This window comes from Luteibacter yeojuensis (assembly GCF_000964085.1).
In the GTDB taxonomy this organism is placed as follows: Bacteria; Pseudomonadota; Gammaproteobacteria; order Xanthomonadales; family Rhodanobacteraceae; genus Luteibacter; species Luteibacter yeojuensis_A.
Genome location: NZ_JZRB01000018.1, coordinates 57,300 through 112,940 on the forward strand (window position 1 = coordinate 57,300; position 55,641 = coordinate 112,940).

58 protein-coding genes and 1 pseudogene (1 of these 59 cut by a window edge) are annotated in these 55,641 nt (G+C 62.4%); 26 read left to right on the plus strand and 33 right to left on the minus strand.

All coding sequences use genetic code 11. The features are described 5' to 3' along the window. Positions 1–39: 39 nt before the first annotated feature. From VI08_RS09255 to VI08_RS09270, 3 genes are all read left to right on the plus strand, one after another. Positions 40–411, plus strand: coding sequence for a hypothetical protein (locus tag VI08_RS09255; RefSeq protein ID WP_045829290.1), 372 nt, complete (start codon positions 40–42; stop codon positions 409–411). Between the two features lie 84 nt (positions 412–495). Beyond that, on the plus strand, positions 496–2,178 hold the full coding sequence (locus tag VI08_RS09260) for a methyl-accepting chemotaxis protein (RefSeq protein WP_084621397.1): 1,683 nt from the start codon (positions 496–498) through the stop codon (positions 2,176–2,178). Positions 2,179–2,640: 462 nt separating this feature from the next. Then, entirely contained in the window at positions 2,641–2,970 is a 330-nt protein-coding gene (locus VI08_RS09270) for a hypothetical protein (RefSeq protein WP_045829292.1), read from the plus strand. Here VI08_RS09270 and VI08_RS09275 read toward each other — a convergent pair. Together VI08_RS09275 and VI08_RS09280 are read right to left on the minus strand one after the other, a co-directional pair. Beyond that, entirely contained in the window at positions 2,951–3,220 is a 270-nt protein-coding gene (locus VI08_RS09275; RefSeq protein WP_045829293.1) for a hypothetical protein, read from the minus strand. The two genes, VI08_RS09270 and VI08_RS09275, sit on opposite strands and share 20 nt — an antisense overlap. Before the next feature lie 218 nt (positions 3,221–3,438). After that, the gene (locus VI08_RS09280; RefSeq protein WP_157006532.1) at positions 3,439–3,768 is read right to left on the minus strand and encodes a hypothetical protein; all 330 of its coding nucleotides are present in this window, start codon (positions 3,766–3,768) and stop codon (positions 3,439–3,441) included. Positions 3,769–4,316: 548 nt separating this feature from the next. Here VI08_RS09280 and VI08_RS22535 point away from each other — a divergent pair. Together VI08_RS22535 and VI08_RS22365 are read left to right on the plus strand one after the other, a co-directional pair. Continuing rightward, positions 4,317–4,655, plus strand: a complete 339-nt coding sequence (locus VI08_RS22535; RefSeq protein ID WP_428992143.1) for a helix-turn-helix domain-containing protein — start codon at positions 4,317–4,319, stop codon at positions 4,653–4,655. A gap of 842 nt (positions 4,656–5,497) precedes the next feature. Then, positions 5,498–5,629 carry a hypothetical protein gene (locus VI08_RS22365; RefSeq protein ID WP_269745834.1) on the plus strand — a complete coding sequence of 44 codons (132 nt, stop codon included), beginning with the start codon at positions 5,498–5,500 and terminating at the stop codon, positions 5,627–5,629. Positions 5,630–6,070: 441 nt separating this feature from the next. On the opposite strand, the gene otsA is transcribed toward VI08_RS22365, so the two are convergent. The 3 genes from otsA to VI08_RS09300 all read right to left on the minus strand — a co-directional run bounded on the left by otsA (position 6,071) and on the right by VI08_RS09300 (position 10,383). Then, on the minus strand, positions 6,071–7,462 hold the full coding sequence (gene otsA, locus VI08_RS09285) for an alpha,alpha-trehalose-phosphate synthase (UDP-forming) (protein WP_045829295.1): 1,392 nt from the start codon (positions 7,460–7,462) through the stop codon (positions 6,071–6,073). 2,046 nt (positions 7,463–9,508) lie between these two features. Next, a complete protein-coding gene (locus tag VI08_RS09295; RefSeq protein ID WP_045829297.1) occupies positions 9,509–9,826 on the minus strand; it encodes a hypothetical protein in 318 nt (105 codons plus the stop codon). Positions 9,827–9,921: 95 nt separating this feature from the next. Next, positions 9,922–10,383 (minus strand): PA2169 family four-helix-bundle protein, encoded by a 462-nt coding sequence (locus VI08_RS09300; protein ID WP_045829298.1) that lies wholly within the window; start codon positions 10,381–10,383, stop codon positions 9,922–9,924. 206 nt (positions 10,384–10,589) lie between these two features. Here VI08_RS09300 and VI08_RS09305 point away from each other — a divergent pair, with 206 nt between their 5' ends. Continuing rightward, complete coding sequence (locus VI08_RS09305; protein WP_045829299.1) at positions 10,590–10,778, plus strand: DUF3606 domain-containing protein; 189 nt, start codon at positions 10,590–10,592, stop codon at positions 10,776–10,778. 124 nt (positions 10,779–10,902) lie between these two features. On the opposite strand, the gene VI08_RS09310 is transcribed toward VI08_RS09305, so the two are convergent. Then, on the minus strand, positions 10,903–11,262 hold the full coding sequence (locus VI08_RS09310) for a hypothetical protein (RefSeq protein WP_045829300.1): 360 nt from the start codon (positions 11,260–11,262) through the stop codon (positions 10,903–10,905). Between the two features lie 533 nt (positions 11,263–11,795). Here VI08_RS09310 and VI08_RS09320 point away from each other — a divergent pair. Continuing rightward, positions 11,796–12,029 carry a hypothetical protein gene (locus VI08_RS09320; protein ID WP_157006535.1) on the plus strand — a complete coding sequence of 78 codons (234 nt, stop codon included), beginning with the start codon at positions 11,796–11,798 and terminating at the stop codon, positions 12,027–12,029. A gap of 76 nt (positions 12,030–12,105) precedes the next feature. On the opposite strand, the gene VI08_RS20815 is transcribed toward VI08_RS09320, so the two are convergent. Beyond that, the gene (locus tag VI08_RS20815) at positions 12,106–13,197 is read right to left on the minus strand and encodes a DUF6624 domain-containing protein (protein ID WP_052697796.1); all 1,092 of its coding nucleotides are present in this window, start codon (positions 13,195–13,197) and stop codon (positions 12,106–12,108) included. Positions 13,198–13,451: 254 nt separating this feature from the next. Next, positions 13,452–13,664 (minus strand): hypothetical protein, encoded by a 213-nt coding sequence (locus tag VI08_RS09330; protein ID WP_157006538.1) that lies wholly within the window; start codon positions 13,662–13,664, stop codon positions 13,452–13,454. A 362-nt stretch (positions 13,665–14,026) separates the two neighbouring features. Between VI08_RS09330 and VI08_RS22540 the strand changes: the two genes are divergently transcribed. Then, positions 14,027–14,350, plus strand: coding sequence for an alpha/beta fold hydrolase (locus tag VI08_RS22540; RefSeq protein WP_084621399.1), 324 nt, complete (start codon positions 14,027–14,029; stop codon positions 14,348–14,350). Between the two features lie 313 nt (positions 14,351–14,663). Here VI08_RS22540 and VI08_RS09340 read toward each other — a convergent pair whose 3' ends face one another. From VI08_RS09340 to VI08_RS09360, 5 genes are all read right to left on the minus strand, one after another. Continuing rightward, a complete protein-coding gene (locus tag VI08_RS09340) occupies positions 14,664–14,918 on the minus strand; it encodes a hypothetical protein (RefSeq protein WP_045829305.1) in 255 nt (84 codons plus the stop codon). A gap of 44 nt (positions 14,919–14,962) precedes the next feature. Then, positions 14,963–15,622 carry a ChrR family anti-sigma-E factor gene (locus tag VI08_RS09345; RefSeq protein WP_045829306.1) on the minus strand — a complete coding sequence of 220 codons (660 nt, stop codon included), beginning with the start codon at positions 15,620–15,622 and terminating at the stop codon, positions 14,963–14,965. Then, positions 15,619–16,170 carry a sigma-70 family RNA polymerase sigma factor gene (locus VI08_RS09350; protein ID WP_084621400.1) on the minus strand — a complete coding sequence of 184 codons (552 nt, stop codon included), beginning with the start codon at positions 16,168–16,170 and terminating at the stop codon, positions 15,619–15,621. Before VI08_RS09350 ends, VI08_RS09345 begins: the two co-directional genes overlap by 4 nt. A 145-nt stretch (positions 16,171–16,315) precedes the next feature. Continuing rightward, positions 16,316–16,867, minus strand: a complete 552-nt coding sequence (locus tag VI08_RS09355; RefSeq protein ID WP_084621423.1) for a lipocalin family protein — start codon at positions 16,865–16,867, stop codon at positions 16,316–16,318. 229 nt (positions 16,868–17,096) lie between these two features. After that, positions 17,097–17,447 (minus strand): hypothetical protein, encoded by a 351-nt coding sequence (locus tag VI08_RS09360; protein ID WP_045829308.1) that lies wholly within the window; start codon positions 17,445–17,447, stop codon positions 17,097–17,099. A 113-nt stretch (positions 17,448–17,560) separates the two neighbouring features. On the opposite strand from VI08_RS09360, the gene VI08_RS09365 reads away from it, so the two are divergent. Both VI08_RS09365 and VI08_RS21270 read left to right on the plus strand, forming a co-directional pair. After that, positions 17,561–17,875, plus strand: coding sequence for a helix-turn-helix domain-containing protein (locus VI08_RS09365; RefSeq protein WP_045829309.1), 315 nt, complete (start codon positions 17,561–17,563; stop codon positions 17,873–17,875). A 19-nt stretch (positions 17,876–17,894) separates the two neighbouring features. After that, a complete protein-coding gene (locus VI08_RS21270) occupies positions 17,895–18,617 on the plus strand; it encodes an SseB family protein (RefSeq protein WP_232309514.1) in 723 nt (240 codons plus the stop codon). 706 nt (positions 18,618–19,323) lie between these two features. Here VI08_RS21270 and VI08_RS09380 read toward each other — a convergent pair. The 4 genes from VI08_RS09380 to VI08_RS22545 all read right to left on the minus strand — a co-directional run bounded on the left by VI08_RS09380 (position 19,324) and on the right by VI08_RS22545 (position 24,051). Then, the gene (locus VI08_RS09380; protein ID WP_045829312.1) at positions 19,324–19,557 is read right to left on the minus strand and encodes a DUF2188 domain-containing protein; all 234 of its coding nucleotides are present in this window, start codon (positions 19,555–19,557) and stop codon (positions 19,324–19,326) included. A gap of 655 nt (positions 19,558–20,212) precedes the next feature. Next, positions 20,213–21,424 (minus strand): PepSY-associated TM helix domain-containing protein, encoded by a 1,212-nt coding sequence (locus VI08_RS09385; protein ID WP_045829313.1) that lies wholly within the window; start codon positions 21,422–21,424, stop codon positions 20,213–20,215. Positions 21,425–21,438: 14 nt separating this feature from the next. Beyond that, on the minus strand, positions 21,439–23,562 hold the full coding sequence (locus VI08_RS09390) for a TonB-dependent receptor (RefSeq protein WP_045829314.1): 2,124 nt from the start codon (positions 23,560–23,562) through the stop codon (positions 21,439–21,441). A 186-nt stretch (positions 23,563–23,748) separates the two neighbouring features. After that, positions 23,749–24,051, minus strand: coding sequence for a DUF3606 domain-containing protein (locus VI08_RS22545; RefSeq protein WP_084621402.1), 303 nt, complete (start codon positions 24,049–24,051; stop codon positions 23,749–23,751). Between the two features lie 1,720 nt (positions 24,052–25,771). Between VI08_RS22545 and VI08_RS09405 the strand changes: the two genes are divergently transcribed. Together VI08_RS09405 and VI08_RS09410 are read left to right on the plus strand one after the other, a co-directional pair. Continuing rightward, positions 25,772–27,856 (plus strand): catalase, encoded by a 2,085-nt coding sequence (locus VI08_RS09405; protein ID WP_045829317.1) that lies wholly within the window; start codon positions 25,772–25,774, stop codon positions 27,854–27,856. A gap of 237 nt (positions 27,857–28,093) precedes the next feature. After that, positions 28,094–28,459 carry a response regulator gene (locus VI08_RS09410; protein ID WP_045829318.1) on the plus strand — a complete coding sequence of 122 codons (366 nt, stop codon included), beginning with the start codon at positions 28,094–28,096 and terminating at the stop codon, positions 28,457–28,459. Between the two features lie 39 nt (positions 28,460–28,498). Here VI08_RS09410 and VI08_RS09415 read toward each other — a convergent pair whose 3' ends face one another. Next, positions 28,499–28,879 (minus strand): hypothetical protein, encoded by a 381-nt coding sequence (locus tag VI08_RS09415; RefSeq protein ID WP_045829319.1) that lies wholly within the window; start codon positions 28,877–28,879, stop codon positions 28,499–28,501. A 182-nt stretch (positions 28,880–29,061) separates the two neighbouring features. On the opposite strand from VI08_RS09415, the gene VI08_RS09420 reads away from it, so the two are divergent. From VI08_RS09420 to VI08_RS09430, 3 genes are all read left to right on the plus strand, one after another. Then, complete coding sequence (locus tag VI08_RS09420; RefSeq protein ID WP_084621403.1) at positions 29,062–30,075, plus strand: YihY/virulence factor BrkB family protein; 1,014 nt, start codon at positions 29,062–29,064, stop codon at positions 30,073–30,075. Between the two features lie 433 nt (positions 30,076–30,508). After that, the gene (locus tag VI08_RS09425; RefSeq protein WP_045829320.1) at positions 30,509–30,901 is read left to right on the plus strand and encodes a low affinity iron permease family protein; all 393 of its coding nucleotides are present in this window, start codon (positions 30,509–30,511) and stop codon (positions 30,899–30,901) included. 247 nt (positions 30,902–31,148) lie between these two features. Next, positions 31,149–32,498 (plus strand): cation:proton antiporter, encoded by a 1,350-nt coding sequence (locus VI08_RS09430; RefSeq protein WP_045829321.1) that lies wholly within the window; start codon positions 31,149–31,151, stop codon positions 32,496–32,498. A gap of 140 nt (positions 32,499–32,638) precedes the next feature. Here the strand turns inward: VI08_RS09430 and VI08_RS09435 are convergent, their stop codons facing one another. The 11 genes from VI08_RS09435 to VI08_RS09480 all read right to left on the minus strand — a co-directional run bounded on the left by VI08_RS09435 (position 32,639) and on the right by VI08_RS09480 (position 42,583). After that, positions 32,639–33,382, minus strand: coding sequence for a ZIP family metal transporter (locus tag VI08_RS09435; protein WP_157006541.1), 744 nt, complete (start codon positions 33,380–33,382; stop codon positions 32,639–32,641). Between the two features lie 108 nt (positions 33,383–33,490). Further along, on the minus strand, positions 33,491–33,778 hold the full coding sequence (locus VI08_RS21715; RefSeq protein WP_157006543.1) for a hypothetical protein: 288 nt from the start codon (positions 33,776–33,778) through the stop codon (positions 33,491–33,493). Between the two features lie 47 nt (positions 33,779–33,825). Then, positions 33,826–34,854 carry a CobW family GTP-binding protein gene (locus tag VI08_RS09445; protein WP_045829324.1) on the minus strand — a complete coding sequence of 343 codons (1,029 nt, stop codon included), beginning with the start codon at positions 34,852–34,854 and terminating at the stop codon, positions 33,826–33,828. A 34-nt stretch (positions 34,855–34,888) separates the two neighbouring features. After that, the gene (locus tag VI08_RS09450) at positions 34,889–36,817 is read right to left on the minus strand and encodes a CocE/NonD family hydrolase (protein WP_084621404.1); all 1,929 of its coding nucleotides are present in this window, start codon (positions 36,815–36,817) and stop codon (positions 34,889–34,891) included. A 15-nt stretch (positions 36,818–36,832) separates the two neighbouring features. After that, complete coding sequence (locus VI08_RS21720; RefSeq protein WP_198148901.1) at positions 36,833–37,633, minus strand: hypothetical protein; 801 nt, start codon at positions 37,631–37,633, stop codon at positions 36,833–36,835. Then, positions 37,612–38,892: a GTP-binding protein gene (locus VI08_RS09455; protein WP_045829325.1), complete on the minus strand. Its 1,281-nt coding sequence runs from the start codon at positions 38,890–38,892 to the stop codon at positions 37,612–37,614. The genes VI08_RS21720 and VI08_RS09455 overlap by 22 nt, the downstream gene beginning before the upstream one ends. Continuing rightward, positions 38,879–39,358, minus strand: coding sequence for a DUF6176 family protein (locus VI08_RS09460; protein ID WP_045829326.1), 480 nt, complete (start codon positions 39,356–39,358; stop codon positions 38,879–38,881). The genes VI08_RS09455 and VI08_RS09460 overlap by 14 nt, the downstream gene beginning before the upstream one ends. Further along, positions 39,355–40,089, minus strand: a complete 735-nt coding sequence (locus VI08_RS09465; protein ID WP_052697797.1) for a DUF3299 domain-containing protein — start codon at positions 40,087–40,089, stop codon at positions 39,355–39,357. Before VI08_RS09465 ends, VI08_RS09460 begins: the two co-directional genes overlap by 4 nt. Continuing rightward, on the minus strand, positions 40,089–41,345 hold the full coding sequence (locus tag VI08_RS09470) for an ABC transporter permease (RefSeq protein WP_045829327.1): 1,257 nt from the start codon (positions 41,343–41,345) through the stop codon (positions 40,089–40,091). The genes VI08_RS09465 and VI08_RS09470 overlap by 1 nt, the downstream gene beginning before the upstream one ends. A 3-nt stretch (positions 41,346–41,348) precedes the next feature. After that, positions 41,349–41,984, minus strand: coding sequence for an ATP-binding cassette domain-containing protein (locus tag VI08_RS09475; protein ID WP_198148903.1), 636 nt, complete (start codon positions 41,982–41,984; stop codon positions 41,349–41,351). Positions 41,985–42,061: 77 nt separating this feature from the next. Then, complete coding sequence (locus tag VI08_RS09480; protein ID WP_084621406.1) at positions 42,062–42,583, minus strand: ZrgA family zinc uptake protein; 522 nt, start codon at positions 42,581–42,583, stop codon at positions 42,062–42,064. Positions 42,584–42,681: 98 nt separating this feature from the next. Here VI08_RS09480 and VI08_RS09485 point away from each other — a divergent pair, with 98 nt between their 5' ends. Further along, positions 42,682–43,086, plus strand: coding sequence for a Fur family transcriptional regulator (locus VI08_RS09485; protein WP_052697798.1), 405 nt, complete (start codon positions 42,682–42,684; stop codon positions 43,084–43,086). Positions 43,087–43,093: 7 nt separating this feature from the next. Here VI08_RS09485 and VI08_RS09490 read toward each other — a convergent pair whose 3' ends face one another. Then, complete coding sequence (locus VI08_RS09490; RefSeq protein WP_332308629.1) at positions 43,094–45,043, minus strand: heavy metal translocating P-type ATPase; 1,950 nt, start codon at positions 45,041–45,043, stop codon at positions 43,094–43,096. On the opposite strand from VI08_RS09490, the gene VI08_RS22040 reads away from it, so the two are divergent. The 6 genes and pseudogenes from VI08_RS22040 (at position 44,924) to comJ (ending at position 48,895) form a co-directional block, all read left to right on the plus strand. Further along, a complete protein-coding gene (locus tag VI08_RS22040; RefSeq protein ID WP_198148905.1) occupies positions 44,924–45,280 on the plus strand; it encodes a hypothetical protein in 357 nt (118 codons plus the stop codon). The two genes, VI08_RS09490 and VI08_RS22040, sit on opposite strands and share 120 nt — an antisense overlap. 372 nt (positions 45,281–45,652) lie before the next feature. Then, positions 45,653–45,907, plus strand: a complete 255-nt coding sequence (locus tag VI08_RS21280; RefSeq protein ID WP_084621409.1) for a hypothetical protein — start codon at positions 45,653–45,655, stop codon at positions 45,905–45,907. A 75-nt stretch (positions 45,908–45,982) separates the two neighbouring features. Beyond that, positions 45,983–46,318: a Stf0 family sulfotransferase gene (locus VI08_RS09500; protein WP_084621410.1), complete on the plus strand. Its 336-nt coding sequence runs from the start codon at positions 45,983–45,985 to the stop codon at positions 46,316–46,318. 453 nt (positions 46,319–46,771) lie between these two features. Beyond that, positions 46,772–47,134: pseudogene (locus VI08_RS09505) on the plus strand (Fic family protein); the annotation flags it as partial. A gap of 724 nt (positions 47,135–47,858) precedes the next feature. Next, a complete protein-coding gene (locus VI08_RS09510) occupies positions 47,859–48,272 on the plus strand; it encodes an Imm1 family immunity protein (protein ID WP_052697800.1) in 414 nt (137 codons plus the stop codon). Positions 48,273–48,490: 218 nt separating this feature from the next. Beyond that, positions 48,491–48,895, plus strand: a complete 405-nt coding sequence (gene comJ, locus VI08_RS09515) for a competence protein ComJ (protein WP_045829333.1) — start codon at positions 48,491–48,493, stop codon at positions 48,893–48,895. 605 nt (positions 48,896–49,500) lie between these two features. On the opposite strand, the gene VI08_RS09520 is transcribed toward comJ, so the two are convergent. Continuing rightward, complete coding sequence (locus tag VI08_RS09520) at positions 49,501–49,728, minus strand: DUF2188 domain-containing protein (RefSeq protein ID WP_045829334.1); 228 nt, start codon at positions 49,726–49,728, stop codon at positions 49,501–49,503. A gap of 223 nt (positions 49,729–49,951) precedes the next feature. Here VI08_RS09520 and VI08_RS22045 point away from each other — a divergent pair, with 223 nt between their 5' ends. The 3 genes from VI08_RS22045 (at position 49,952) to VI08_RS20820 (ending at position 52,244) form a co-directional block, all read left to right on the plus strand. Continuing rightward, a complete protein-coding gene (locus VI08_RS22045) occupies positions 49,952–50,137 on the plus strand; it encodes a hypothetical protein (protein WP_045829335.1) in 186 nt (61 codons plus the stop codon). Between the two features lie 173 nt (positions 50,138–50,310). Next, positions 50,311–51,159, plus strand: a complete 849-nt coding sequence (locus VI08_RS09530; protein WP_045829336.1) for an alpha/beta fold hydrolase — start codon at positions 50,311–50,313, stop codon at positions 51,157–51,159. Between the two features lie 416 nt (positions 51,160–51,575). Next, positions 51,576–52,244 (plus strand): hypothetical protein, encoded by a 669-nt coding sequence (locus VI08_RS20820; protein ID WP_052697801.1) that lies wholly within the window; start codon positions 51,576–51,578, stop codon positions 52,242–52,244. A 900-nt stretch (positions 52,245–53,144) separates the two neighbouring features. Here VI08_RS20820 and VI08_RS09540 read toward each other — a convergent pair. Together VI08_RS09540 and VI08_RS09545 are read right to left on the minus strand one after the other, a co-directional pair. Continuing rightward, entirely contained in the window at positions 53,145–53,768 is a 624-nt protein-coding gene (locus tag VI08_RS09540) for a hypothetical protein (protein ID WP_157006555.1), read from the minus strand. Positions 53,769–53,954: 186 nt separating this feature from the next. Further along, complete coding sequence (locus tag VI08_RS09545) at positions 53,955–54,434, minus strand: hypothetical protein (protein ID WP_198148906.1); 480 nt, start codon at positions 54,432–54,434, stop codon at positions 53,955–53,957. 67 nt (positions 54,435–54,501) lie between these two features. On the opposite strand from VI08_RS09545, the gene VI08_RS09550 reads away from it, so the two are divergent. Further along, on the plus strand, positions 54,502–55,641 hold the 5' portion of the coding sequence (locus VI08_RS09550; protein ID WP_045829339.1) for an HlyD family secretion protein. It continues 132 nt past the right edge of the window; only the first 1,140 of its 1,272 coding nucleotides appear in the window; the start codon lies at positions 54,502–54,504; its stop codon lies beyond the right edge, outside the window.

Below are 55,641 nucleotides of genomic sequence, written 5' to 3' on the forward strand. Positions count from 1 at the left end.
GCACGCGCCGTGCTTGTCTTCCTTCATGGAGGCTAAGCCATGACCAAGCAGCAAAGAGATTCGCAGTCCGACCGCTGGACTTGTCCGGACAGGCTGACGGTGCAGCCAAGTGGCCCAGTCGATTGCGCGGGCGCGCTGCCCCCAAACGACTCGACACTGTGGGGCGAATTGTCCGCCCTCGTCAGCGCTCTCCGTAAAGACGACTTCTCAGAAGCAAGCTTTCGCGCGTTCCGCATGCACCGCCTGGCGCGGCGCGTAGGCTGCTCGCGCACAGCCGATGCAGGGGAGGAGCTGGAGATAGCGCTGATGTGCTGTGAGGCATGTCACGCGATGCCCGTGCAGCGCGCCTTGCTCGGCCTGATTTCGGCCACCGCGCTGGAGGGCGCGTTGGCTCGGCAAGGGTCGATATAAGTGCCTCACCCTTCACATCCCGAAAGGCCGGCGGAAGCCGGTCCATCCACCGTCGCCTCCACTTTCATCCGCTCGGGGTCTTCCATGCGTTTCCCGGTTCGCCTAAAAATTTTTGCAGCCATGGGCGTAGCGCTTGCGCTGCTTATCGGTTTGGGTGCTGACGGTCTCGTGGGGGTGAACGCGACCTATCGTTTGGTTCAGGATATTTATCAGTCCAACGTCCAGGCCATGGTGTCCGTAGCCAATACCGAGCGGGGTGTGGTGGATATGCGCCTTGCGCTCAACCGTGCCCTCATCGATCCGTCGATTCGCAATACCGATGCGCGAGTACGTGCAGACCTTGCCAAGGAGGCGGCTGCATGGAAGACGTACTACCCGGTCCAGGTTACGTCCGACGACGAGCGCACCACCGCAAACCGCTACATGCAGCTTCGGGCGACCGCGCTGCCCTTGGTCATGCAGGAGGTGGCGTTGCTCGATGCCGGAAAAACCGAGCAGGCAAAGCAGCTGCATCTGACCCAGGTGAGTGGTGCTCTGGGCGACATGGCCAAGGAAATCGACGTCTTAGTGGACGTTAATGCCCGGCAAGCCTCGGAAGCGGCGAATGCCGCAGCGGTGAGCCATGCGCACACCCGCAACGTCGCGATCGCTGTGATGATCGCGTCCATCATCGTGCTGCTCGTCATCGCCGCACTCATTGTACGAGCGGTGGTGCGCCCGCTCGCACAAGCTCGCGCCTTGGCTCAAGCGATCCAAGCGGGAAGGCTGAACAACGAGACGAAAATCACCGGTAACGACGAATTCACCGACACGCTCACGGCGCTCGGCGACATGGATAGACGATTGGCGGAGATTGTCCTGGATGTGCGAGAGATTTCAGAACAAGTTTCGTCTTCAGCGGCCGACATCGCGCAAGGCAACGACGATTTGTCGCAGCGAACGCAAGAGCAGGCCAGTTCTTTGGAAGAAACGGCAGCGTCGATGGAGCAGCTGGCGGCGACCGTCACGCAGAATGCAGAAGGTGCCGGTCAGGCAAAAGCCATGAGTGAGAAACTTAGGAATGACGCGGACGCGGGAAGCAAGGTGTCCAACCAAGCCAGCGAGGCCATGGCTGCGATCACACAGTCCAGCCAAGAAATCGGGGAGATTGTGAGCTTAATCGACGGCATCGCGTTTCAGACCAACCTGCTTGCGCTCAATGCAGCCGTGGAGGCGGCGCGCGCGGGCGAGCAGGGGCGCGGTTTTGCGGTCGTGGCAACCGAGGTCCGCACGCTCGCGCAGCGCAGCGCTGCGGCAGCCAAAGAGATCAAGCAACTGGTGTCATCGACGGTTGAGCGCGTCGAACTTGGCGAGCGCCTCGTGACGCAAACCGGTGCTGCGCTCGATGCCATCGGGCAAGGATCTAGGTCTGTCCACGCGATCGTGGCCGAGATCGCGGCCGCGTCCCAGGAACAGTCGGCGGGCATCCACCAAGTGAACCAAGCGGTGCTGACGCTCGATGATGTCACCCAGCAGAACGCGGCGCTGGTGGAAGAGGCAAGCGCCGCGAGTAAAAACACCGCTGATCTCTCAGAAGAGTTGCGGCGGCGGATGGCGTTTTTCTGCATTCCGGAAAGTCCGGGCACGGGAACGGCGCCGCCGACATCGTCAGCATCCGAGCCTTCGCCTGTCGTGCGTCGCGAAGTAACCGCGCCGCTCCCTCTGATGCGCTCGTCGGTGAAACTGGCGGCCGAGGCAGATTCTGAGGGCATGTGGCGTGAGTTTTGAGCTGGCGACCGTTGCGTCCGGGGGAGCTCAGCTGCGGGTCGAGGTCGCTCACGACGCTCTGGCGCTGCTGGACGCCGAGCGCAGCAAGGACGCGGACGAATGCGCGTTTCGCTGCACACTGATCGCATCACACGCGGAACAACTAGGGGACCAAGCCTTGGCCGCAGCTGCACACGCCTTCGCTGGGATTCTAGTGTCGCCATCGCAAAGGCCGGGGGAGTTGGCACGCGCGTTGGAACGCGTCGTTGCCGCCGCGGCGATTACCTCGCTCGGGACAGCTTAGCCGGGTGACATTGGTGCACCAGCGTCAGGATGTGACACAGCGGGTCTTGCCGGAGCGCATGCGTGCACGACAAAACAACGGCTTGCGTCTGGCACGAGTCTTGCGACACAAAGCGGTGAGAGACTCCCCTCCAAGCGTTATCGGCGATTTGACGGTGGCGCCCTTTATGCGATGCAACGATGACTCAGCTGCCACCCGTGGTCTGGGGCGAGACGCCAGACACTCACCTATCCAGCGAGGTGCGCGCCTTGCTCCGTGCAGTGATAGCGCACGACCTCGCCTTAAGCACAGATTACGCGGGCCGCATCACGCAGGTTGCCTTGAACCGCGGCTGGTCCGACCTCGCCGTGGCGGCGGAGCAATTCGTGCAAGAAATCAGTCGCGGGACCCCGTCGATGCCATCCATTATGGCGCATCTTGAACGGCTGATGGCGGCCGCCGCAGCGCCGCAAGTTGACACGGCACAGGCCAGTCGCCTGAGCGGCGTCGTCAGCTCGACAGGAGGCTGACTAGGTCGAGCATTTCCACCTCGGACAAGTCCCGCGCTTCCACATCAAGCCACACCCGATGGCCACGTAGGGCGTGGGAAAGCTGGCACGCACCGCTGTTCGGCAACTCGCCGACAAGGGAGTCGCCCATGGTCAACGGCCCGTCCAGCGTGCCAGCAACGCAATAGCGTCCGCTAGGCTGGCGGAGAACGGCACAGCGCAGGTCGTGCTGGTGCCACGTCACCATATAGACGGGAAGATAAGCGATCATGAACGGTTCGATTGGCGGCGTGCGGGGCCACGACGACGCCCCTGTTTCTCCTGCCGGGAGTCCGGGTCCTGTGGATCTGGGCTCGGCGTTGATGTGGAGGGCATGAGCGAGGGCGGTGTGTCCATGCCACATTATCGACCGTTGACGAAAAGCTTGAGTGGACGCAGCGGCGAACGATTAACCGGTCCGTCTGTGGCCTGGCGATCGGCCATCGTCTGTCAAACTCCCCGGACGGGCAACGCCGCCAGATCGACAAAGGCGGCGTCGGCTTCGACCACTGATCGTAAGGGCACCATCCGGGCGACGCCGGCGATAGCGGCCTCTATGTCTTGCAGTAGCTCATCTTCCCAGATTGCCTCCAAGGATTCGACCGCATCAATCCCGACGACGAAAACAACTTCGCCGTTGACCCCTTCGCCGAGCCACGGCCGTTCGGTGCCCAGGCGCCCTTGCGCTCGCGCGGTGCGGTGGTGATTAGCCAACAAGTCTAGAAGCGCTTGGCGCTTCCCTGGAAACGGCTTATACGACACGATAAGCATGCGCTTCAAGCGAGTTCTCCCGAGGTACCTACGCTCAACAGACGAAGCCAGACCCCTGCTTCGCTCGCATGGTACCGGACGGGGCATTGATATGCCGCTGCGACCCAGCGCGTTGGCCCCTTAACTCGGAAATCGAGAGATTCCTTGACCTCGAGTGGTGGCGCTTTTGCGCGGACAGGGGATGCGCCCTCATGCGCCCATCCCAAAAAATTGCATTTGCTCAGGAAATAGACTCCTCTAGACCCCGCTAATCGTAACGATCAGCCGATTCTCTCCCGGTTCACTCATCACGGTCGACGAAGGCACCTTCCAGTCAATGACTGACCCCGATAGCGAGAAGCATGGGGTGCGCATTGCGATGAAGGGTATACGCGCTGACCGGCTGTGCACGGCTTCCGTCGTACCGTCCGAGGTTGATCAACCGAGTCCTTGTCATGACGTCTCTCCCCACACGTCGGCGCCTCTCGCCCGACCAGCAAGCCACCGTCCTTCGCGTGCTCTGCAGCGACCTCGCCAAACCCGCCGCCGCCGGCGATCTTTGGTCCCATACAGGACTGATGCCCCCCGAATTTTATCTCGCCTTCAAAGGCACCTTCGGCGCCGATCCCACCCAAGTGCTCCGAGCGCTACGGATGTCGGAGGCCTGTGCGCGCCTGCGAGCCGGCGAGGCGATTGTTGATCTGGCAGGAGCGCTGGGTTATCGCAGTGTCAAATCGTTCGGTAAAGCATTCCGAGTAGTGATGGGTCAGCCGCCGGCTCGGTGGCGACGGGCCCTTAGCCAGTGTGGGCCAGCATCTGCTCGACAGCCGTTGTCGCGCACTGCAAAGTGTGGCCCATGTCAAGCGTCAAAAAACGAACCTCTGCGGTCCCAAGACTGCTGCCCGAGTCCGCTCTAAAGTAAATTTCGCGTTCAGCGAAAAGGCGTGGTTAGCCGCTCTTGCCCTGCCGAGCACGATGGCTTCTCATGCCCGTTGCGCTGACGTAGCGTCGAATGATCCGGGCCGGCACGATGGGCTGGCGCTCAAGGGATGCTGAGGCGCGCGTAGGAAGTCGCTTTATCGGGTAGGCGATCGTCTGAGTGGGCGATGCGGAGACGGGCAGACTTAGTGGCGAGCTTGCGTAAGAGGGCTAGGCCGGCGAGGATGATGATCACGCGGCGAAGTGGGATACGCAGGACGGTGTGCATCTATGGCGCGGAGACGCTTAAAGCCACGGGGCCGCAGTGCGTCGAGGAGTATCGGTCAGCAGAATATGCATGCAGAATTCCTCGAACGGGCCTCACGACACTTTTGAGTATCGCGCCACTGGGCAACGCGGTACGGGCGGCTGGGTGCTGGTGCTCCGGGACGGAAGGGTGTATCGCGCTGGTCCGGAAGTTGCCCAGCCTAGCGGCAGCCTCTTACCTCGCTTCGACAGCGAGGATGAAATCACGTCCGCTGTGCGGCTCGGCGTGGAAATTGCCCTTGACACAGACAAGTGGCAATGGCGATGAGCTGTCAGCGTATCTATCGGCTACCTGCTGCTGGGTCGTTGCGCAAATACCGGCCGCACTGATTGCCGAAAGCGTTCGAGGTGGACCCAAAGGCAGCGTTGTGGACACCAGCGCATGCGTCGCTGCCGCTTATGCGTGATGCTATGCGCGGTCTCAACGGGACCGTGGATTCCCCATGACGATCCAGCCCTTAGAATGAGTCTTAGGTCTGGGCACGACCCGGTGAACCTAGCTGGGGAGTTTCTGATGCGCAGCCGTTGGACGCTTCGTGACCTGGCGGACGTGTTCGCGGCAGTCCTTATCACCACCTATGGGTTGCTCGAAATCGATGTGTTCGTAGCGCCAGATCAAAAGCCGATGCGGCCGCCGTATCAGTAAGACGAGGCACTCCAAGGGTTCGCACACCGTTCACTGGCGCTGTGAAGCTCGTTATACAACGCATCTAATCCATCGCGCATAGCCTCCTGCGCCCAGTCTCCTTCCTGCAACCACGCTAAGAAAGCACCGGCCGTCGCCCCCAATGCCAACAGATTCGAGGCCCAGGCGCTGTCCCTTATGTCGCTGACGATATCCATAGCGCGGACCCGGTCATGACGCCTGACCGCCTGTCCCAATGCAATGGTCTGCTCGGTCAGTCTCTGCCGGTGGACCGATAACGCGAGTGATTTCGACGGCACGATCAGCGCTCCGTGGTACGGTCTTCGACCAGGGGTCGTGTCAATCGCCTATCAGCTAGGACGCGCGCAGATTGCACCCAGCCTCGTGAAGGCACTGGCATGGATGCGGTGGTGCTGGCCGCCGTTGTCGCCGAACCCACGGCTAGGCGACGACGGGGCGCATGGCCTCCTTATGACGAAGCGCATCCAGAAAGGCCGTGCGCCAAGTCGTGATCGTGTTCGCCTCAAGGGCATGCATCATCGCGCGATGCCGCCGCTGCCGTTCCTTAAGTGGCATCGCCAATGCCTGGGCCAAGGCCCCAGAGACTTCATCGATGTCGGCAGGATTAACGAACAGGGCGGCGTCGAGCTCCTGCGCGGCGCCGGCGAAGCGGGACAGGACCAATACGCCCGGATCATCCCTATCCTGGCAGGCGACATACTCTTTCGCCACCAGATTCATGCCGTCACGCAAGGGGGTAACCAGCCCGACTTTGGCAGTACGGTAGTATCCGGCGAGCACGGTGTGGGCGAAGGACTTATTGACATAGCGGATGGGAACCCAGTCGGGCTCAGCATACTGCCCATTGATGTGGCCAGCGCTGCGTTCGAGCGTTCGCCGCAGCAGGCGGTATTCGGGCACGTCCGACCGCGAGGGCGGGGCGATCTGAAGAAGCGAGACATGGCCGCGCAACGTCTTGTGGTCGCGCAGCAGGCGCGCGAAGCCATCGAAACGCTCGGGCAACCCTTTGGAGTAATCCAACCGATCCACGCCAATGATCAGCTGGCGATCATCCAGAGAGGCTTTGAGTCTACCGACCGCACCACTATCCTGCGCTTTCTCGGCCAGAGCAATCACGTCGTCGGTGTCGATACTGATGGGGAAGACGCCTGCGCGAAAAACGCGCCCGCTGGCGGCTCGGATACGTCCGCCGGTTTGCATGGCCGCGCCCAATTCGTGCAGGAAATAGTCCTCCAGCGCTCGCAGGTCCCGGTGGGTGTGCACGCCGACCAGGTCGTACGCCGAAAGGGGTTCGAAGAGTTCCCGGTGGCGCGGTAGAGTGATCAGCAGTCCCGCGGCTGGCAACGGTGTATGCAGGAAAAAACCGATTCGATTAGTGACGCCAAGCTCGCGTAGCATCCCAGCAAGGGGGATCAGGTGGTAATCGTGGACCCAGACGATGTCATCTTTTTGAATGAGCTTGGCCACCTGTTCGGCGAAGAGGCGATTGACGCGCAAGTAGCCTTCCAGGTGATCCCGCTGATAATCCACCAGGTCACCGCGGTAGTGAAAGAGGGGCCACAGGGCGCGATTGGCGAAGCCGCTGTAGTACGCCTCGTAGTCCGACTTGGACATATCGATCGTTGCGTAAGCGATGCGCCCCTTTGTCACTTCGTGAACTTCCGCGCCGGTCTCGCTGGCGAGATTGCCGCTCCAACCAAACCACAGGCCTCCAAGCTCCTTAAGCGCAGCATCCATGGCGGAGGCAAGTCCCCCGGTCTGTGTCTGATTGGGCAGGGCAACCCGATTGGATATGACGACGAGTCGGCTCATAGGGTGGGCGGTCCTTCGTAGGTGGGCCGGGCCTCGGCGTGGCGGGAGTGTGAGAGGGGTGCTGGTTACCGGATGTGAAGCCGGTCACGACTTACGGATCTGCGCCCATCGATCCATTGGCTGCACTGAGGCCGAGACCAATCCGGCTAACCCTTGCATCGTGATAGGGCGGTCCAGGTGATGACTTTCGAGGCCTGAGGGTGCGCCTAATAGACGGCAGTCGCCGATGGTGAAAACGCGGCAACCGGGCTGCATGGCCTGAAGGCGATTGGCGGCAGCCGAGGGGACCATCCCACAGGCCGCGTCCACGACCGCCGAGCGAATTTGGCTGTATGCAACGCATGCCCGGACGGCGTCAGCCCACGTCGACACGTCCAGCACAAGGGCATCCGCGGGCAGCGCTTGCTCCAGCGCGGAACGCCACGGGGAAGCCAGGGCCACGGTGAGCACCGCAACAACAGACTGGTTTCTCACGAATTCGCTCACAAGCTACCTTTCCCTTTCAACGGCGTGCCCTTGGTTCGGCTGCGCTTGTTGCGTGCCGGCGCACGGTCTACCCTCTACGCACCAGAACGCCCACCGGATGCACATCGCAAAGCTCGCCATGCGATGGGCAAAACTGGTCTTCGGCTAAACGTCACGACCGGGCTGCTTGACCTCCTGGCGTCAGGCAGTCGCAAGGCTGCGCCCCCCCGAAGCGGGGGCGTACCGCTGCAAGCCCTCGGATGCGGCGGGTGCCGTTGTCGATGCGATCGGCCGAGATGTTGTCGGGGGCGCCGAGAACCTCTGAACGATTCTCAGCAGGGCTTCTAGGAACGTGCCGAGCCGGGGCCCGCGTTGCTTGCCGGGATAGCCACGGTGATCGGAGCGCCACCGGGCGTTCCGTGTGTCGCCGGTCCGCAGACGGTGCCTGGCATCGCCTCCTAAGACCGAGATCCGTGGACCCGGGAGAGTGATCTTTCCCCTACGCGTGATCGCCGTCAGGTATGGCACAACATTCCCCAAGTCGTGTGGTCGCCTGTGCCCGCGAACGTGGCAGATCACGCATCGGTCGTCATCGCGGCGAATCTCCGGGCGCGTTACGTTTTTCACCGGATCGATGATGACCCGTCAGGCTGGGATAATCACGTACGTGAAGACTGTCGACCCAGCTTCTTTCCGTCTCGTCACAACCAGAGGCAGAACGTGGCCATTCACCACAGGACAAACCTAAGAACCCCCATCCGAATGGTCCGACATCGACTGGCGACCCGACTTCGCCAGAGAAGCAGCCGCCGCCGGGCGGCCCCCAGTCGGCGCAGGAAGACACCCAGAAGGGTGATCGACCCATTGGCGACGCGCAGCCGCCTAATTCCGACCCGGGTGACAATGATCCGGACATTCAGGGCTGACCCGGAGCGATGCATGGCGAATGAGAAAAATGCGTCCGAAAAGCGCCCCGGCAAAGCCGACTCTCCGGAAAAGCCCCGCGATCCGACACGACGCAGGGAGACCGACTCCTCCGGTGACCCGGTTGACGGATCCGGCGAAGACAAACCATACGCAGAGGGGTACGTAATTCAGTCTCGGCCGTTCCAGGCCATCCGGCGGGTGCCCCACGGTCCCCGCTGGAATTTTCTAACTGCCTCGTGGGGATCGGCCCAGTGCCGCGGCTTCGTACACCGCCGCGTCGTAGCACGGGCATGCCACGTCGATCCAGTCACCGCCCTAGGCGAGAGCAGCGCAGTTGTAAGCACCCTGGCCCGGGCTGGGGCATTCCCGGTAGGTGCTTCGCGCGGACGGTCTGCGGCTCGATCAGACTTTCGCTTGGGGCACCTGTATCGATCCCTCAGCGCGCGCCCATGCCAGGAAGCGTTTAGGGTAGGCCGCGGCGGCCTACTGACGGTTCGCGATGCGGTTCCACGCTTGCCGCTGCGGCCGAGGCCGCTTAGGGTAAGCCCGGCGCCGAATAACCCGCAGGTAGACGCCGGGCGCGGGGCGAGCCCGCAAATGGAATAACCTGTACATCTGGTCATTCTCTAACTTCGTCCTTCACTGTTCTCGACGTTATGTTGCCGCCGAAAAGGTTGCGGATCCGGCGAGAGCTGAAGGGGCGCGGGCGAGCAGTCGTAGCGATTTCGCGAGGCCGAGAATAGCGGCACCGTATCCGGGCAAGGGATCACCAGATTCGCCTAGGGTAGCCTCGACAACTTTGGCCGCGTGCAAGAGGGCCATCATCCCTAGCGATTCCGCTCCCACGATGACCAAGTGCGTGCGGAAGCGCGCCTCGTCGAAGTCTTCGGCGAGCGCAGCGTCGCCGATAGCTACCGCGTTCGCGTATATGGCCTCGAACCACTTGACTAGGTGGGGGTCAACAGTATGCATGCGCGGAGCATACGCCCTTTTCACGTCTGAACGATGTTCTTACCCCAGGCAACTGGAGGCCGTCGAGCGTTTCAAGGCGCGACGGCCTCGCGGGCTTACTTCGAGTTGTGAAGCGCGTGCTTGAGGTCACGCATCTGGTCGTGCCCGCTCTTTACCGACACGAAAGCCTCGTTGACGACAGCGCGGGTCGCAGCGCTGAGATCGCCGTCCTTGAGGGCGTCCTCGTACTTGGCCTTAATGTGGTCCTCGCCGCGCTCGACCTCGTCGACGATGGCGGTGTCATCCTTGGAGCTCATCTTGGCGCGCAGGTCGACAAACATCCGGTGGGCCTTTGCCAGCACGGTGCCGTCGTCCTCCGGCTCGCCGCCCAAGAGCCGAACCTGCTGCTGCAGGTTGCCAGCGACGAAGCGGCGCTCAGAGGCGCGTTGCGCAAATACTGCGGCGTAGCGGGTGTTGTCCGCATCCTTTGCTGCCTCGGCGTAACCGTCGGCGCTGTCGATGGTGGTCTCGATCAGGCCATTCAGGCACTTGATGTCGTGGTCGTTAGACGATGCCATTGCGCTCTCCCGCGTGTTGAAAGGAGGCCCATATTGATGTTTGTGAATACGAAGAACTCGTGAAGCCTCAACCCCATCGCACAGCCAAGGCCGTCGGGCAAAGGGGGTCTCGCCTTCACAGATGTCACCATCGGGGTAGAGCCAGGGCACACTTTTCTTCTACGGCCGAACAATTTAGATGGCCAAAAGATCACGTTTGCACTTCGATGGCCGAAAAGAAACTCCCCGATGCTGACTCTTGGCTCGACAGGAAAACCCGTATCGATCCGAGCGACCCTGCCGATGTAGCGCTCTGGGGCCTTGTATTGGGGGTTTCCGCCGACGTGGTGCTTGAGGCGACACAGGCCGTGGGCACCGATCCCGAAGCGGTGCGGAAACACCTCTTGCGGCGCTAGTTAGCCTCGCGATCCGCAGGCGACGCATTGGAGCACTCGCGGGCGGAGCAGGTTTTAAGCACAGCTTGGCCACTCCCAGGGCACGCCGGCGACCACACACACAAGCTTTGTCGCCGGCTCTTTTTTACTCGTACGCGGCCGACACCCATGTGATGGGCATGTGCTTCTTCTCACACCCCGCCTGGCATATGAAGAAGCTGCGTTGCTGTGCAAGGCGGAGGACCGTTCCGTCTTCGAGCGTAAGTCGGATGTCCCCGTCAGCGGGATGGCCGCCGCGCTTTGAGCGAGAGTCGGCAACGGCGATGATCTTTTCCTTCAGGTCGCCATGACCCCAGGTCCAGGTCGCCGACCCGCTGTCGCCTTCAACGCGGATGTCCGCAGCCGCAGCCGGCGGCTGGCTGGTTATATGTATCTCAGGGCCTCGCGAACAGGCCGATGCCAGCCATACGAACGCGCCGGCGCCCAGTACAACCCACACTTTCATCGATCACCCTCCGGACATCTCACCCGGCTATCGGCCAGCCGGGGCCGGACTTGAGCCGGGTCGCTGGAGGCGTGCTGGAAGGGCACGCTGAGGCGCCCGTTTCGATCAGGGCCACCCCTTAGCATGTAAAGTATCCGCGTACGGAATGGAGCAGGGATTAGTTATGCATGGTGAGCGCTCGAGAGTGGCCGCGCGGCCCGACCTGAGCTTTGCGTTCTACGTCGCGCGCGAGCGGACCATGCCCACGGTCTACGACTCATTACTGGAATACCTGCGGCGCGACCCGAGCCCCCCGAACGTCGAAACCTGGGCACAGTTCGAGAGATATCTAAAGTCCAAGGGTAGGGAGGACCTCGAGGTGGGGCTGCGGCTATGGCGCTGCTATCAGCAGTGGTTCCGCGACCGGAGCATGGGCTGCGTGCGTCGGTGACGCGAATCACGGACAACGGCCGAGGTCTCTGCCGAAAATGTGTGCTGCCGCTTCCTCAGGCTAGGCCATGTCTCCGTCAGCCCCGTTTCACCCGGATAGCGCCTTGCTCTCCCGCCGTCGAGCGCGGCTGCGCTACCTGGTGCTGCAGTGCCAGCGGGACGGCATCGAGTCGTGGGAGACGCTGGGCGCGATCCTGGCCGGGATCTCCGGGACACAGCTGAAGGCGTTTCTTCGAGGCGCCCCCATTGACGATGGCGTTGCGCGAGAAATCGAGTGGACGACTAACCGGCCATCGGGCTGGTTGGACGCGCCGACTGACGATGTCCTCGATGACTAGCGCGAGCTCGAAGCCTTCGCGGCCTTGACTTGCATTTGACAAACTTACGTCGCGCCTTGTTACGGACCAATGGCGATCAGTTGCTCGGTTTGCCGGCCGTGCCGAAGATCGCCTCGTCTCCCATGGGGGCCAAATGGAGCGCAGCACGGCGGTCGTTGACGTGATTCGGGTCGGCAATTGGACAGTACCAGTGGCTCTTTGGATTCCTTGAGCCTTGGGTGCCGAATTGCTGGGGTCGATGGTCTAACACGCAATCGACCCGGTCAGAAAGCAGGGCGTAGTCGATCCTGGGAAGATCGCCGCGGGCGGCCATCCATTTCGCCTGGCCGAGTGCGGCGCGCATGAGGCCCGGGTCGTTGATCGCATGCTGGATGACGAGGTAGGCGCTGTGCGTGGCTGCGCGCCCGACGAGCGCGGGGCTGGGGATGCCGTGGGCCCGGAACATCGCCCGGATCCGGGGCTCGGTGTAGGCGTCGGTTTCTTCCATTCGCTTGATGAGGGCTTTGTCCTCGTCGTCCGTCGGGTGATCCGGCCAGACGCGCACCGCCTGGTCCATCGCGCCCAGGCGCAGTGTCTCGGCGCGTACCTCCGGCAGTGCAGATGGATGGGCGGGGCGCATGGCGAGCGGCAGCGGCGCGTCGTTGGGAACTGCGGGCAGACCCCCCGGTACGCCCAGCATGTCACGGGCTTCGGTGTAATTACGCTCCGCGGCGGCGGCCGGGTAATCCGTGGCTGCAGCGGTCAGAGTTCCATACAACTGAGGGTGGCCTTCGCTACGCGCCACCCGGTCCTCGAGGTTCGCCAAGCCTAGCGGATCCACATCGATGCCAATCCGGCTCCATAGGCCGGGAAAGTCGTCAAGGTATGTCTGCTGCGCCTCCGGGTCAGCCCTGGCGCGGTAGATGAGCCGTCCGATCCGTTCAATTGTAGCAGCCGACAGGACCGGCTGCTCAAGAAGGTGCGAACTGCCAAGCAAGTCGAAGAGAGCCCGGGTGTCTGCAGCGGAGAGCGAGGCCTTCCCCGTACGATCCATGGCGGCTATGCGCTGGAGCACATTGGATTCGGCTGGCTGTTGAGCACCAAAGGCGATTACGGACGCTGAGAGAAAAGACGAGAGGCCAGCAGCCAAGGCGCTGACCGCCTTGCGAGCAACGCATGCGATCGTCACGCTACACCCTCCATGGCTTGGACTAGGAGACCCGTTGATACATTCAGCCGATGCAAGCCGTCAAGCATGAGTTACACAGCGGGGCCTCAACTGTTCGCAGCCCTGGAGGTCCGCCTGTCCAGAATCGGTTAGCCTGGCGGGACGCGCAGACGCGCAGACGCGGAGAATCGCCTCAGATTCTTGTCCCGACCTTTTATTCGCGGGCGTGCAGACTCCTGCATGGCAGGGCAGGGCAGGGCAGGCGACCGCTGCTCTTAACTGCGAACGATCCCCAGTAGATCGTTTGCTTCGTCTTCCGTCATGGCGTCAGCTTCAACGAAGAAAGATACCTCTTCGTCGGTCACTACATCTTTGAGGGTGGTGGGACCCGCTTGCCGGAAGCCACCCTCCACCATGCCGCCGAGGGTCAGAAATCCTGCATACACCGACCCGACGGTAAAGCCTCCCGATCGCTCGATCAGCGCCATGCGCAGCTCGTCGTGGAACCAGATTACCTTGCCTAGCACGTCATTACCCGTCCCGGCGCCGTTGGGGAAGTTGGCGCTTACCCTTTGTCGGCTGCAAACTGCCAAAGTTTAGGGGTCTAGTCATCACGTTCAAGTGCTTCTCAACGGTCAGCGTTTTTCTTCATGCCGCACGCCAGAATTTCCTGGGAAGCTAGAAAAAGCTTCGAAGCGCTATCGATACTGCTTACGTCGGTCTGCGGCCAGTAATATCGTGATCATTTGCCTCGCCTGCGCATGCGCCCTGTGAAATTTCCTCTCGATACGTCGAGACCGATTAGAGAAATCCGCCTCCGGGTTACAGCTACGCCGTCGCCGGCAAGCAGATGCACATCTATTGCGCTGGCAGCGGCTCACCCACGGTCGTTCTCGAATTCGGTAACGGCGGGGACTTCACCATATGGGGCAAGGTGCAGCCGGCTCTGTCTCGGACCACTCGGACGTGCTCGTACGATCGTGCTGGGTTCGGTTGGAGTGAGGCGCAATCTGGACCACGGGATGCCAGCCATATCGCCCGGCAGCTGAAAATGCTCCTGAATGCTGCTGGTATCCACGAGCCAATCATTCTTGTTGGCCACTCTGCAGGCGGGCTATACGCATCTGCGCGCATGGGCCGCGGATGTGTCGAACTGGGGCGCTGTCCGCAGTGACCTCCTCGCCGAGGCGCTCGGTGCACTGGAAAGGCGCAGGGTGATAATCCCGTTTCTGCAGCTCGACGTCCGACTGCGCGCACTCGAGAGCGGTCCCGAATCCTTGCATCAGCAGGGCGCATCTGGGCCGTGAGTTCGGCGCGGCCACCTTATAGAAAACGCAGAAGGTCGGTCCGACCTGTCCATTGACACCTGAGCATGCGCGTCGACATAACTTCCCAGCTATCACCGGCCGGGCAGCCAGCGCGATGGAGTGCGGACGGACACTGGAGACGCCGCCAACAGCAGCGCTGATGACGGTGAAAGCCATACGTCACATGCTTATCTCGTCGTCGAGCCAGCCCCGGGGCCGGTGCACAGCCCACTCGATCTCGCGCGCCATCGCATCGTCGATCATCAGCTGTGCATCGACAACGCGCTCCAACTTTTCCAAGGTCATGCCAAGGATCGCCGCGATTGTCCGCTGGGACATTCCCTCACGCTTCAGATCGGAAAAGAGCCGACGAACGTTGGCCAAGCGTTGGCGATGCAACGTGGGCCAGTGACGCGTATATCCTCGATCGTCCATGACAAGGCTCCGGTCTCAATGGGCATCCGTCACGCGAAGGGGTTTCATAGCGGCAACACCCTCTGCAGAGTTCGAGCCATCCACCCGGCGAAACGCAGCGGCGCATCGGTAGCCGCGACGCAAATACAAGCGGTTCCTCGGGAGGTGATCGGCTGATGCTCCGTATCCTCGTCCAGATCGGCGACGTCCCCCGGCGCAAAATGCCCCAATGCGTCATCGTAGGCACCCGAAAGGATCAGGGTGAGCTCACGCCCCTCGTGGGAATGGACCGGAAGGCTTCGACCCGGAGCAATCCGCAGCAGCGTCAGCTGTTCATCTGACGCAAGCCGAACGCTCACCCGATGGATCCCCGGGCCGATCCACCGCCAGGGCAACGTCGACAATGAACGGCCGAAGTACGGCCGCAACGACACTGGCATCGGACTTGGCGAGGGGACGTGATCCTCGGCGGCAGGAGCAACGGCGGGTTCCTCATGAGATACGGTCAAGCGCTCACGCATGGCATCAGCCGCACCGGCAGTCAACGACAGACCGTGCTGTTGCTCGACGAGTTGCCCGCCGACCGCATCAGCCAGGGCCAAACGTGCCCTGCACTCAGGACAAAGGCTCAGGTGTGCGGCCACCACGGCCGTGAAAGCGGGCGTCAGGGCGCCGGTGGCGAAACCCATGAGGGTGGTGACATGCAGGTGGTGCCGCGGGCTCATCGGGTGTCCTGAAGCGACGTTTGCAAATGCATGAAGGTGCGGCGTAGGGTCGACTTCACCGTGCCCAAGGGGATACCTAGCGCCTTGGCGATTTCCACGTGGGTCATGGATTCCAGGTAGGCCATGCGGATCATGCGTGCCTGGGCTGGGGGCAATGAGCCAATGGCGCGGCGAAGACGCGCCTCGTCCACCAGCGCCTCTCCGGCGCACGCCCGCCCCTCCAACACCGGCTCGACCAGCGCGTCTACTCCCTCAACCGCCGCCGTCCAGTGACCGTCACGCCTCACTTTGTCGATATGCAGATTCCGCGCGATGCGAAAGAGCCAGGTGCTAAGGGTCGCGCGGGTGGGGTCAAATTCTTCAGCGCGCTGCCAGGCCCGCAGCATGGCATCCTGCACCAGCTCCTCGGCGACAGCATCGGGCGCGCGAAGACCGGTCAAATAGCGTTTGAGCCGAGGGCCGAAGTGGTCGAACACCACCATGAAGGCTTCAACGTCGCGACGACGCGCGACGCCTCGCATGATGGACGCCCAATAGGCGGCGTCCATACCGTGACCGGTCGGTGCATTCGATGCCACGCGCGGAACTCTCCCTACCGGCACGACGGTCACAACCTCAACCCCCGGCGCATCCTACCCCATCTCGAGGCGCTGCCAAGGGCACGGGGTTCTCGCTTCCCGGGCCAGACCCCCATCAATGCGTCGCCTCTGGAGCTTCAGGCCACGTCTGGCGAACGCGCTCTAGCCGGGCTAGCTCGTAGCCCATCCCGGCCACGCGTGATGCCATAAGATCGAACGCCTGCGGGGCGAGCGTCGGCGTGCGCGCCATAATCCACACGTGATCACGCTTGTCCCGAGCAACAATGACCGATTGGTAATCGGGGTCGAGCCAGGCGATGACGTATTGCGCTCGGAACGGCCAGATAAATCGCATGCCCCAGACCGCGGCGCCGGATTCCGGCCGAACGAAGCCCCGCGCTTTGATTATCTTGACCTTGGCGGACTGAGCCGGCCGATAGCGAAACCGCGTCTCGATCGTTCCGTCCGGGGCCTTCGCGTAGCATTCGACGGCATTGCTGGCCCCGCGCTCCGGACGCGTTGGGATAAGCGCGATCACATACCAATGGCCCATGTAGCGGTCGATATCCAAGCCCGCCACCCTTGGCACCGGCCCCCGCCGCCCAGCGGTGCCTGGCTTGCCCAAGGCGCGCAGTGGCGCCAACAAGCGATCGAGCAGCACGGTCATCGGGTTATCCCTCGCGGTTCCCATCGTGGCGGCCACCATGCGACTGGGCGTGGTGGGCTTACCGGGTTCTACGCAGGCATCGGGGATTTGGATTCATGGCTGCCCATTCTGAGTCTCCTCACGTTCTGCGGAAGCGCGGCATCGGCTCGCAGGACGTGCCGCCGAGCGGCGCCACACGCAATCGGCGACACGGTGCAAGGCGCGCAGGGCTCGCGAGAAGCCCCGGTCGTCAGTCGGGGAGATGGGGCGGTTGCCTGCGTCGCCGCTCGCCCAGTAAATCGGCATAGCGGCGGATAAAGGCCATGGCCTCGCCGCGATAGCGGATCGCTTCGGCTGGCAAACTCACGCCCAGTTGCCTGGCGATATCGGTCGCAAAGGTCAGTTGCGCGGCCGTGGGCGGCTTCAGATCCGTGTCCAGGCACTCGATCAGACTGAGGGCAAACCGCTCGGCAACGCGGCGGCGAAGCCGCTCAATGCCGCCGTCCAGCTCCGCACGACCGTATTGGACCAGCCAGGCCTCGCGCGTCGGCGCGTCCAGGGGCAGGGGGATGTCCGAGTCATCGTCAAGGACCAGTTGCACGCATGCTCCCGCCGTCTCGCGTGGCCGCTTGCGCCCGATACTACGAAACTCGTAGTATCGGGCGCAAGGCAAAGTTACGAGTCTCGTAGTCCCCCCGGACTCGGCTCGTCGGCATGCCTCCTCAACGATCGCTCCATCAGGTCTTTCAAGCCCGGCTCAAGGCGGCCCGTGAGATGACTGGTACCTCTCAAAAGCAGGTGGGTATTGACGCAGGCCTCGACCCGTTCGTGGCCAGCGCCCGCATTAACCGCTACGAGTTAGGCGTGCATCAGCCCGATTTGGGTACGGTGGAGAGGCTCGCCCAAGCGCTCGACGTCCCTGCGGCCTACCTCTTCGCGGGCGACGATCGCCTGGCGCGCATGATCATGGCCTTTGAAAAGCTGTCGTTGGCCGAGAAAGACCGCCTGCTCACCGAAGCTCATGGCTGAGGACGGCGGCGTAGGTCACATGGAGCCGGCCGATCGCTTGGGCGAACTGCTCACGCTGGCGTCGAAGAAGCCGTCCTGTGTTCCCAGATTCCTCGAAGAACTCGCTGCATCGCGGGTATGGACCCTGCTTCGTTGCCCTCCGGGCGAGGGGGACGCCGCACCATGGCGCAACTTGGTACATTGGCAGCGGAAGGCGTCCGGGCAGCACCTGGTACCTGTGTTTAGCCATCCGTCGCGATTCCCCCACGTCTTGCCGCCACCGGCAGTCACGGTGCACGTGACAATGCGTGAGTTGCTGAGCATCAGGCCTGCGTTGGCGATGAGCCTGAATCCGCTGTCAGAGATCACATGGCTCGTCGGCGCGGAGCATGTGGCGCTTATGCGGCAGCATCTGTGCCACGTGGGGCTGGCAACTGAACAACCGCGACCGGACGCACCTTGGGCATTCCGCACAGCGACGACGCAAGAGCTAAGCCTGGGGCCAGCCTTGGCGCGTCAGCTTCACGGCGTGGGCCTTGCCAGCGAGGCCTATCTGTACGCACTGGATCGAAGCGATGGGCAAGGGGAGTGTGTAGTGCTGGCGGTCGATCAGCCGGCCTCGCCCGAGCTGTTGCGCGTGCTTCAGGATGCTGCCATCGAGGCCGGTGCGCCACGCAGCACGCTGATACGGTTCCTGCCGGATGAGCCTTCCCACCGCGCAGGTGTAGACTCTATGGCGTTACGACCGTTCTACCCTCTTTAAAGGCCGATCCGCCTGGCGTCTATCAGAGCCTTGAGGATGGCCTTCACGGCACGGGAGAGAGGGTCTGTGTAATCGTCGGCCGCTCAAAGCTGGCGGATGCCTCGCCAAGCCCGGGCCCCACGCCCAGACGAATATGAGTGTTCGACATGTCTCAAGCGTTTTCCAATCTCCAGCGATGTCGCCATGTCAACCTACGACGCCTCCTCCTGCAGTTGGATCGCGAGGGGCTGAACTCTTGGCTTGCACAGAGCGACTTATTGGGTCTGACGCAGCCGGCCGTGCTCAAGCGCATGGTTGCAGGCTCATGCATTGCGGACGACGTCGCCCGCGAGATTGAATGGAGCCTCCACCGCCCAAGCGGATGGCTGGACCGGATAGCCGCAGAGCCGCTCGACCGCTAGCTCGTTGGCTATCGCGAGTAAGCGGCGACGAGAGCGGGCTGCATACTTGTTCCCTTGAGCTCCGAGACCTCGAACCCGGCGGTACGCCCGTCCAAGGTAATCAGCCGAGAATTGCGGATTGTGTACGAGCTGTTAGGGTCATGCGATAGGTGCTCAGCCATCCATGCGGAAGCCTTCATTGAGAGGGCCGCTGCGAACGAGGCCATTTTGATATCGACGTTGAAATCGAATCGTAGACGCGCCGATTCACTTAGCATGGTGCCAACCGGCTTGATCTAGGATTCGGCAGCTGTCGGCAGAGACGTTCACATCACTGGCTGCGGGAATTCGATCCACGTGCCCGCTCGGTTTTGGCGAAGGACCTTTACCGGGCGCCCTCGGTTCTTCATCGCCCGGGCCGCCTCGAAGGCGTGCGCCATTGCTTCTGACTCCCTGCGAAACGATGCCATGGCGCCTCCCGGTAAAACAACGCGCCACCTTGCGCCGTTTTCGCGCGGGAACAGCACGAACACCGTCAGATAATTCGCCGCGAAGGTCATGTGCAGGACCTTCGAACCAGCGCGAAACGGGGCCGGAAGATAGGGGTCGATTCGCGTGGTAGCACCCGTGTGACTTTCACTCACTCGCCCCGTTACGGTTCACGTTGCACTATAACCGAGGTCAGAATCCGTCCGGGATCGGCTCGGCCTGCGTCAGCGGGGGCATCGATGGCCACGGTGCGGCGCACCGGGTGCCTCGATCTGCCCCATAACTCACGCAGCTTCGCTATCCCTTCTTGGGCGTGCTTACTGGCCAGGGCAGGGTTCGAGGGGGGGGGATTCGTCGTATGCTTGCTTAACGCAGGTGAGGTGCCCCTTCCTGGTGGCACACCGGGGTCGCGTTGGCCTATCACCAGCCGTTACCTCGACATATGCGCCGAGCGATCGGCACAAGGCTCTGGACCATGGACCGGCTCGACCGAAGTGTTCTATACGTGGCGCTCTTGAGCACGCTAGCTATCGTGGCCGTGTGTGCATGGATGTATGAGCCAGTGCCCACCTTCGAGCAGTGCCGGGCTAGGGCCAGCATGGGTGACCCTGGCAGCCAGCGGGCATTGCTGGCGTCCTGCCAAGCGGCTGCGCCACCGCCGGCACGGAGGCCCGACCCGCCCGAGCGCGCAGGCTTGTGATGAAGGGACTCGCCATGCTCTGGCGGCTAGGTGGGTGGGGGAGGATGCGTGAGAGTGCGCGATACCTTCGCCTTGCGTGAACCTGCGCGTTTCTTCGACCAGATGATGACGCCGGTGATGACCAGGACACACAGGGTCACCCCCAGAGCAGAAACGAAGAGGCGATAGGGCAGGCCAAAGACCTGAGCCATATGCAGTAGGTTGGCCCAGGCCACCATATGGTCAGTAGCGGTGTTACCGAGCGGCGGTGCCCAACCCAGCATGCGGCCGTCCTCGCCGTCAATCCAGATATCGGTTTGACCGCCCGTGTCAGCGCGATCCAGGCTCGTACGCGCAGCCAAGCGATACGCACCGGCGCCGGGAAGGTAGGTGAGATCCTGCCACCCCAACAAGGCGAAATGGTGGTCCCGCGCCAAGCGAGTAAAGGCTTCGGATGCGGCCGTGAGAGCTTGTCTTCGGGAAAGCGCCGGTGATGGCCGGGGGGCTGCCAGCAGCGCCGGAGCGAAACCCTCGCTTCCTCCAAAGACGAGCCGGACGGGCACTTCAACCTGGGGTAATGACAGCGCCGTGGCCGACCAGGCGAAGACGAGCAGCAGGGGCCAAAGCCACAGCCCACTCGCACGGTGTACATCGAACGTCATTCGGGTCGCGTGGCCGGTCCGCACCGTCCAAGCCTGTGTCCAACGGGTCCACCAGTCGAAGACGGTCCGCCGCAGCCCGCCTTGGCGACGTGGCGGGAACGTCAGATACAGGCCTATAAAACAATCGATCGTCCAAACAAGCGCGGCTATGCCGAACGCGGTTTCGCCCAGCGGGCCGAAGAGCCGTCCGTAGTGCAGGGCGAAGAGGAACGGGATGATATTTTGGGCGCCGTCCGTGACCCCGCCCCACTTATAGGTCAAACGTACCGCGCCCGTATACGGATCAGCCCACACAACATCATACGGCAACGCACCCTTGCCAGGGGCAGGCAACACAAACATGCGCACGACATGATCGTGGGGGATATCCAGCTCCACCCTCGGTACGCTGACCGGCAAGGCGCGCTCAACGCGCTCGGCGATGGTGATGCCATCCAAGGGCAGGCGCGTGTCGGGCCCCGGACGCGCCCAAGCCCGGTCGGGCCGCGTGGCGAAGGTCAGACTCTCCTCGAAAGGCAGCAACGCGCCAGTAAGACCGGCAATCAGCAGAAAACCCGTCAGAAAAAGGCCCGCCCAGCGGTGAACGCGGACCCACATGGGCCGACGTGGTGTCACAGGTCCACGGCGACCGAGGCGCGAAGGGTGCGTGGCGCCGCCTCGTACAGCAGGCCTTGCGATGCGTCCTGCCAGCGGTCACGGCCGGTGAGGTTGACGATCTGGAGTCGGAAGGTCCAAGGCCTGCCCTCAATCGAGGTGACATAACGGGCGCCGGCGTCGTATCGGACCCAGCCGGGAATGTGCTGAGTGTTGCGCGCATCGACGTACTCACGCGAGGTCGCGATCGCCTTGGCGGTGAGCGTCACCCCGGCCAGTCCAGGCATGTCCCACTCGCCTCCGAGATTTGCCTGCCAATGGGGGATGCCGATCGCCAGCTTTCCTTCCGATGCGGCATCGCCCGTTCGGACCTGGATCGGATCGAAGTAGCTAAGCCCTGAAAGCACTCGCAGCCCTGGCACAAGCGAGCCGAACGCGTTCAGTTCCACGCCCCGATTCCTAGTCTGGCCATCGACAACAAAAACATTGCTGGCATTGATGTAGGCACTGGGCTGGGTGATCTGAAAGACCGCCGCCGTAAGGCCGAGGCCGGCAACGTTCCACTTGACTCCGGCCTCGTACTGCTTGGCCTTGAACGGTGCGAAGGTTTGTCCAGCATTGGCGGCCAATCCCGGCGCCGTCGGACCCGACTGAAGGGCTTGGATATAGTTCGCGTAGATGGAGAAAGCTGGAGTGAGCTTGTACATCACAGCGCCAGCGGGCGTGTTGGCGGACTGCTTGAACCGGTCAGTCGTTTCAGCCGTCGAGCTGTCAAGGTTGCGGTCGTCCAACGACTGACGGCGTACGCCGCCGATCAGGAGTAGACGCCCGTCCAACGCGGTGACGACGTCCGCGATGGCCACGCTCGTACGGCGCGAGCGGCTGTTGTCGCCAATGTCTTCGTCAGGCGCTGGGTTCTGCGTGATACGCGGTGCCAGGGGCACCGGGGCGTAGAGGTTAGTGTCCAGCCGCTCCAGCACGCTGTAGGCAGAACCATGATGATCGCTGTACAGATCACCGGATAAGGCCACGTCGTGCTGCAGGGGGCCCGTTGCGAAGGAGGCGCGAAGATTAAGCTGCCCCACGTCAGCCCTGGCCCGCGCATAGAAGGGGATGACGTTTACCGCCATGGCGCCGTCAGGGTCGGTGAGGCGCCCGGAATAGGGACCCGAGTAATACTCATCAGCACGCGCGTAACCGTACGCCGCACCGATCGTCAACCAATCCGCTGCACGCACGTCGAGACGTGCCAGGCTCAGCACGTTGTGTTCTCGAAACGACGAGCTCTCATCAAAGGGATTCGTGGACGCATCGGGAGCGCGCGGGATGGGTGAATCAGCCAAGGGGCGCAGCGCTGGACGATTGCCCAGAAGTCGGTACCGGTTGTCCATCATATCCAGGCTCGCCGTCACCCGGTCTGTTCTCGCATCCAACGCCAACTGGCCAACACCCATGCGCTGAGACTGGTGGTCGAGGGGCGTGTCGCCGTTCAGGCCAGCGGCGTTGACCCGCACGCCGAAAGTCTTGTCGGGACCAAAACGCCGGCCGACATCACCCTGAAGCTCGTAGCTGCTGTCGGACACGTAGCTGCCGATCACACGATTGATCGGCGCATCGTCTGCCCGCTTGGGCTGCACATTGATGACGCCGCCGACGTTCTGGTCGCCGATGCCGTTATAGAGAAGAGCGCTGGGGCCGAGCAGAATGTCGACACGCTCCACGCCCTCGATCGGCGGGCGGCGGCTTTGCAGCAGTCCGGGCACGCCATTGAACAGCACCGACTGCGGCTGACTGGAAAAGCCGCGAATGTTCAGTTGCTCCGCGTCGGAATATGAATTGGCGGTATTGCGGATGGAGCTGTTGTTCTCAAGCACCTCATCCAACGTTCGTGCTTGCTGATCCTGAATGAGTTTGTCCGTATACGAGGCCTGGGAAAATGGGGTGTCGAACTGATCGCGATACCCCAACACGCCGGCGTTGGCGGTCACCGAGACCTGTCCGGCGGAATCAACATTTTCCCGCGGCGCGGTGACCATGATCTCGCCTAACTGAGCGACGCCGCCAGACGGTGACGAGGCGGATTGCGCCCATGCGCAGCCAGGCAGCGCAGCGGCAGCTGCGCACCAGAGGACGATCTTCATATGTTCCCCAATTATAAATGCGAATGAGTCGCATCTCGTAGGAAAAGAATAGCTGAGATTTTTCTTAGTGCAACAGGATCAAGCCGCCCAAAACCTGAAAGGTCAGATGCTTACCACTGCCTAGGCATGTTTGCTCTTGGCCAGTTAGAGCACCCGTTGACGCCAGTCTCGGGCCAGTCGTTTCCCTCACGGGCTCCGCTTGGGCGGGTCGCCGCGAAGGTAACGTAGGACCCGTTCCGGATCTGTGCCCACTTCGCTCACCGCGGCAAGTACAGTCGCGGGCGTTACGGCAAACACCAAGGCCCATAGGGCAAGGTCCTGGGAATCGTTGGGGTTGATGGTGGTGATGCGGGGCAGTTCGTGACTCATAGATCGGGCGACCGTGCGAGAGGCGAGGATTGGCCACTGAGGCGTCAACACGGCATCGAGGTCCACTGAAGGGATCGGCGACGTCTGCGAAGGCCAGGCTCGAGCAGCGGGAGCGGCCATGCCTGCCCCGCGCTACCTCATAGACGGTTTTGCCGTCCGCCAGCGTGTGTGGAGAACGGCGACATACGATGCGTGAAAGTCGCCCGTGGCCTATGCCTTCTGGCGGACGGCGCTAGCGAAACGGCTGAGAAGCAGGCCATTGCGACCATCGCGATCGCCAGCCATGCTTTGCCTACAAGGCGGCAGCCGGCGGCGATAGGCTCTTCTATGAACGAATGTCCCGAGCTTGACGGTCCGGTCCTGGATGCCATTGACGCACTTAGCGTCACCCTTCACAGCGCTGGACCTGTCGTGGCTGCGATCGAGCTCTTCGATCGGCAGCTGGCGGCCATGACGCGCGATGACGGCGCGTGCCCAGAGGTGGCACTTTCCCGAGCACATACTGCGCGAGCCCTTCTGGTTGAGCTAAAGCGCCGGATTCAAGCTAAGTTCTAATGGCTGCCTCGCGCGCACGTGGTAGCCAGTGACACGCGCGGATCCCTGCCAAAGCGGCGCTTCGGTAGTCAAATTGGATCAAGCCGACGCAGTCGATCCGTAATCTCCTGCGCGATCGTTTCCGGGTCTTCGCATTCGCCCAAAAGAATGACGGGAGGTTCCGCGTCACCATCGCAAAGGGCCTGCCAACGCCACCTTCTCATCGAGTCGTCGAATCGGGCGGTGACGGCCAAGTCCGTGGCCGTCCCATCCCGATAAGAGGCGCGAAGGCTAAACGTCAGAGATTCGTCCTCGCGGATCATGGGCCTACCGTCGATGCCGGGTAAGTTCGACTGTATCGCATGGGATCGCAGCGGATGAGACAAAATCGGCGTGGGTGCTTTCGTTCTCTTAAGTGAACGTGGCGCCCGATGCCCTCCAGCTGAGCGCGCGTCATCGGCCAATCAGTCCAACGGGTGAAGCGCCGAGGCCGCAGCAGGGTCACGCGCCGTACTGCGGAAGGGTGTCGACGCAGTGCTCGCGCACGCTTAGGCTGACTTCGCGCTGCCGTCCCAACCTTCTCTTATCCGCTCCGATTCCGACTGCACGATCAACGCGTGTCGAACCGCTCGCTCCGCACGGCGTAGCCAGATGACACATGCAGATATTGCCGCGGCGCCCAGCGTAATCAACGCGACCACAACCTGACTTGCCGCGTGGCGCGTGCCCGGGTCGGTAAGGGCAACCATGCCTTGCAACATCATCGCTAGCGCAAAACCCGAGCATGTCGCATGAGTTCGGCGAAGGGCGGCCCGGTGTTGGGTGAGGGCAGCGGCCAGTGACGCGTAGAGACGGTGTTGGGAAGGCATCCCGGCATGGTGCCCGGACCAGCCCTGCTGTTTTTGTGAAGCCATTCGTGGACCACCCCTCGCCGTCCGTGCTGTGTCGCGCCGCTCGCACGCGTGGGGGACTACAACGAGCCATGAGCCTGGACGGGTCAACTGCGGACACCCCCTTCCACCGGAAACTGTCCACGCGCGATAGATCAGGTCCGCGATGACCGCTTCGCCTTGGCGTTGGTGGGAGCGCGTGGCGCGCGTGCGAGTAGAGCGTTGCCATCGCCCTCAGGCGTCCTCACGGGGAGGCTGGGGTCCAATTGCATCATGCCGCACGATCCTCGCCAAAGACATGACTCGGGGGACATCGCGTTCCATGGTTAGCGTAGCGTGAATGGTTCCTGTCAGAAATGAACCTGCCCTATACGGCCGAGCGTCCAAGCTCGAGATTCACCTAGCAGAGACCCGCCATGGCCACGAAGAAAAATGCCTCGTCCGACCCGTCGCGCGCTGACGTGCGCGGCAACGGAGATGAACTCCATCAACAAGCAGGCGGCTCGCATCCGGTGATGACGACCAACCAGGGCCTGCCTTTGAGCGATAACGAGAATTCGCTGAAAATCGCTCCGCGGGGTCCGGTCCTGCTTGAGGACTTCATCCTTCGAGAGAAAATTACCCACTTCGACCACGAACGCATCCCGGAGCGCATCGTCCATGCTCGTGGCTCCGCGGCCCATGGTTTCTTCGAGCTGACCGAATCGCTGGCGGACTACACGACTGCTAGCGTCCTCACCGAGGTAGGCGAGCAAACCCCCGTGTTCACTCGGTTCTCGACTGTGGCCGGCGGTTCGGGTTCCGTGGATACCCCGCGCGATGTGCGCGGCTTCGCTGTCAAGCTTTATACCAAGCAGGGCAATTGGGACTTGGTGGGAAACAACATCCCGGTGTTCTTCATCCAAGATGCGATCAAGTTCCCTGACCTCATCCATGCCGTGAAAATGGAGCCCGATCGCGGGTTTCCCCAGGCCGCCAGCGCCCACGATACCTTCTGGGACTTCATCTCCCTTACGCCCGAAGCATTTCACATGATCATGTGGGCGATGTCAGATCGGGCGATTCCCCGGTCACTGCGCATGATCGAGGGGTTTGGCATCCACTCGTTCCGCCTGGTCAATGCAAAGGGCGATAGCACCTTCGTAAAGTTCCACTGGCGCCCGAAGCTGGGTCTGCAGTCTACCGTGTGGGACGAGGCGGTAAAGCTTGCCGGCGCGGACCCAGATTTCCACCGTCGCGACCTTTTCGAGTCCATCCAGGCGGGAAATTTCCCGGAATGGGAGCTCGGCGTACAGCTCTTCACCGAGGATGAAGCCGCCCACTTCCCGTTCGATCACCTCGATGCGACCAAGCTCATCCCCGAAGAGCTTGTGCCGCTGAAGATAATCGGTCGGATGGTGCTTGACCGCTGGCCGGATAACTTCTTCGCTGAAACCGAGCAAGTCGCCTTTTGTCCATCGCATTTGGTGCCTGGTCTGGACTTCAGCAACGACCCGCTGCTTCACGGTCGGCTCTTCTCATATCTCGACACGCAACTCTCCCGGCTTGGCTCGCCCAATTTTCACCAGCTGCCCATCAATGCGCCCAAGTGCCCCTTCGCCAATCATCAGCGAGACGGGCATATGCAGCACCAGGTGCCGAAAGGTCGCGTGGCTTATGGTCCGAGTTCGCTGCAGGCGGACTCGCCGCGAGAGGACGCGCAAAGCGGATTCCGCTCCTATCCGGCGGAAGAGGCTGGTACCCGAGGGCGGGTCCGCCCCGAGACCTTCGCCGACCACTACAGCCAGGCCCGCATGTTCTATCTGAGCCAGACGGAGTTCGAACAGGCGCACATCGCTTCTGCCCTTGTCTTCGAATTGTCCAAGGTCGACACGCAGCACGTGCGTGAGGCTGTCGTGGGTCATCTGCGGCACATCGATAACGATCTGGCGGTTCGTATTGCCGCGGGTCTCGCCTTGGACGACCTGCCGCCGGCGCCGCCGGCCAAGGCGCCGGTTCTGGATATGCCCACATCACCGGCGTTGCAGATTATCGGCAAGATGAAGAAAACGCTGGAGGGGCGGGTCGTCGGGATCCTGCTCAACGACGGCTCCGATGCCAAGGCGGTCGCGGCACTGGTCAAGGCTACCGAGGCCGCCGGTGCAACCGTTAAAATCGTAGCGCCGAAGGTCGGCGGGGCGCTCCTGTCGGACGGGAAGAAACTGGCTGCCGACGGGCAGCTCGCCGGTACGCCATCGATCAATTTCGATGCGGTGGCCATCATCCTGAGCGAGGAGGGGGCAGGGCAGCTAGTGAGCGAGGCAGCCGCCGTGGATTTCGTGCGCGACGCTTTCGGCCACCTCAAGGCTATCGCTCTGGACGAGGGGGGCAGAGCCTTGTTTGATGCATCCGGCCTGGAAGCCGATGCGGGCGTCATCGCGGCATCGAAAGCGAGCGCCTTTATCGAAGGTGCTAAAGGCCGGTATTTCGAGCGGGAGGCAGGCGTTCGTATCTTGCCCTGACAGCACGATGGGCGCTACCTGTTGATCAACGGCGCCGCTGGCATAGGTGCGCCTTTCGCTGATTGCAATGGTCGCTTAACTCTGCACCCGCGTCACGACCCGCCGTGCCGGCGACATGTGCCGGCACGGCTGAGCTAAGACGTTGGCGAGCATGTGAATGCGACAGACCGTCCTGGCTACGGGTAGTTCACCTCTCCGGTGGGAGCGTGACCTACCCCCCATCCGTCGGCACCCTCTATGAAATCCTTAACAGGCTCCAAGTTGCTCGTCGTTGAGGACGACGAGCTGATTGGGATGATCCTGAGCACAATTCTCGAGGGCGAGGGTGCCACGGTACTTGGGCCATACAAGACCTGCTCGGAGGCCGACGCGCACGTCGGCTCCGAGCGGTTCGACGGGGCTCTTCTGGATGTGAACCTACCCGATGGCACCTCATTCAATCTTGCGCGCGTCCTGCAAGACCGGGGCATCCCGTACGCGTTTCTCTCCGCCAGCGACGCGGCGGATGTGCCAGCGGACCTGCATCCGCGCCGTTTCCTGTCGAAACCGATGCAGGGCGCCAAAATTATTGCGGAGTGCGGGTCACTCGTTGCTGCGAGCTGACGGTAACTCCCGCTAGCATGTCGTAAGAAAGCTTCCTATTCACCAGGTCTTGGCGTCCGAAACCAAGACCGTGTAATCGCTCATGTCCGACTGGTAGCGAAAAAGGCGGCCGAGGTCGAAGTCGACCGATTTGCCTGGCTCAATGTTCGACGTCCCGGCGGGCCAACCTTGCTTACTGGCCAGAACTTTACCGGATGCATCTTTCGCGTCGATGCGAATCTGCGCGGCAGCCGCTTCGGCACAGTGGTTGACCAACTGACCCTTCATGCTGAAGCGCGGCTGGCCGGACCCTTGTTGCAACTTCACGGCGAACGATTCAACGGCAAAGTCCTTTACTGAGCAGGCCGCCAGTGCGGTCCCAGAGGACATGGTTGCCAAAGCGCCGAGCGCAAGAATGATGCGGATTCGAAAGTCAGTCATGGCTGCCTCGGTGACCAGCCCGCCCCCGGGCCTTCGAAGGCTTAACGGCACGGTCGGACTAGGCTTTAGGGCAGGTGAGGCGGCGTATCTCACGCAGCTACAGCGGTCACCTGGCCCACACGAGGCTCAGCGCATTGTTCGCCACGCATCCTGCCCTGTGAGCACTTGTCGGAGACGCGACCATGCCAGCCATTCCTTCCGTGGTAAAACGCCTTGCCAAAGCCACCATAGACGGCTTCGGCGACGATGAGCTGATGACGCGTGCCGCCGCCCTCGCATTCTACGCGGCGTTATCGGTGGCCCCGGTGCTGTTGCTCTTGGTGTGGACATTGTCCATGCTCCACCCAGGGCTTGAGCAACAGCTGACTGAAGCGCTACAGACGACCGTTGGCGAAAAAGCGGCCTCGTCGTTGGAATCGGTAATTGCCAGTGCCCACGAGCACCCGCAGTTGGGTCATGTGGCAGGAATCGTTGGCCTGCTCGTGACGGTATTCAGCGCCTCGGCCGTATTCGCCCAGCTCCAGGGCACGCTGGACCGCGTCTGGCGGGTAAAGCCCAAGCCCGGTGCGGCCGTGGGTACGTGGCTTCGGGCGCGGGCACGTGCGTTTGCCCTGCTTGGCGGGGTAGCGTTTCTTCTGATCATCTCGCTGGTGGTCAGCGCTGTGATCCAGGCTGTCTTCACGGGGCAGGGGACCGGGTGGACGATCGTCAAGTATGCGGTATCGGTGGTCGTCTTCCTTGGCGCCTTCCTGCTGATGTTCCGCGTCCTACCCGACGCGGTGATCGACTGGAGCGACGCGCTCTTGGGCGCCGCGGTGACGACGGCCCTGTTCTTGGCAGGTGAGTTCGCCATCGGTCTCTATGTGGCTCACAGCAATGTCGGCGGTGCCTACGGTCCGGCAGGCGCCTTCGTTGTCCTGCTGACCTGGACCTATTACTCATCGGTCATCGTTCTCGTTGGCGCGGAGCTGACCCGCAGCCTCGCCGAGGCGCGCGGAAAACCCATTCGTCCCAACGCTCACGCCGTTCAGATCGAAGCCGCGCCTGCTGAAGTCGGCGCACCGGGTGAACCCGGTGCGGCCGCGAAGTCGCGAACGCGGCGGCCGGGGCCGTCGGCGCTGGCAGGTCCTGCAGCGCTTGTCGCCGCTGGCGTCGTTGTAGGCTTGCTAACGCATCGAGGGCGCCGACCGAAGTGAGATGGGCGGCGAATCGATCTTTTCTGCCTGGCCTGCCAGACGCCCGCGGGGGACCCATGGAGTCGGTTCGTCGGCCGAGCTTTCAGAGCCGTTCCCTAGGATTCATTGACGTGCAAGCGATCCTGGGTGCATGGGTCATTGCAGGTGCCCCCGAAGGGCGGGGTGAAGCGGCCGGACCGCGTTCTTAGGCGCGACGACTTCGCCGAAAGACGTGCATGGGGGACAGATGGGAGCGAGAAAAGGCGATGGCGGCGTCCACGACTTGCGGCCTTTGCGATCCACAAGCGGGATCGTTGCACGGACGTGACCTGCAACGTTTCCTCACGCAATCGCGAGCTACCCTGCCTGCGCCAACCATAGGATAACCGTAGGAATTTACGGGGACTTGCTTCTTCGCGCCGTCACGCTATAACAGCGGCACTGCGGAGCGCCTATGACCCACCCCTCGCTGTTCAACCGGCTCACCACGTGGGCCGCGAATGCCTCTGGTACGCCTGCCGCGTCTATTGGCGCGGCCGTTTTGGTCGCCATTTGGGGCGCGTGCGGCCCGTACTTCCACTACAGCGAGACATGGCAGCTGGTGGTCAACACCGGCACGACAATCGTGACGTTCTTGATGGTGTTCCTTATCCAGAGTTCGCAAAACCGAGACAGTTGCGCCGTGCACCTGAAGCTTGATGAGATCATCAGTGCACTCAAGCACGCAAACGATGAACTGATGGATCTGGAGCATCTCGATCAGGCCGAGCTCGACAAAATCCGGGATGAGTACGTTCGTCGGGCAGAAGCCGCCCGAAATGCCGCCGCGGCCGGCCAGCAGGGATGAGCGCGCTGCAGATTGGCCGTCTCCGAGCCTACGGCTGCTAAAGGTGCTCGGGATCCGTGATGCCGGAGACGTCCTCGCCTGAAGAAGGCGGCGCATTGCGCAAGGTCACGCTCCAGCTCAAAAACCCCTCTGGCTTCCAAGGGGCAATCACGACCAAGGCGACGCCACAAGACGCGGCATTGGCGGGCTCCCTGACCCTCGAATCTGGGTTCGCGCGGCGTTGACCGGCCCGTCGCCACGATGAGCCATGCATGCACTGGGATGGCTCCTTTTTGCGTCTGGTTTGCTTCTGCTGACCTCGTTTTTATCGGGGTGGATCCGCCGCGGTCCCGTCACGACATTTGCGCTTTACCTCGCCGGCGGCATCCTCGTCGGGCCTGGCGTCCTCGGCCTGACTCACCTGACCTCCAACGCCGAGCATATTCACTGGCTGAGAGTGGTTTCCGAGGCGGCCATGGTCGTCTCCCTCTTCATCACAGGGCTGAAGTTACGTCTGCCGTTTCGCCACGGCGGCTGGCGGATGGCGCTGCGTCTGGCCCTGCCTGCCATGCTGTTGACCGCGACAGGAGTGGCGATGTTGGTCCACTACGCGCTCGGCTGGCCCTTCGCCTGGGCCCTTGCCCTGGCCGCCATCGTCAGCCCGACGGACCCGGTGCTTGCCTCGCTGGTCTCCGTGGACGATGCGCGTGATGACGACGCACTAAGGGTGGCCCTATCGGGCGAAGCGGGGCTGAATGACGCCACGGCGTTGCGCCTGCTTCTGCTCGCGCTTGCCTTGATGCTCCCGGGCGCAACGCTCGTTGAGGTCTGGGTCCATTGGCTGACCGCCGATGTCTTCTGGGGGCTGATCGCCGGAATCGCCATCGGGCTCGTGGGAGGCTGGGGACTGGGCTATCTAGGCACTCATCTGCGCCATGCCACCCGCGACGTGGCACCCAGCGACTTTCTGGCCTTAGGCATCATGATTGGGGTGTACGCGCTAGCTGAGTCGGTGCATGCCTCGGGCTTTCTGGCCGCGTTCGCTGCCGGAGTCGGCCTGCGCCGCGTGGAACTACGAGTGAGTGAGCATATAGCCGGGGACCCGCAGACCGAGCCGATGGATTTGACCCCGGCCGAGATGCAGGTTAATCCCAACGAGCGGGCCGTCGCCGCCATTGAGCATCCCGGACAAACCGTCGGGTGGGTGGTATCCGACGCCCTTTCCTTTGGCGAAACCGTGGAACGGCTCATCGCTGCAACCCTTGTACTGGTCGTCGGCGTGGTGGCCATTCCGGCCCTTCACTGGAGCGGTGTCGCTCTGGCAGCGGCTCTTATGCTCGGCATTCGTCCGGTCGCCGTCTGGCTGTCGACCATAGGCAGCAACGTGCCTTGGCAACGACGTCTGTTGATCGGATGGTTCGGTGTGCGCGGATTGGGTACTTTGAACTATCTGGCATTCGCGATGGGTCACGGACTAGACGAAAAGCTACCTGCGATGCTCGAGAGCATCGCGATCACGGTTGTCACTGCCAGCGTACTGGCGCACGGTATGAGTGTGACGCCGCTAATGCGCTGGCGCGAGGCGATGCTCGAGGCTCACACGAAGTCGCATTCCTGACGCAGCAAGACGTATCGAGTGGCGCCCATCGGGCTAGTCAACAACTTATCGCTGCGCTCTCGCTACACCGTTCGCTTGCAACGCCTAAAGCAATGATTGGCTCTACACATGCGAATAGAACGTTGCCGGCTCAGAGCTATTCAGTGATGATGTTCGATCCGTGCGAGCCAGGCCATGAATGTCAGCCCGGCCATGGCGCCCAATGCCGGTGCGTAGCGGCGCGTTCCGTTGGAAAGTGGCCAGGCGGCAGGCAAGAGATTGGCCAGCGCCACGTACATGATCGTACCGGCGGCAAATGCCGAAACCGTCGAGATAGATTGGCTGCTCAAGCTCAACGCCTGGACGAGCAGGGTTGTGGCAGGAACCGCAAGAGCCACGCCGACTGAAAGCACAAACGCGCGTCCGGGCGTGTAACCCAAAGCGACCAGGGCTCCCGCGCCACTCATTTCACGCGGTACCTCGTGGATCGCAATCGCGAGTAGGGCGGCGTAGCCTGCCGCAGGCCCCGCCGCAAAGGCACCGGCCAGAATTACGCCATCGATCGCGTGATGAACCAGGTCTCCCACCACGGCCATTCTAGCAGCAGGCAGTACCCCCGACGTGCTCGGTCGCAGCCCTCGAAGTGCTGATTCGATAGCGATCAGAATGACGATGCCGAACGCCGCAGCGAGCAAGGCTGACTCCGCCGGGTTGCCGGCCTCCAACGCATGCGGCAGTACGTGAAGCAGCGCATCGCCCAGCAGCAAGCCAATCGCCAAGGTCTGTAACCAAGGTAGCCACACGTGTCGGTATGTCAAAGGAAGCCACGCCACCACGCGTGATGAAAGTGAGGTCGCCGCGAGCACGCAGGCAGCAATGACCGGCTCAAGAAGAAACGAAGACACAGGCAGTCCTAGGGAAGTTTGCCGGGAATAACGGCAAGACCCATGGAGGGTCCTGCCGGATCCGGCCAGGGTGGCGCGCCGCTAGCGGCGCGACCGGAACGCTCATCATCAATGCAGGGTGTCGTCGCTGGCGATGCCCATGGTTACGAGATAGCTGACCACACGGCGAAGCGCGAGCTTGGTAGGTAAATCCGAGCCGTCGCGCGCTGCTTGGGCGGCATCCGCCGCCAAACGTAGCAAACGTTCAAATGCCTCATCGCCCCTGCTGCCGGCCAGCAGGGCAAGGGAACCCATCTGCGCCGCACAGCCACATGGGTCGTTTGATGCCAATGACAAGAGGCCCGCGCGTACGCCGGCGGAAAGTTGATCTCGCTCATCGTCGGTAAACGGCGTCATATAGATGTTATAACATAACACTCGCGTGATTTGGGCAGCGGTCGATGTCACAATCCCCGATATGTCGTCGTGGCGCCGAACAACGCACCCGACGCGTCAAGCAGGCTTAGAACGGCCGGGTTGCGGAGTGCCTCACCGATCAGGACCAGATAACTTCCCTGGCCCACCGGCTTTTGGCGCAAGCGCGCGGCGGGATGCACGATTCCCTGGACGGCGTGAATGGCCAGGCGGAACGTGTCCGGACCACAGCACACCAGGCCCTTGAGACGCAGGAGTGTCGGGCCGGCCGTTACGAGAAGAAGGTCAAGCCAGGTGGCAAAAGCATGGGGATCGATCTCGTCGGCCATCACGACGGTCGCGCTGGGCATGTCACCGTGCCTCTCCGCGGGCGGCAATGCTGCCAACGGTGCAAGGCGCCAACCGGTGCTGGCCAACTCAAATGGCGCGGTGACCGCACTTTCGACGATATCGGCGACAGGGTTGATGGACGTGGCCCACCGCCTTACCTCGCTGAGCGCACCCGGATCGGACAGGTCCGCTTTCCCGAGGATGATGCGGTCGGCACCTCCGGCTTGGCGGCTGATTTCGGCATGCTCCAGGTGCGCAGTCAATACGGACGACGCATCGATGACCGTGACCACACCGTTGAGGCGGTAGTGCGCGGCTACCCGATAATCGCGATGCAGCACGGCGGTCACGGTTTCAGGTGTCGCCAGCCCCGTGGTTTCGATGACCACGGCATCGAAATCCCGACGCCCCTGGCGGGAGAATCGCCAGATGGCATCGGCGAGGGTACGGCCCAGATCACCGTTGCGCGAACAACAGACGCACCCGCCAGCCAGTTCGATCACACCGTCGTCGTGGGCATGCGCCATGAGGGCATGGTCCACGCCGATGTCACCGAACTCATTGACGATGACGAGCAACCGCTCACCTTCTGCCGTTGCCAGCACACGGTTGATCAGGGTGGTCTTGCCCGCACCGAGAAATCCGGTCAGCACCGTCACCGGCACACGGTCATCCACCGGCCCGGCGGCCTGGACCACATCGGGCCTGAGCAGGCCATGCAGGCTCATCGTGCGTCACCATAGCTGACCATGGCCTTATCCATTACACGCCTTTGCTCAGGGGCAGGTCGATCGTGGTGCCGTCGGCGCCCGTCACGATGCGTTGCTCGGCGGGGACGAAGTCACCGGGCGCGGCCAACAGGATATTGGGCACGAAGCGCTGAGGGTTACGGTCATAGAGCGGGAACCAACTCGATTGCACCTGCACCATGATGCGGTGCCCCGGCAGGAACACATGATTGGCGTTGGGCAACGTGAAATCGTACGGTAGCGCCACGTTGGCAGTGAGCGAGGCAGGCTTGTCGAACCCTTCGCGATAGCGGCCACGGAAAATATCCATGCTGATGCCCAGCTGATAGCCGCCCATCTCAGGCTGTTGCGCCGCTTGGTCGGGGTAGACATCAATGACCTTCACGACCCAGTCCGCATCGGTGCCACTGGTACTGGCAACCAGGTGCACACGGGGTGCGCCACTGATACGCACCGGTTCGGTCAGCACCTGCGATGTAAAGGTCGCAACATCCGGGCGCGACGCTGCCTCGCGCTGATCGTTGGTCAGCCAGTGCTGCCAGCCACGCCCCGACATGGGCCCGACAGGCCGCGGGCGATAAGGCACCGGGTGCGCGGGATCGGAGACATACGACACGCTGCCACTCGCACTGGACGCACCGCCCAGCAGCAGCGCGTGGTCGGACTGGGGGCGAAGCGTCAGCGTGCCCGCGGGCGACAGGGGCCATGCACTGCCGGTTTCCCACCGGTTCGCGCCCGTAACGAATGCGTTGACGGGTGCAGGTACATCCACGGCATCCTTCAGATAGTGGGCCAGGAACGGGCGGAGGATATGCTGGCGGAAATACAGCGCGGTATCGGAGCCGAACCGAACGGCACCTAGCGAACTACCGTCGCCCACTTCCTGCCCGTGAAACCACGGGCCTGCGACAAGGAACAGGCGGTTCGCATCGTCGTGGGCCTTCATGGCGTGGTACACCGCGAACGCACCGTAGATATCTTCCTGGTCCCACAGGCTCGCAACGACCATGGTGGGCACGGTCACGGGCTCGTGGGCAAGGATCTTGTCGACGGCTTGTTGTGACCAGAAGGCATCGTATGCGGGGTGGGCAAGGACCTTGTTCCAGAACCCGAGCTGCTCCATCCCGTAGTGTCGCGCGATGGCGCCCGCGGATACCCCTTCGAGGAAAAACTGGTAATCGTCCGCGTAGTTCACCGCCCATTTGAATGCATTCTTGCGAGACGCGGTCTGCTCGTAGATGTATTCCAGGTTCTGCTGCCGGAACGCGCCGTGATGGAACCAGTCGTCACCCATCCAGCCATCCACCATGGGGTTCATTGGCACTGCGGCCTTCAGGGCAGGGTGGGGGTGGATGATCGCCATGAGCGGTTCGAACCCGTCATAAGAGATACCCAGGATAGCCACGCGGCCGTTGCTTTCGGCCACGTGGTGGACCAGCCAGTCGATGGTGTCGTAGGCGTCGGTGGAGTCATCCACGGGCGTAGGGTTGAGTGGGCCGTGCACCGGGCGATTCATCACATAGTCGCCCTCTGAGCCGTACTTGCCACGGATATCCTGGACCACGCGAATGTAGCCATCCTGCACCAGGACATCGCTGGCATCGTCATCATGGCTGACGCTCACGGCGAGATGACCGCTCTCGATCGCGCTGGTCATCTCCGTGGCGTTGTACGGCGTGCGCGTGAACAGGATGCCTGCATGTTTGGCCCCCTTGGGAACAAGGATCACGGTGTGCAGCTTGACTCCGTCGCGCATGAGAATCATGACATCGCGCTTTTCATAGTCGAAAGCGCCGGTGGCAGGCTTGAAATCCGCGGGTGTTTCGCTGGGCAACGCGTTATACCGCCCATCCTTGGGTGGCTCGGCCCACGCCGGTCCCACCAGGGTCATTATGAGGGCGAGGGCAAGCGTGTTGAGGCGATGCGGGCGGAAGCGTGTCATGGCAAATCTCATGGGTCATTGGCAGTTCGCAGGCAATCCGCCCACGAGGTTCTTGATATCCGCTGCGGCGGAGTCGGGCGATGCGCCCTCGGCCCGGCACAGCGCGAGGATGCGCGACCGGGCCGTAGCCCGCATGCCGGCGCATTGCCATGGGCGCGTTTCATCCAGTGGCAGCACGGCATAGGCAACGGGTGTGCAGGTGTCTTCAACACGATCGTGCAAGCCCGCGCCGTGGAACTCTGTCGAGGCGCTGATTAGGGATGGGTCGAAATAGCTATCAGGAAAAGCGCTTGCATAGGCTTTTGGATCAATGACGCGTGTATAGGGGCCTATGCGCAGGTCCAGTGCGCCTGTACAGGGTGCATCATGCACGATGGCACGGACGACACTGCGCACGCCCTGGCGCAGGGCTGCCGCCTCGGCACTGGACCCCGCCGCCGCTGAAAGAGTCGGGAGACGGGCGATCACCGCCATGCGTGGCAGATCGTGGGCCTGGACTGGCGCACAACGGCCGCGTTGTGCGGCCATGATGAGGAACAGCACATCATCCGCCACGGCATCATCGTGAACCATGCGCGTTCCGACGGACACCGCGTCAGCACCAGCAACGCTGATTGTTGTGGCATTGACGGGGTTCACAGCGGCCGCCGCAGGCGTTGCGCCGCTGTTTGTACCGGCGACCCCGCGCCTCGGTTCGCTCGAACGCGACCCGGGCGATCGCAATGCGATCGCGAGGGCCGCGATGACGACTACGATGGCAATTACGCCGAGTGCCCATTTGCCCCAGTGGCGCGTCATCGCGCCGCGAGCGACCACGCGGGGAACGGATCGGATAGCACCTGCCACGCCACCGGCCCACGGATCATTTCATCGTCGGTCAACAGGCAAGCGTCCAGCTCGGCGCGAATCGTAGCCTCGGGCAACTCGACGCCGATCATGACCAGCTCCTGGCGGCGATCGCCGTAGCGAGGGTGCCACAACGCAAGCAAGGCACGACGCTGCGCATCACTGGGAAGCTCCGTCGCATCGGGTGGCCCGATGCGCAGGTCTTCGCTGCCAAACGGGCGCCGCAACCCGCTGCGTACCCGCTGGCGGCTCGCCCACCAGTGGCCCGCCGCGGTTACCTCGGTAGCGCCGCCGGCGATCGCGAGGTTGCCGACCCAATCCATTCGCGATGCGAGCCAAAAATAGCCCTTGGCGCGGAGCACGCCGCCTATCCCGCGGTCAAGCAAGCTCTGCCAGCGTTCTGGATGAAACGGGCGCGTGGCGCGATAGACAAAGCTGGTGATGCCATACTCTTCCGTTTCCGGCGTGTGCGCACCCATGAGCTCCTTGACCCACCCAGGCGCAGTTTGTGCCTTGTCGTAATCGAAAAGGCCGGTGTTCAGCACATCGTGGAGATCGACCTCGCCGTAAGCCGCGTTCACAAGCCTCGCGTCACGATTCAGGGCACGCAGAACGCGCCGCACGCTCTGGCGCTCGTTATCATTCAGCCGGTCACACTTGTTGATCACGATGACATCGGCGAACTCCACCTGCTCGGTGAGAAGGTTCACCAGTGAACGCTCGTCGTCAGCGCCGTTGGTTTCACCGCGCGCGGCGAGGGAATCGGTAGAACAGTAGTCGGCTAGGAAGCTCCGGCCATCCACGACCGTGACCATTGTATCCAGGCGCGCGATATCAGACAGGGAAAAGCCGTGCTCGTCGCGCACGTGGAACGTGGCGGCCACGGGCATCGGTTCGCCAATACCCGTGGACTCGATCAATAAATAGTCGAACCGGCCTTCATCGGCGAGCCTGCGCACTTCCTGCATCAGGTCGTCGCGTAACGTGCAACAGATGCAGCCGTTGGAGAATTCGACCAGCTTTTCCTCGGTTCGGCTAAGGTCGGCACCACCGTCACGGATGAGCGACGCATCGATGTTGACTTCGCTCATGTCGTTGACGATGACGGCCACGCGCCGGCCTTCCCGGTTATTCAGCACGTGGTTCAGCAGGGTGGTCTTTCCGGCACCAAGGAACCCCGAAAGAACGGTGACGGGCAACGGCTCCCGCCGGCCCTCATAAGCTTGCATGGGTGTCGCTCCTGTGGGTGGCGATGGCATGGTCAATGAAGGGGGCGACCAGCACATTCTCGGTGGTCATCACCACGTGATTGTCTGGCAGCAAGACCCGGTGCATGTATTCCCGGTGCTTGATGTCCAAACCGCTATCGGAGGTCTCTACCGTGGCTCCCTGGTCGTCACGGACCTCAAGCCAGTAGAGCGTGAAAGGTTCGTGCGATTCCCGGAACATGGCCTCGACGTACATATGCTCACGTTCGAGCGTACCTACGGCATCATCGTGCCTGGCATGCAGGAACGCCTGCCATTGTGCGTAGCCGTCCAGCTGATCGGGACGCAGCGCGAAGCGGTGCAGGCGTACGACCAGGTGTGGCGGCGGCGTGGTTCGCACCTGCAAGAAGAGCATGACACCGCCCACGCCGGTCAGCAGGCCGGTAAACAGGCCGATCGTGAGCACGAGCAACGAGTGCCGTGTCATTCAAACGCCCGCCGTAGCCGGTCGGCATCGCGGTTCTGATAGGGCATGAGCGTGGCGTCCTGCATGCCGTAGGCAGAGGAAGCCATGGCGTTCTGCGTGACTTCCGTACGCAGGACGCCTTTCAACGTCAGCGGGTCATACAAACTTGGCGTGTCGATGCCCTTGGCCAGTTTGACGTGCACCAGCATGTTCGGCGGCGGCGGTGGCACATGGATACAGGCGCCGTAGAACGGTACGAAGAAGAACTCCACCATCTTGCCGTCATCGTCGGATTCGAGAGGGACGACGTAGCCGGAGAGCTTCACTTTCTGATGATCGAGCTCAGCGACCGTGTGAAGCGTGCCGACCTGCTTCATCCGCTGGTTGCCCACGTGCAGCACCGGCGGCGCGTTCTCGAGGGTCTTGACGTCCTCCGGAGGCACCATTCGGCTCCAGTCCAGATCGGCATAGCCGTCCTCGTCAGTCTGGCCTAGTAATGCCGCGCCGGCCGACGTGATGGCCTTTGGCGTGCCGTGGGCTGCAGCGAACGCGCGGGCTGCCACGATGCCATCCACCTGGGCCTTGGCGCGTGCGGCGCGGGTCGCATCGGCCTCGGCCTGCGCCGCGGCCAGGGCCGAGGTGCCGGAAGCTGCAGGCCCAGCGGAGGCCTCTGCTGGCGACGGATCACTGGTACCGCTACAAGCGGCGAGCGCCAGGGCCATGCAGGCCGCGAACACAATAGCGGATTTCATCACAGGCGCACCTGTAAGCCATCAGCCAGCGAGCGTCGGTAGGCAACCCAGCCGGGTATGCAGCCTGCCAGGGAGCCCAGGGCAAGCACTACCGCGAGCAGCGGCCATTCACCCGGAGCAGGTGTCTGGTCGATCACAAGCCCCACCGTCGCCAGGAGGTAATCGTGAGCGAGCACGGTGACCGCATCCAGAAGTGCCACGCCAGCCAGCATGCCGGCCACGGTCAGCAAGGTACTTTCCGTCACCAAGAGGGCAAACACGGTACGGGTGGATGCACCCACCGCGCGCAGCACCGCCATTTCCCGGCGGCGTTCGCCCAGCATGCCAAGCAGGGCGGTGAGCATGCCGGAGATACCCACGAGCAGGACCATGAGGCTGACCACGCGCAAGGCGCTTTCGGCGGTGCCCACCAGGTGCCACAACTCACCCAGAGCGACGCCCGGCAACACCGATAGCAGGGGCTCTTCGGGATAGTCGTTGATCGCGCTCTGGACCGCGAAGGCGGAGAGTCGCGAGTGCAAGCCAACGAGTGCGGCCGTGATCGCCTTAGGTGTCAGGTCCATGTGGCGAGCCTGTTCCGCCGAGGTCTCCATGCCCGGAAGGCGGACGCCAGCGTGCCAGTCGACATGGATGGCCTCGATGGCCTCCAGGCTCACGGCGATTGTGGCATCCACGGGCGTGCCGGTCGGCGCCATGATGCCGCTGATACGAAACGGCTTGTCCGCATGCGTTGCCAAGTTGGCGCCGCCCAGGCCGTGCGACAGCACAATACGGTCACCTACCTTGTAATGAAGCTGCCGGGCGACCTCCGCGCCGATCACGGCATCGTAAAGATCGGTGAACGGCTTGCCGGCGAAGAACGCAAGCGCATTACCGCGGCCATAGTGGTAGTGCACGAAGAAGTCCACGCTCGTACCCATCACACGGAACCCACGGTGTGAATCGCCCAGGGATAGCGGCACCGTCCAGGCGACCTCGGGCATGGCGCGAATATCCTGATAGCTCTTCCACGTGATGTTGTTCGTCGCTTCGCCGATGTGAAAAATCGAGTAGAGCAGGAGGTTCACCGGCCCGCTTCGCGCACCCACCAGCAGGTCCGTACCGGATACCGTGCTGGCGAAACCAAGGCGGGCATCGGTACGAACCCGCTCCACGCCAAGCAGCAGGAAGACGCTGAGGGCCACGGTGAACACTGTCAGCGCCACGCCGCCTTTGCGTTGGCGCATGCTTTTCAGGGTGAGATAGAACAACTTCATGGCTCAGGTTTCCACGGCGCCGAGGTGCTTGGCGCCAAGCGCGATCGTGCGGTCGAAATGCCCGGCTAGCGTAAGGTCATGGCTGACAAACACCACACTGGTCGCGTGGCGCCCGCACTCGGCAAGTAGCAGGTTGAGGAATGCGTCGCGGGTCGATGTATCCAGCGCGGAAGTGGGCTCGTCGGCCAGCAAGAGCTCGGGGCCGCCGATAAGCGCGCGAGCTGCCGCGACGCGCTGCCGCTGGCCTACGCTGAGCTCGCCGGTGCGGGCGTGAGACCATGCGGATTCACGCAGGCCGAGTGCTGCCAGCAGGCGCGTTGCCTCTGCCACCAGGGCGTCACGTGTGCCGCCGGCGCGGCGTCGACGCGCCATGGACCATGCGCAGCCAAGCAGCACATTTTCCACCGGGCCCAGGAAAGGAAGCAGGTTGAACTGCTGGAATATATAGCCCAGGTGGTTCGCGCGGAAACGGTCGCGGGCGGCGGCGCGCGCCTTGGCGAACGAGTTGCCAAGGAGGATGACATCGCCCGCTGATGGCGCTAGCACACCCGCCAGCAACCCGAGCAACGTGCTCTTGCCACTGCCGCTGGGCCCATGCAGGAAGATGCGTTCGCCAGGCATCACGGCGAGATCATCCATGGCTAGGCAAAGACCCCCGCGCGGCCATGTGTGGCTTAGCGAACGCGTTTGCAGCAACGGCTGCATGGCGGACTCACTCATGGCTCGAGATCGACACCGGTGGCCGGGCCCTGCAAGGTTTGCTGGTTGCTTCCCGATGCCGTGATCGTGCTTACGACGACTTTTTGCACTGCCGGGAACACGACGGCCAGGCGAACATCGAGGTGCGTAAGGGCGTTCACCTTCTTGCAGGTGTAACGGTACTCCGCGTCGAAATCGGCATGGCCGCCTGGCTCGGCAGCACCACCAAAGCCGTGTGGCGTAACCTTCGCCGACGCCAGCGTGCAGCTTGCACCGGGCGCAGGCACCAGCCAGCTTGCACCCTGCAGCGTCGCGGTAGCCCTCTCGACGGCCGCGCGTTCCTGGGATGATCTCGGCGGGTGTTCGAATCCGACGGCATCATGCCCGGGCAAGCTGATCTCGACGTCCACCGCCGGGTCCTGCACCGATACGTTCACGCTGGCTTGTCCGTGGACATGAGGGCCAAGGTGGCGTTCCTCTGCCCCAGCGACGAAGGGAAGGGCGGCGAGAAGGAAAGGAAACACCATTGGCAGCTTCATGAAATAGCCTCGCAATGTTATGTTATAACATAGATTACATCGCACAGCCGTTGGCTTGCCAGCCCTTTTTTGCCTAAGTGCCAAAAGGCATGCTTTTGATGAAAGCGATGACCCCGATGCGCCGCGACGTGCTGCAAATCATTGCGCGTCAACGCACGCCGCTAAGCGCGTACGATGTCCTGGCTCAACTGAAAATTTCACACGCTTCGGCCACCGCGACCGGCGTGTACCGCAGTATCGGCTGGCTGGAAGAACGCAAGTTCGTACGCCGGATTGCGTCGTTGCGGGCTTTTATTGCGTGTTCGCCTGCCGTTGCAGATCAACCCGGACTGCTACTTTGCCGCCACTGCTATGCAGTCTCTTCGTTCGAGCATGCGGCCTTGGGCGAGCTGATTGAGGAGCACGCACGAACGACGGACTTCAACATCGCGTCCGTGATATTTGAGGTATGGGGAACGTGCGCGACCTGTCATGCCCTGCACGGTGACGCCGAGCGGACCTAGCGCTGCATCAGGATTCGTGGAATTTCATAAGCCGACCAGCATTGGCAACCACCATGAAGGCTCCCACATTCTGTAGCACGGCGGCCGCGAGTGCACCATTGCTTGCCCAGCCGCCGCTGACGGCAATGATCACGAGCGCCAGCGTCCAGGCCGCGCTCAGGGCGAGGTTTACCCGCAACGTGCGGCGCGCGCGCCGCGCGAGTCGCACCGATGTCCCAATGCGCGAGAAATCATCGCCCGTGAGCACGATATCCGCCGATGCCAGGGCGATGTCACTTCCGTGCCCACCCATGGCCATGCCGACCAGGCCCGCGCGCAGCGCGAGTGCATCATTGATGCCATCGCCCACGACGAGCGGCTTATCGCCGTCGGCCACCACCGACTGCACGAACGCCAGCTTGTCTGGGGGCAGGGCACCCGCGACGACTTCGGTGATCCCGGCGATACATGCAACACGCTGCGCTTCGGCCTGGCGATCACCGGTGAGTAGCGCCTGACGCCGGAAGCCGAGAGCCTGCATAGCCTCGAGCGTTTCCGTGACGCGCTCGCGTATTTCATCCGCAAGGCACACCCAGCCCAGTAACACGCCCGCTTCGGCCACGGCTGCCACGGGGCCGTCGTGCTCAGGAAGTACCGACAGCGCAATGCCGTTCTGAAGCATCAGCGAATCGCGGCCCATCAGCACGACGCCGCGGTCGCTGGTGGCACGCATGCCGAACCCGGCTTCTTCCTGCACATCAGCGAGGGCGACAGGGTCGTCGTCCAGGTGGGCGATGGCGCGACCCACCGGGTGCGTGCTTGCCGTGCCTAGGGCAGCGGCCACGGCGGTAAAGCGTGCGGTATCCACGCCCACCGCTGTTTGCAGGGCCACGACGCGCAGGCGTCCGGTGGTGACGGTGCCGGTCTTATCCAGGACAAGGGCGTTCGCTTCCGCGAGCCGCTCAAAGACGACGCTGCTCTTGACCAGGATGCCATGCCGCGCCGCAACGCTCACCGCAGCCAGTGCCGTGGATGGTGCCGCCAGCACCATGGCCGATGGGCATGCCGCAACGAGCAGGGCAAGCACGGCGCCGGCACTCTGCGTAGTGAACCACAGCATCATCGCGATCAGCAGGATCAGCACCAGGTAACGTCCGGCATAGCGCTCGAGCAGGCGGGTGATCGGCGGCTTGCTCCGTTCGGCCTCCTGCATGAGCGAGACCACGCGGCCCAGTGCGGATTGCGCCCCCACGCGCGCTATGCGTACCTGCAGCAAGCCATTGAGGTTCAGCGAGCTGCCAAGGATGGTATCGCCAGCGGTGACCTCGACGGGCACTGACTCGCCCGTGAGCGACGCCGTATCCATGCTGGCAGTGCCCGAGAGCACCACGCCATCTGCCGGCACGCGATCGCCGGGACGAAGTTCGATGACATCGCCGACCACCAGTTGCTCCGCGGGCACGGTTTCAACGGTGTCGCCACGGAACCGTCGTGCGGTGCTGGCCGTAAGGGCGGCCAGTGCTTCGACGGCCTCGCGAGTACCAAGCAGCGAGCGGTCCTCCAACATCTGGCCCACGGCGTAACTGGCTACGGCTGCGGCGAACGGCCAGATTGCTGCTTTGCGGCAAGCACCAGTCAAGGCTCTAGCCATGAAGCCTAAGGCAAGGGCGGCCGTAAGGGCGGCCGGGCCGAAGAGCCGGCGGCCGGCGAAGCCGCCCGCCCCGGTGGCCAAACGGAAGCGGCCCGGGTAGCGAGCTGGCCTTACCCTAAAAATACTCGCGGGAATCAGCAGATTGCGCGAGAATGAAGCGGAAGGTAGTCTTGGCGCATGCGACAGGGAGCTGTTATGAAAGGGACCATGGATACGAAATCGGCCCGTCGATGGCTCTGTGTGGCGGTGTGGTCTCAGCGCGTCCTTCTTGCGGCTGTTTTTATGCTTGCTAGCGTTGTTTATGCTTACGAGCCGCCACGCGTGCATCATCCGATATCTGCGCCTAAGGTAGCTGAGTCAACCGGCAAAGCACGGCTACCAAGCGCAGCGACAGTGGGCTTGGCGGTACAACCGGCCCCGGCTATGCCGGCATCGGCTAAGCCTGATATTGATGACAAAGACCACTGGAGCAACGGCGACGTCCTGTCCGCGCTGGGTAGTTTCTACCAGACAATCATCACCATTCTCATTGCGCTGATTGGCGTGCTAGGCAGTCCCGCCTAGGGCATCGCCAAGTTGCAATTCGCTCGACGGCAGACCCTCGTAACATCCACCCCCGCTCCAGCGTATCAGGGCTGCGCGACCTGTAGATTTAGTTGCGTCGACGGAGATACTTGAGCGGTGGAAACGTCAACTCCCAACCACGGTGAGCGGGTACCCGGTGAGTTCTTGGACAAAATTATCACTCGCGCCAAGCACGAGCGAAACGTTGCGATCAATGTCACTCAGAGCTAAGCCAGGCTGGACAACGTAGATCTGAAGATTGAAGCGCCGATGCGGCAAAAGGCGCTTTATCATGCTCAGTAGCTGGAGACCTCCTTTTTCGAATCGAGTTGGCCTACCTCCCCGTCGTGACGAGTCTTCACGCAGCTGAAGGTGATTGATGAGCGCCAGGGGCGCGTCAGCCCATTTCGCGCTTCTCACGGCTTGGGCACAAACAACCTGTACGTCGCTGACTCGCAAGCCAGGCTCGTCTCCTCCGGCATATTTGCAGTGGTACAGCCGGCAAGTGATTTCAAGTTCGTCAAAGAAGAACTCAACGACATCCGCACTCTCGTTGGCATCGTCATCGTCCATGATTACTTGGCTGTCTCCAGTAAGAAGGTGCTCGATCCAAAATCCTTGTATTGAACTTCTCCGCTGGACACCGCCCTTCCATTTCAATTCGACCGTTAGTGGGGTGTCACCCCAGATGAAGGGGACGCCGTGTGTCTTGTCGAACAAGGTCGCCTGCCCATCGGAGCGCTGCAGGTGCACGCCACCCTGCAGCTCACTTCCATCGGCGAAGAGTATGGTACCCACCAGAAGGACGCGTGGGAAAAAGCCTTCAAATTGACCGGTGTCACCCCTGTGCGGATGACGTATGAGGTATTGTTGCGAGACGAGGAGGCCGCCATAGCAATGCTGTGCGAGCGGATGCAGGTGACGCCCGAAAGCGGCAGGTTGCTCGATATTCCGATGATTGAACGTCAGACTGACGGCATCAGCCGGGAGTGGCGGGAGCGCTTCCTGGAAGACAGCCGGACCGATGTCCCCGCCTAACCAGATACCCGTCCGGCATCTTCCGGTGACAGTGATGGACTTGCCCGACGTGGCGAAGTTGTCCTCGCGGGAAGTGGCCCTTGCAGCAGAGCTTGCTTCCCGCATCATCGGTGCCCCGTCCGAGGCCGTAGACAGGATAACTCAGTGGCTGGTGGGTGACCCTGTTTGTACGGGAAGCACAGGACCCGTGTCGGCCGACGAGCTCGCCCACGAGCTTTCGTCCTGGATGGCGCCCTTAGTGACCAGAACGAGGGAATCGGGCCGCACTCTCCGGGAAACAGACGTCCTCAACCAAACGCCGCTTCCAACCGTCGGTGAGGTCCAGGCCGGGGGCGCGGTTGCCTTCAATCGTCTTTTACGGGTCCTGCATCACGCAGTGACCGGAACAAGTGAGGGGTTCCGCAAGGGAAGGTCGCCTCGGCACCAGACAGAGCGGGCAACGCAGTCCGTTACCCCCCACCCGACACGATTGCAGGCCATCTGCAGAGAATTGCCGAACACTGGTCCACGTGGGTTGATGCATATCCGGGCATTGCTGCCGTTGTCGCCATGACCGCCTTGATGAACCTGCATCCGTTTTCCGATGGCAACGGGCGGGTAGGACGGCTGGTGTTCCACTGGACGCTCAACCGCACTCGCAAGGCACCCGCCCTGCTGCCGCTTTCAGAACTCTCGGACCTTTCCCGTTGCGGGTACCTCATCCGGCTGCGCCAGGCGCAGTATCACGGCGAGTGGGAGCCCCTGCTCGCTTATCTGGTACTGGTCGCGCAACGGTTCCTGGATGGTCGGTCCGTTGAGCGTTGGGGTGCGTCGTGACGTCGAGACCACCTATCCCCAGAAGCCAGAAAATCATGGCTGCCATTTTTGTTTTCGCCGGACTCGCCCGGGTGGCCACGGACCCCCGGCCCAGCAGCTGCTTGTTTTTGTGTGGGGCGCTCTTGTTGGCATGGTACGACCTGTCGTTCCTGCGGCCTTCCGTACGCATGAAACTGACAGAAATCTATAAGGGCTACAGGGCCAATCGCTGGCCTGCCCACCGGCTCGGCCGGCTGGTCAATGTCACAGCCTTTGTGTGCATGGTCGGCTCGTTCATCCTTCAGTTCCAGGGCAGGTCGGCCCGCCGCTTTCGCTGTGACGTGGGAGCCGCACGGGCACCCTTCGGGCGCAGCAGGAGTCCTCGCCCGGCAACCGCACAGCGGTTTCCAGATGCGGACCTCGATTGGCAAAGGCCCAATCCAAAAGCAGGTTGCTTGAGGGAGGATGGGTTGTGCGTTACGCCGGTCCGACTTTGACCGGTGGGAGGCTTGGGAATGGGAGGAACTCCCGGTGTCCCCCCCTCCGCCGTCTGGAAAAGGAGGCTCGCGCGGCAACTTGCCGCCCCGGGTGGTCGGGTGGAAAGGCCACCGGGGGATTGACGGGGCGAGAGGAAGACGGAGGATGAGTCTTTGGCGGCTCGTCCTATGTCCAACTTCGACACTGCTGTCAGTGGTCTTGCTCTTGGGGCTGTCCTCACCGCGCAATGAATCGAGGGGTTTCCCGGATGCCGTACGTGAAAAAAATCAGCATCGACCAACTGGACGGCATGACGTACACACCGGCGTGTGACGTTGTGGAGGTCACACTCGCATCACTGCGAGCCACTCTTGGACGGCTGGACGGGAAGGTCCATACCATGGCTGTGCTCGGAGGTGTGGGAGAAGACTGGCCGAAGCTGACCATTGGTGGAGGGGGCGGGACGTACATCGTCATGTACACCCGTAACGGCCCAGACGCTGGTTGGTGGGACTTGGTGAGCGATGGCAAACCTGATGCAACCCGGTCGCTTGTCGTCGGCGGCCAGGAGGGCGACTATCCGTTGAATCTGCTAAACGGAAGCGACGCCACGTTTCGGGCTGCCGCGCATTTCTTTGAGACCGGGGAGATGAGCGCAGGTCTTACGTGGCAGAAGGGATGACGCGGTGGGCCTGAAGCCTGTTCGTCAGCGATTTGGCCGGTAGGCATTTGGTCCCGCACCGGTGGAGCGCGACATGAATGACGACGCGAGAATGAGCGAAAAAGGCGTGGCTGACCCAAGGCAAAGCTCCCTCCAGCCCTGTCGGCGGTCTACGCGACCAGCCAGACAGGGGCCCGGCATAAACGTCCCCAAACGGTAGACAAAAACGGACATTCGATATGAGAGAAATTTTTTCCATCGACGTGTCCCATCGACAACTTGCCGTCTTTTCTCCAGACCTCGAAAATCCGTTCAATGTCTGGACAGACGAGGCCTTCCGGGTCGGCTACTCATGGCGACCCGAGAGTTGTTCCTTTGCCTCGGATGAGGATGGGGCCCATCAGGTCGATGTCATCGTGGATGACGCCTTTCCAGAGCCGGCACAGGACGCTGTCCGGTCTATCGAAGTCTTGCTTGACATCAGCAGCATTGCGGAGCTTGAAGTTGCCAGTATTTCCGAGTCCCGGGTACTTCCGCTTCGTGCGGGGCGGTACCGGGTAAGGTCCGAATACATACCGGCCGCCACCGTGGCGCTCCCCCGATTCGTCCTTGCCTTGGCGCCGCTGCTCAAACCTGCGCACTGACTTCGCGCAGGCGCCATCACCAACTGCCGGCTGTGCTCACCGACTGCTAACCCGGGCCTACCCTCGCCGTCACGTCTCCAGGCGCCCCATGAAGGCCCAGTCAGTGGAGAACGACCATGAGCGACGAAGCCAGAATGAGCGAAACAGGCGTGGTTTACCCAGGCAAAGCACCCGGCAGTCCTGCCGGCGGTCAACCCAACCAGCCCGACCGGGACCCGGCGCAGATACCCCCGGGCTCGGGTGGCGGCCCGGAAGAGGGTGACCCGGACCAAGTCGGCCGGCAGGACCCGGACGAGGGGCTTGACCGCTAAAGCCACGTCGGCCGCCGGCGGGAAGCTGGCGGCCCCTGTTAAACGTGAAGCGGACCAGCGAAAATTCCAATCGGCCTCGGCTAGATCGATGGTGTACGATTGTACGATGCCAAGGCCGACCTGTAGCTACACCATCGAGGCGATGCCGGACGGGCACTATCGTGGGCGTTTTGAAGCATTCGACGCCTCAGGCCGGGAGGTCGCCATCGGCACTGACTCCAGCTCCCATCCCACCCAGCAACAGGCGTGGACGAGCGTTCGGGCAATGGCCCAAGCCGTAGTAGCTGGGCTCGGCTAGTTTCGCAAGGGGGCTTTGAGCTCCGGGGTAAACAGCCGCCATTTTCCGTCCTCGCCCTCGATGCTGAGATATGCTCCACCCTCGGTGCTGTCGAGCCGCGCGGCGAGTTTCGCGGCGAAGGTCACAGCAGCATGGCGGCCGTCAAAGCTGTGGCAACGGCCATCTGGCTGGTTCACATGCCAAGTGTCGCCCGGCGGGTGCAAGGGGATGTCGAAGACAAGCATCGGGGGGAGGGAGTAACCGGGGTGGAGCCACCCTACCTGTCATTGCCCGAAATTGGGTCAAGGCCGTCAACACGATTGTGAAGGCGAACCCATACTAGGATGCGCCGAATGGGGGAGGGCATTGATGGTTGTGACATGGCAACGAAGGGTCTGGGCAGCAAGCCTGGCGGGCTGGGGTGTTGGCATCATGTGTCTTGCACCGACTCGCCGGCACGCACTCGCCATGGGCGCTTTTTTGCTAATCGGCTGGCTGGAGGCTTTCGTGCCTCGCGCACCAATTTTCCAATCCTTCGGCAAGACTGTGGCGGGTTACCGAAATGGCACATACCCGCCGCCGACTGTGCGAGACACGCTTGTGGCCATGGGCAGCTTTGCCTTGATGGTGGCAGCCATCGTCATGCCGGATTGAAGCAGCGAAGCCTGTCCAGGTCGGTCGGTCGTCTGCTGACAGTTGGAATGGGACCTGATTGGCACTCCGCCCAATTACGGCCGGTGTTTCCTTGACGACCCGATATCCACATCCTTCGCTCCGTGTTGATGGACGGTTCGTCATTTTCGTCAATTCAACCCCGGAGAGCCGACATGCCCTTTATCACCACGCAATCCTCAACCCAGCCGACGGAGCTCTTTTACGAGGAAGTTGGCCACGGGCGACCCGTCGTCTTCATCCATGGCTGGCCGTTGAGCTCGGCCATGTGGGAGTACCAGATGGGGGCCGTAGCGGAGGCAGGGTTCCGGGCCATTGCGTATGACCGCCGTGGCTTTGGCCGGTCCGACCATCCCTCGACCGGGTATGACTACGACACGTTCGCTGACGACCTCAACAGCATTCTTGAAGAGCTCGACCTCCGCAATGTGACCCTTGTGGGGTTTTCGATGGGAGGCGGTGAAGTCGCGCGGTTCATGAGCCGCCATGGTGCCGACCGCATCGCCAGCGTGGTCTTTGCGTCGGCCGTCACCCCGTACCTTTTGAGGAGTGACAACAATCCGGACGGGGTGGACGCGGATGTTTTCAAGGAGATGAAGGACAAACTGCGGGAAGAACGCCCGGCATTTCTCGACGCCTTCGGCAAGCAGTTTTTCGGTCAGGGCATGCTTTCGCACCCTGTCAGCCAGGCGACCCTGGATTCCAGTCTGATGGTCGCCATGCAGGCATCGAAGAACGGCACCCTCGACTGCGTCGACGCCTTCAGCAAGACGGACTTCCGTCAGGACGTCGCGTCCATCCGTGTGCCGACCCTCATCATCCATGGTGATTCGGACAAGGTCGTGCCGGTGGAATCGAGCGGTCGGCGTTTGGCCAAGGAGATTCCGGGCGCGGTCTACAAAGAATATGACGGCGCGCCGCATGCGCTGGTCATTACCCACAAGGACGACTTCAACCGCGACCTCATCGGGTTCCTGCGGGGCGACGTTCATCCGGCTGTCTGATTACCTCGTATGGGCCCCAGTCAACGACGGAGGCAGGCTCGTCGCAACGGCACGCCAAGGTGGGCCGGAAAGCGGGCCAGACCGGCCCATGGCAGCCGAGCAATGGTGGGTGGGAACGTTTCCAGATGGGCGGTTTGGGCACTCCCGAGCTGCTCTTGCCCCGAGCGAGGCGCGGGCCCGGCGGCTCATCGAGTTGGGCATCACTCGCGAACCATTGTGATGCCCCCGCGCGCACGGTCACGGCGCATCAAGGGCTACCGTCCAGAGCGCCGAAGGCACCGGATGAGCGTTCGTGAGCACTAGCGGTGACCGATGACGGATTGCCTTGTGCTTCCCGGATGCGCGCCGCGACTAAACCTTCCTCTTTGGCAGGGCATCGAACACCGTTCAAACACTACGCGGGCCTCGACATCACAATGGACATCGAACGCAGGCTGCTCCAGCTCGAACGGAAGAACCGCCGTCTCACCTGGTTGTGCATCGCCCTCTTTGCCAGTTCCGTGACACTAAGTACGGGGTTTGCGCTGGCGGGACCCTCAAGCAGGCTTCCGGATATCCTTCACGTGCGTGGACTCGTTGTCGATGATGCACAGGGCCAGGCCCGGATTGTGATGGGCGCGCCATTCCCGGATGTCCCCAATCGCATCCGGCATGATGCCGGCTCTGTTGCCATGCTTTTTCTCGACGAGCAGGGGCATGACCGCTTGACGGTTGGCCAGTCCTTTACGCCTCAGATTGAGGGGAAGGTGCCCGCCAATTTCCACCGCATCGGTGATTCGGTTGGCGTCATCATCCACAACACGGTCGGCGACGAACGGGGTGGCATGGCTTGGCTGAGCAACGGGCGTGGCGCCATCTCGTTCGATTATCCCGACCGGGATGCCATCGGCATGTTTGTAGACGACAAGAACCGGTCAGCCACATTTCTCCTTGAATATGCCGACGCGGCCATTGGGGACGTGAGCCTGTTTGAGATGACGGCCAAGGGGAGAGGCGGGCGCTTTACCTTGTTCGACCCGGCGGGAAAACCAAAAACGACATGGGATGTCGCCGAGGGCGCGTTGTCGAGCCCACCATCCCGATGACAATTGGAACCACAAGTGCTGCCTTCGGCGGGTCAGTGCTATGCAACCGGTTCCCGCATCCCCGCCGTCGACCTTGATGGGGGAACAGTGATTCGCCGGGGTGGGCATTCGTCGCCATCCCCTTCCGACGGTCGCAAGCCGTCTTCCACCATTTTTTGTCCGAGAGGTGGCCAAGGTGGCTCTAGTCCGCCGGTGCCGCTGCCTCCTTTTTGCGCGTTTCGAGGGATGACACATGAGGGCGAACGGCAATGCCCTCCGGTCAGGCCGCGAGACGGGGACCTGCCACACTCTGCCGCCTGACCCTTGTCTGGACCCCTCCCAGCCGCCCCGGCGGCCGTAGCTTTGCCACCTAGGACGGGGCGACCTTTGCCCTCGTCCGGCAAATGGCCGGTCGACTGTGGCGGGCTGGGGTCTTCCCTGATAAGCAGTCTTACGATTCCCGCGATGCACTCGCAGGAAGTGAGGCGAGGGTCCGGTGGCTCATCGAACGATAGGCCCGGCATCACTGGCGGGCCATTTGGGTGGCTCCCGGCGGCACCGTCATGCCGCACAAGGAGCTGACTCCCAGAAAGCCCAAGGGGGGGAGGACCGGTCCTAGGCGTGTCCGATGAACGAGGTGGCATCATCGAGGGCGTCAGAGATGGCTAAGACGGCCGGCCGATAGTCGGGTCCGAATGGTGCCCTCGGGACCGAGGGCATCAATCAGGGTGATGGCGCACGACTCTAGCTCGGGGAACCGGAGGAGGACGGCGAGACTGGTAAGCCGTTGTGCGCGCAGACGGCGCCCGTGAGGTCATGGGCAAGAAGGGCGTCCCGAAGGCCCTGGCCTTCGCGAAACAGCCTCTCTACGTTGAATTGGATGTTTCGAGTTGAGACTCATGCTCCTTGCCGACGAAACGTTCAGTTCAGGGCAGGCATCAGTGATCCAGCGACCCTCGGCACATCTACGTTGAAATCCAAGGCGGCGACTGCGAACGCCATTCCGATGACTGCAAAAATGAGTGCCAGTATGGCCGTTGTCGCCTGCAGGGTGGCTGATTTGACCAGCACCCTCCCAAGGAGGGAAAGTCTCTGTGGCCTCTTCCGCCGCCGTGATAGCCAGCGGGTCATGAAGCGCACATGGGGAGGCATGGGAGCAAGGAATTCCTCGCGGACCTGTGCTTCCATCTCTGGGTCAGGGAGGTCTGCGAGGAACGACACCCTCAATGCATCCCCCTCTACACCCGGCAACTCGGATTCCATGCGTACCAGCACCTGCATCGCCACAGTGACCACTGACGCCAGCAGCCGGCTAATGACACCCAGTGCGACGCTGGTCAGGAGAAAGTAGAACGACCACTTGAAGCCTGACACGCCCAGAACCGGCAACAGCTTGTCGGCGCTAGCGACCATGAGGGCGGCGGTGGCGCCGACGCCTGTGGTCAGCCATTTGGCAAACTCATCGATGCCTTGGGGCATGACTGAAACCATAGTCCGGTAGCCAATATCGAAGGCCTTGTTCTTGACGTCGTTCTGCTCGTCCATCTTCAATCCTCCCCCCCAAGGCTGATGGACAGATGATATCCTTAACGAAGTCCCGTCATGGGTACTCTTGATTGCAACCCCCTGTCTGGCCTGAAGTTGTTGGCGGACAAGGGTTCCGGAGCAGGGAGAAGGTGTTCCCTTCATCTCCTCCTTGGCCGCGCTGATGCCCTCCCCGCGGGCACCGGACTACGCCGCGAGCAGGGGCAGCTCGCCCAACCGCTCGCTCGCCAGGGAAGGAAAGGCCTGCGGTAAGGGCGGCAGGATGCCCAGCTGGCAACGCCCATCCAGCAACGGCTCGTAGGCCGCGCCCAGTGCCTCGACGAAGATCTTCAGCGGGGTCAGGGGAAACGTCGCGGCGAACGCGCGGGCCTGGGTACTGACGACGTCGGTGGGGAAGAAGACGTCGATCACCACGGCCAGTTCCGGTTCCACCCCGGCGGTCATGAGCCGGGCCCGGGCCTTGAGCGTGTCGAGCCCGGCGAGGATGTGGCGTGCGTCGGCCAGCAAAAGGGCGCCTTGCGCGGTCAGCAGGGCAGGCGCCCGGTGCGCTCGAAACAGGCGCACGCCCAGCTGATGCGACCGTTGAACGCGAAGCCATTCATGGCTTCGCTGTCCGGCGCGAGTTATTGCTGCGGCCGTCAAAATCTTGACGATTGCGTGATCCATTTGGCATTTTGGCACGCATTAATGTGCGAGCTTGACGGCTTGGGAAGATGCATGGAGCACATCATCAATGGAGCTTTTCCGACAAGAAGCGCTGGAGGCACGTTCGGTGCCCGCGCTCGGGACAGTGCAGATCGCCAGTCCCCCTCGGAATACGGTGTGGGTGGCGCTCGCAATGGCCGTAAGCGGCGCGCTATTGATCTGGTTGGTCTTCGGTCACTACACGCGTCGAATCCACGCCTCCGGCACGCTGGTGCCTGCCGCGGGCTTGATAGAAATAAACGCTCGGTTGACCGGAACCCTGTCTACCCTCTCCGTGGTCGAAGGACAACGAGTAAAACGCGGGGACGTCCTTGGGACCATCATCGCTGAGCGGCGGAGTGAGGCAGGCGAGGAGGTCGCGGCGCTGATTTCTGCCGGCGTCCGCCGCCAGAAGCAAGAGCTACGAACGGCGATTCGTAATGGCGAGCTCGTCGATGCAACGGCGCTTGCCGATCTAAAGCAAAACTTGGCGATTGCATTGAGCCAACGCCAGCGAGTGGTTGAACAGGTGGCCCTGGCTGAGCGTCAGGCCAGCGCTAGCCAGGAACTTCTCGACAAGATAGAGCCCCTTCGCGCAAAGGGCTATGTATCCGCCTTCCAGTTTCAGCAGCAGAACGCACAGGCGATCGATGCCCAGAATCAGCTGAAGGTGTTAAGCCGCCAGCGGTCGGACATCGATCAACAAATAGCAAACTTGCGGACGCAGATTGATCAGCACCCGTTGAAGGCAGAAGCCCGACGAGGCGATCTTGAGCGCCAATTGTCACAAATGGACCAGCAACTGCTGGAAAACGAAGCTGGACGTGCCGTTACGGTCATTACACCTGTCGACGGGACCATAACATCCATATTAATAAAACCTGCTCAATCGGTGCAGGCAGGCCAGTCCGTCCTTGCGATTATGCCGGAGCAGGGCGACTTGCAGGCCCAGATGTTGGTACCAAGCGATGTCGTCGGATTCGTACGCAGTGGGGCTTTCGTTGCGCTTCACTATAAAGCCTTTCCGTATCAAAAGTTCGGCGTCGAGCATGGAGCTGTGGCTCAGATATCACGCAGCGCCTTAACGCCCGCGGAGATCGGCGTCTTGCGTGGAGAAGCGCCAGTCGACGAGCCGATGTACCGGGTGGACGTCAATTTGCGCGCGCAATCGGTGGTTGCCTACAACCGC

Excerpts from the sequence above, each read along its gene's own strand:
- VI08_RS09255 (WP_045829290.1), top strand. The coding sequence starts at position 40 with ATGACCAAGCAGCAAAGAGATTCGCAGTCCGACCGCTGGACTTGTCCG.
- VI08_RS09260 (WP_084621397.1), top strand. The coding sequence starts at position 496 with ATGCGTTTCCCGGTTCGCCTAAAAATTTTTGCAGCCATGGGCGTAGCG.
- VI08_RS09270 (WP_045829292.1), top strand. The coding sequence starts at position 2,641 with ATGACTCAGCTGCCACCCGTGGTCTGGGGCGAGACGCCAGACACTCAC.
- VI08_RS09275 (WP_045829293.1), bottom strand. The coding sequence starts at position 3,220 with ATGATCGCTTATCTTCCCGTCTATATGGTGACGTGGCACCAGCACGAC.
- VI08_RS22535 (WP_428992143.1), top strand. The coding sequence starts at position 4,317 with ATGCCCCCCGAATTTTATCTCGCCTTCAAAGGCACCTTCGGCGCCGAT.
- VI08_RS22365 (WP_269745834.1), top strand. The coding sequence starts at position 5,498 with ATGCGCAGCCGTTGGACGCTTCGTGACCTGGCGGACGTGTTCGCGGCA.
- otsA (WP_045829295.1), bottom strand. The coding sequence starts at position 7,462 with ATGAGCCGACTCGTCGTCATATCCAATCGGGTTGCCCTGCCCAATCAG.
- VI08_RS09295 (WP_045829297.1), bottom strand. The coding sequence starts at position 9,826 with ATGCATACTGTTGACCCCCACCTAGTCAAGTGGTTCGAGGCCATATAC.
- VI08_RS09300 (WP_045829298.1), bottom strand. The coding sequence starts at position 10,383 with ATGGCATCGTCTAACGACCACGACATCAAGTGCCTGAATGGCCTGATC.
- VI08_RS09305 (WP_045829299.1), top strand. The coding sequence starts at position 10,590 with ATGGCCGAAAAGAAACTCCCCGATGCTGACTCTTGGCTCGACAGGAAA.
- VI08_RS09310 (WP_045829300.1), bottom strand. The coding sequence starts at position 11,262 with ATGAAAGTGTGGGTTGTACTGGGCGCCGGCGCGTTCGTATGGCTGGCA.
- VI08_RS09330 (WP_157006538.1), bottom strand. The coding sequence starts at position 13,664 with ATGGCGCTGATCGAGCGATCGGGAGGCTTTACCGTCGGGTCGGTGTAT.
- VI08_RS22540 (WP_084621399.1), top strand. The coding sequence starts at position 14,027 with ATGCACATCTATTGCGCTGGCAGCGGCTCACCCACGGTCGTTCTCGAA.
- VI08_RS09340 (WP_045829305.1), bottom strand. The coding sequence starts at position 14,918 with ATGGACGATCGAGGATATACGCGTCACTGGCCCACGTTGCATCGCCAA.
- VI08_RS09345 (WP_045829306.1), bottom strand. The coding sequence starts at position 15,622 with ATGAGCCCGCGGCACCACCTGCATGTCACCACCCTCATGGGTTTCGCC.
- VI08_RS09350 (WP_084621400.1), bottom strand. The coding sequence starts at position 16,170 with ATGGACGCCGCCTATTGGGCGTCCATCATGCGAGGCGTCGCGCGTCGT.
- VI08_RS09355 (WP_084621423.1), bottom strand. The coding sequence starts at position 16,867 with ATGACCGTGCTGCTCGATCGCTTGTTGGCGCCACTGCGCGCCTTGGGC.
- VI08_RS09365 (WP_045829309.1), top strand. The coding sequence starts at position 17,561 with ATGCCTCCTCAACGATCGCTCCATCAGGTCTTTCAAGCCCGGCTCAAG.
- VI08_RS21270 (WP_232309514.1), top strand. The coding sequence starts at position 17,895 with ATGGAGCCGGCCGATCGCTTGGGCGAACTGCTCACGCTGGCGTCGAAG.
- VI08_RS09380 (WP_045829312.1), bottom strand. The coding sequence starts at position 19,557 with ATGACCTTCGCGGCGAATTATCTGACGGTGTTCGTGCTGTTCCCGCGC.
- VI08_RS09385 (WP_045829313.1), bottom strand. The coding sequence starts at position 21,424 with ATGTGGGTCCGCGTTCACCGCTGGGCGGGCCTTTTTCTGACGGGTTTT.
- VI08_RS09390 (WP_045829314.1), bottom strand. The coding sequence starts at position 23,562 with ATGAAGATCGTCCTCTGGTGCGCAGCTGCCGCTGCGCTGCCTGGCTGC.
- VI08_RS22545 (WP_084621402.1), bottom strand. The coding sequence starts at position 24,051 with ATGGCCGCTCCCGCTGCTCGAGCCTGGCCTTCGCAGACGTCGCCGATC.
- VI08_RS09405 (WP_045829317.1), top strand. The coding sequence starts at position 25,772 with ATGGCCACGAAGAAAAATGCCTCGTCCGACCCGTCGCGCGCTGACGTG.
- VI08_RS09410 (WP_045829318.1), top strand. The coding sequence starts at position 28,094 with ATGAAATCCTTAACAGGCTCCAAGTTGCTCGTCGTTGAGGACGACGAG.
- VI08_RS09415 (WP_045829319.1), bottom strand. The coding sequence starts at position 28,879 with ATGACTGACTTTCGAATCCGCATCATTCTTGCGCTCGGCGCTTTGGCA.
- VI08_RS09420 (WP_084621403.1), top strand. The coding sequence starts at position 29,062 with ATGCCAGCCATTCCTTCCGTGGTAAAACGCCTTGCCAAAGCCACCATA.
- VI08_RS09425 (WP_045829320.1), top strand. The coding sequence starts at position 30,509 with ATGACCCACCCCTCGCTGTTCAACCGGCTCACCACGTGGGCCGCGAAT.
- VI08_RS09430 (WP_045829321.1), top strand. The coding sequence starts at position 31,149 with ATGCATGCACTGGGATGGCTCCTTTTTGCGTCTGGTTTGCTTCTGCTG.
- VI08_RS21715 (WP_157006543.1), bottom strand. The coding sequence starts at position 33,778 with ATGACGCCGTTTACCGACGATGAGCGAGATCAACTTTCCGCCGGCGTA.
- VI08_RS09445 (WP_045829324.1), bottom strand. The coding sequence starts at position 34,854 with ATGAGCCTGCATGGCCTGCTCAGGCCCGATGTGGTCCAGGCCGCCGGG.
- VI08_RS09450 (WP_084621404.1), bottom strand. The coding sequence starts at position 36,817 with ATGACACGCTTCCGCCCGCATCGCCTCAACACGCTTGCCCTCGCCCTC.
- VI08_RS09455 (WP_045829325.1), bottom strand. The coding sequence starts at position 38,892 with ATGCAAGCTTATGAGGGCCGGCGGGAGCCGTTGCCCGTCACCGTTCTT.
- VI08_RS09460 (WP_045829326.1), bottom strand. The coding sequence starts at position 39,358 with ATGACACGGCACTCGTTGCTCGTGCTCACGATCGGCCTGTTTACCGGC.
- VI08_RS09465 (WP_052697797.1), bottom strand. The coding sequence starts at position 40,089 with ATGAAATCCGCTATTGTGTTCGCGGCCTGCATGGCCCTGGCGCTCGCC.
- VI08_RS09470 (WP_045829327.1), bottom strand. The coding sequence starts at position 41,345 with ATGAAGTTGTTCTATCTCACCCTGAAAAGCATGCGCCAACGCAAAGGC.
- VI08_RS09475 (WP_198148903.1), bottom strand. The coding sequence starts at position 41,984 with ATGGATGATCTCGCCGTGATGCCTGGCGAACGCATCTTCCTGCATGGG.
- VI08_RS09480 (WP_084621406.1), bottom strand. The coding sequence starts at position 42,583 with ATGAAGCTGCCAATGGTGTTTCCTTTCCTTCTCGCCGCCCTTCCCTTC.
- VI08_RS09485 (WP_052697798.1), top strand. The coding sequence starts at position 42,682 with ATGAAAGCGATGACCCCGATGCGCCGCGACGTGCTGCAAATCATTGCG.
- VI08_RS22040 (WP_198148905.1), top strand. The coding sequence starts at position 44,924 with ATGGATACGAAATCGGCCCGTCGATGGCTCTGTGTGGCGGTGTGGTCT.
- VI08_RS09490 (WP_332308629.1), bottom strand. The coding sequence starts at position 45,043 with ATGCACGCGTGGCGGCTCGTAAGCATAAACAACGCTAGCAAGCATAAA.
- VI08_RS09510 (WP_052697800.1), top strand. The coding sequence starts at position 47,859 with ATGCCGTACGTGAAAAAAATCAGCATCGACCAACTGGACGGCATGACG.
- comJ (WP_045829333.1), top strand. The coding sequence starts at position 48,491 with ATGAGAGAAATTTTTTCCATCGACGTGTCCCATCGACAACTTGCCGTC.
- VI08_RS09520 (WP_045829334.1), bottom strand. The coding sequence starts at position 49,728 with ATGCTTGTCTTCGACATCCCCTTGCACCCGCCGGGCGACACTTGGCAT.
- VI08_RS22045 (WP_045829335.1), top strand. The coding sequence starts at position 49,952 with ATGGGCGCTTTTTTGCTAATCGGCTGGCTGGAGGCTTTCGTGCCTCGC.
- VI08_RS09530 (WP_045829336.1), top strand. The coding sequence starts at position 50,311 with ATGCCCTTTATCACCACGCAATCCTCAACCCAGCCGACGGAGCTCTTT.
- VI08_RS20820 (WP_052697801.1), top strand. The coding sequence starts at position 51,576 with ATGGACATCGAACGCAGGCTGCTCCAGCTCGAACGGAAGAACCGCCGT.
- VI08_RS09540 (WP_157006555.1), bottom strand. The coding sequence starts at position 53,768 with ATGGACGAGCAGAACGACGTCAAGAACAAGGCCTTCGATATTGGCTAC.
- VI08_RS09545 (WP_198148906.1), bottom strand. The coding sequence starts at position 54,434 with ATGGATCACGCAATCGTCAAGATTTTGACGGCCGCAGCAATAACTCGC.